This is a genomic window from Bradyrhizobium sp. cf659, from assembly GCF_900113725.1.
Classification (GTDB): domain Bacteria; phylum Pseudomonadota; class Alphaproteobacteria; order Rhizobiales; family Xanthobacteraceae; genus Bradyrhizobium.
Map to the genome: position 1 here is coordinate 56,019 of NZ_FOQJ01000006.1, position 57,671 is coordinate 113,689.

The window sequence follows — 57,671 nt, forward strand, 5'->3', positions numbered from 1 at the left end:
CCGGCGCTGATGGACGCGATCGCGACCCACGTGGCGAAAGCCAAAGCAGCCTGACGAAGGCCGCCTGAACGAGGCGGCCCGAGCAGGGCCGCCAGACCCACGCCACGTCCGCTCGCTGGTCCTGACCAGCACCAGCGAGCCGGACGGAGGTGACGTCCAACGATCGCGGCAAAGCCGCCGCTTCTGAACTCTGCGTCTATGAGGGCCACGCGCTCCCTCAGTCCTGGTCTCTGAATGACTGCGCAGTGCCGCCCGCTTCCCGCCTGAAGTCCGCGGCTCCTGCGTTTCTCCCTCCCTCGACTGAGGCATCCTGCTTCGTCCGTACAGTCTTTCTGGCGGACGAAGCTTTTTTGTTGCGACCCGCTTTGCAGTTGCACAATGCGCGCGGCGCAATGCCGCGCCCTGCTTTTGACAAACCCCAGATGCAATCTGCTCACGCTGACAACACCCGGCTGTGAACGCCGGGCCGGCCGATCGCTGCTACGATCGCGCCGTGACGATGCCGCGCGAAGTTCAATCAAACAAGAACAAAACGGGAGGTATCGAGCACATCCAGACATCGCTAGGCGTTCCTGCCTCCCTCCGGGATTTGCCCGCGCGGGATGACGGCGGGACGTTGCGACGACGCACGAGCCCCGCCGGCACATGCCGGCGATTTGTATTCATGCTTATGAAGAGCGAGGGAAGATCATGATCAAAGTGAAGATCAACGGCCAGGAACAGAGCTGGGACGGCGACCCGAATCTCCCGCTACTCTGGTTCCTGCGCGACGAGGCCGGGCTGACCGGCACCAAGTACGGTTGTGGCCAGGCCCTGTGCGGCGCCTGCACCGTCATCGTCGACAAGGAGGCGGTGCGCTCCTGCATCACGTCGGTCAACGACGTCGCCGGACGCGAGATCACGACGATCGAGGGATTGCATCCGAACGGCGATCACCCGGTTCAAAAAGCCTGGCGCCAGGTCAACGTGCCCCAATGCGGCTTCTGTCAGGCCGGCCAGATCATGCAGGCCGCGGCGCTCTTGATGGACAACCCGAAACCCTCGCACGACCAGATCCGCGAGGCGATGTCCGGCAACATCTGCCGTTGCGGCTGCTACCAGCGCATCGAGAACGCGGTCCATCTCGCATCGACGGGAGTGTGACATGAATTTCATCGACAATCCGCGGAAGCTCCACAGCTTCGAAAAGAACATCCGTGTCGAGAAGGTCTCGCGCCGCAGCATCCTGAAGGGGCTCGGCGTCACCGGCGGCTTCGTGCTCGCCGCGCCCGTGATGTCGCGCCAGGCGTTTGCCTATGAGACCGGCGCCGGAAAGATGCCGCATGGCGTCGTGGTCGATCCGCGCGTGTTCGTCGCGGTCGCGCCCGACGGCATCGTCAGCATCGTCGCCCACCGCTCCGAGATGGGCACCGGCGTGCGCACCAGCCTGCCGCTGATCGTGGCCGAAGAGATGGAGGCCGACTGGTCCAGGGTGAAGGTGCAGCAGGCCCATGGCGACGAGGTCAAGTTCGGCAACCAGGACACCGACGGTTCCCGCAGCACGCGGCATTACCTGATCCCGATGCGCCAGATCGGCGCCGCCGCCCGCACCATGCTGGAGCAGGCCGCCGCCAAGCGCTGGGGCGTGCCCGCGACCGAGGTCAAGGCCGTCAATCACGAGGTCGTCCACAGCGCCAGCGGACGCAAGCTCGGCTTCGGCGAACTCGCCGCCGACGCCGCCAAGGAATCGGTGCCGAGCGTCGAGGGCCTCAAGCTGAAGGACCCCAAGGATTTCCGCTATCTGACCAAGGGCCAGATCGGCATCGTCGATCTCCACGACATCACCACGGGCAAGGCGCGATACGGCGCCGATGTGCGCCTGCCGGGGATGAAATATGCCGTGATCGCGCGCCCGCCGGTGACCGGCGGCAAGCTTACCTCGTTCGATCCGGACGCGGCGTTGAAGGTGCCCGGCGTCGAGAAGGTGATGCAGGTACGCGGCTGGCCGTGGCCGTCGAAATTCCAGCCGCTCGGCGGCGTCGCGGTGATCGCCCGCAACACCGGCGCCGCGATCAAGGGCCGCGACGCGCTGAAACTGGTCTGGGAGGACGGCCCCAACGGCAAATACGACTCCGTCGCCTACCGCAAGGAGCTCGAGGAGGCCTCGCGCAAGCCCGGCCTCGTCGTGCGCAAGGAGGGCGATGCGGACGCCGCCTTGAAAGGCGCCGACAAGGTGATCGTCGGCGAGTACTACGTCCCGCATCTCGCCCATGTCGCCATGGAACCGCCGGTGGCGATCGCCGACGTCAAGGGCGACAAGGCGGAGATCTGGGCGCCGGTGCAGAGCCCCGGCGGCACCCGCGAGGACGTCGCCAAGACTCTCGACATCCCCGAGCAGAACGTCACCGTCAACGTCACGCTGCTCGGCGGCGGTTTCGGCCGCAAGTCCAAATGCGACTATGCGCTCGAAGCCGCGTTGCTGTCGAAGGAGCTCGGCGCGCCGGTGAAGGTGCAGTGGACGCGGGAGGACGACATCCACAACGGCTTCCTGCACACCGTCTCGGTCGAGCGGATCGAGGCCGGCCTCGACAAGAGCGGCAAGGTGATCGCCTGGCGCCACCGCAGCGTGGCGCCCAGCATCGCCTCGACCTTTGCGGCCGGCACGGTGCATCAGGCGCCCTTCGAGCTCGGCATGGGCCTCGTCGACATGCCGTTCGAGATCGCCAACATCTCCTGCGAGAACCCGGAGGCTGCGGCGTTCACCCGCATCGGCTGGTTCCGCTCGGTCTCGAACATCCCGCGCGCCTTCGCGGTGCAGTCGATGGTCGGCGAGATCGCGAACGCGACCGGCCGCGACCAGAAGGAGACGCTGCTCGCGCTGATCGGCAGCCCGCGGATCGTCAAGCCCGCGGTGAAGGACTTGTGGAACTATGGCGAGCCCCAGGACAGCTACCCGATCGACACCGCGCGCCTGCGCAAGGTGGTCGAGCTGGTGGCCGAGAAGGGCGAATGGGGCCGTCAGGTGCCGAAGGGCCACGGTCTCGGCATCGCGGTGCACCGCAGCTTCGTCAGCTACATCGCGACCATCGTCGAGGTGGCCGTCGACGACAAGGGCAAGCTGACCGTGCCGCGGGTCGACACCGCGATCGACTGCGGCACCTATGTCAACCCCGAGCGCATCGCCTCGCAGATCGAGGGCGCGGCGATCATGGGCCTCAGCCTCGCCAAATATGGCGAGATCACCTTCAAGGACGGCAAGGTGCAGCAGAAGAACTTTGACGACTTCCAGGTCGTCAGGATCGACGAGTCTCCCGTGGTGACCAACGTCTACATCGTGCCGCCCGCATCGGGCACGCCGCCGAGCGGCGTCGGCGAGCCCGGCGTTCCGCCGTTCGCACCGGCGCTGATGAATGCCATCTTCGCCGCGACCGGAAAACGCATCCGTGCGCTGCCGATCGGCAAGCAATTGGAGGCGTGAGCACATGGAACGCGTTTGCGCGGAGATCGTGCTCAAACAAGAAGGAGCGCGATAGAAGTCTATCGCGCTCAGGAACATCAGGCGGCCTCGCGCCGTTTGCATCGATCTGACGGGATCAGATCGATGATCAACATCACGAAGGCGCTCGCAGTCTCGTTGCTGTCGGGCGCCTTTCTTTTGACCGCTGGCGGCGCCTTCGCCCAGGGCAACACGACGCCGCCGACCACGGCCACCCGCCCCACCGCGCCGGACCAGAACTCACTGCCCAACGCCACCGCCCCGCCCACCTCGACCACCCAGACCACCGGGCAGAGCAGCACCGATCCAAAGGTTCAGGAGATGAACCAGAAGGAAAAGGACAAGGTGGATCGTCACGGGAAGTAGTCGGCTCGCGTCTGCACATCGATGTGCCCTCTCCCCTTGTGGGAGAGGGCAGCGAAGCTGGCTGCTACAACCTCGCTTGGGTGAGGGGTCTGTCTCCGGGAATCCATCTCACGATGAGTGTACGCGGATAGAACCCCTCATCCGGCGCTTCGCGCCACCTTCTCCCACAAGGGGAGAAGGGAAGAAAAAGCCACGCACACAAAATGCGGCGGACGTTTCCGTCCGCCGCATTCGCCACCCCCCTTGCTGCTCCGCTTCTTTCGATCCGCCCGCGGAGCTATTTCTTCAGCGCGAACACCCAGACCGCGCCGCCCTGCGGCACGTTGGCCTCGATGCCGATGTTGTTGGTCACCAGCGCATCCTGGATCCGCTGCGCGTCCACACCCCATCCCGACTGGATCGCGATGTATTGGGTGCCGTCGATCTCATAGGACACCGGCATGCCCATGATGCCGGAGTTGGTCTTCTGCTCCCACAACAGCTCGCCGGTCTTGGCGTTGAAGGCGCGGAAGTTGCGATCGTTGGTGCCGCCGGCAAAGATGAGATCGCCCGCGGTCGCCGTCACCGAGCCGAACAGCTGCGACTTCGGGAAGTTGTGCTGCCACACCTTCTTGCCGGTGACGGGATCCCAGGCCTGCAGCTCGCCAAAATGATCCGCGCCCGGCTTCGTCTTCAACCCAATGTCTTCCGGCTTGGTGCCGAGCCAGAGCTCGCCCGGCTTGAGTGCGACCTTCTCGCCGGTGAAGCCGCCGCAGAAATTCTCGTTGGCGGGCACGTAGACCAGACCGGTCTTCTGGCTGTAGGCCGCCGACGGCCAGTCCTTGCCGCCCCACAGCGACGGACAGAACTCCACGCGCTTGCCAATCACCGGCTTGTGCGCGGGATCGACGATCGGCTTGCCGGTTTCGGCATCGATGCCCTTCCAGACGTCGGTGGAGACGAACGGCCAGCCTGCCACGTAGTTGATCTTGGTCGGCGTGCGCTCGAGCACCCAGAAGATCGCGTCGCGCCCCGGATGGACCAGGCTCTTGATGTTGCGGCCATCGCGTTGCAGGTCGATCAGCATCGGCGCTTCGACCTCGTCCCAGTCCCAGGAATCGTTCTGGTGGTACTGGTGATAGGTCTTGATCTTGCCGGTGTTCGGATCGAGCGCAAGCACCGACGAGGTGTAGAGATTGTCGCCGGGATGGGTCTCGCCCGGCCACGGCGCCGCGTTGCCGACGCCCCAATAGATCGTCTTGGTGTCCTTGTCGTAATTGCCGGTCATCCAGGCCGAGCCGCCGCCGTTCTTCCAGTCGTCGCCCTGCCATGTGTCGTGACCGGGCTCGCCTTCGCCGGGAATGGTGTAGGTCCGCCACAGCTCCTTGCCGTCCTTGGCGTCATAGGCGGCGACATAGCCGCGCACGCCGAACTCGCCGCCGGAGCCGCCGACGATGACCTTGCCGTCGACGATCAGCGGCATCAGGGTCATGTACTGGCCCTTCTTGTAGTCCTGCACCTTGGTGTCCCACACCACCTTGCCGGTCTTGGCGTCGAGCGCGACGACGTGATCGTCGGTGGTGGCGAGATAGAGCTTGTCCTCCCAGAGGCCGACGCCGCGGCTGGTCGGATGCAGCTGGAACAGATCGTCGGGGAGCTGCCGCTTGTAGCGCCAGTATTCGTCGCCGGTTTTCGCGTTCAGCGCGATCACCTGTCCCATCGGGGTTGCCACGAACATCACGCCGTTGTTGATAATCGGCGGCGCCTCGTGGCCCTCGACGACGCCTGTGGCAAACGTCCAGACCGGCGTGAGACCCTTCACGTTCGAGGTGTTGATCTGGTCGAGCGGGCTGTAGCCCTGCCCGTCATAGGTGCGCCGATAGAGCATCCAGTTGCTCGGTTCCGGATTCTCCAGGCGTTGCGCGGTGACCGGAGAATAATTCTCGATCGGGCCAGACACGGCGGCGGTCGAGGCAAGACAGGTGAAGGCGACGAAGCCGGACAGTAACCATTGCTTCCTGGTCATGGACGTTCCCCTTTTTCATCCGTTTGAATTCTTGTGTTGAATTCTTGTCGTTCGTCCCGTCGTCCGCCCATCGGCGGAAGCGGCCTCTCGTGACGCGGGCATGACCCGCGACCGTCCATCATCCTGGCTGCGCGCCACCTACCTTTCCGACGAAGTTTCCGGCGACGCTGAGCGAACCGTCAGCGAACGCCAGCGGCAACGCCGCGAGCCGGCGCGGTGCCGGCCCGAACACGACCTGCGCGCCCGCGCGCGGATCGTATTCGGAGTTGTGGCACATGCACTTGAGCACTTCCTTGTCGCCGACGTCGCTCTTCACCCACGCGGTGACGGGACAGCCGGCATGAGCGCAGATCGCCGAATAGGCGATGATGCCGTCGACGGCGCGCGCGCGGGTCTGCTCGTCGAGCTCGGCGGGATCGAGCCGCATGACCAGGATCTCGTTGAGCCGCGAGGCGCTGCGCACGACCGAGGTCTTCGGATCCTTCGGCCAGGCATGCACCGGCGGCCCGCCGGCCGGCAGGTCGGCCGCGGTGATCAGCTTGCCCTCATGGTCACCTTCGGAGAAGACGAGCACATCGCCCTTCTGCGGCCGTTCGTCGGAGCCGGGCGGATCCTCGCCTGCGCGCGTCGATGTGGAACAGCCGAGGCAGGCGGTGGTGGCGAGCGCACCCAGCAGCAGCGTTCGCCGCGTCTGCTCCATGGCCGCGTCAACTTCAGGTTCCGCGGAGTTCTCGGAGGATGAGGAATTGATGTTGGACGATGCGCGCGACATGCACGCTAGCAGGCGCTGGAACTCTGCCGAAAACAAGGCGAAGAATTGGCGCCGCAGTGCATCAATATGGCTCTGCTCGCTTTGATTGAACGAGAGTGAACGCGTTCAAACGTATTTTCACCAGTTCTACAACGCACCGCGCGAGCGGCATGATGATTTTGCAGATCAGACCGATGATGTTGGAATTGGTGCAACGCGCCATCACGCGATGTGAGTTGCACGTTTCTCAGGCAGGCATTTGGTATTTCACGATCTGAGCACGTGACGCGGCGAAGCGATGCGGCCTGCGACCGTTGCCGACGCCATTTCAAAACTGTCGGCGATGCGCCGTGCCTTGTCGATGAAGAACGCAGCGGCCGCGGGCGGACAGACGTCGCGCGCGGTCTGTTCGAACAGATCGAGCCAGCGGTCGAAATGATCGCCGACAAGGCTGAGCGGCAGATGCGCCCGCATCGGCGAGCCATGATAGCGGCCGCTCATCAGCACGACTGACGACCAGAAATCCCCGAGCTTGGCGAGATGCTCGTCCCAATTCTGCACGACCGCGAATACCGGCCCCAGGAGCGCGTCCTCGCGCACGCGCCCGTAAAAGCGCGTAACGAGTTCCGCGATCATCGCTTCGGTGATCCCGGTGCGTTCGATCGCATCCTGGGTCAGCAGGTTCCGCCGCGCGGCCGCCGCCTCGCGCTCGGCCTTCAGTCGATCCGACATGTTTTTCTTCGTCCGTTTGATCTTCCCCCTCTCCCCTTGTGGGAGAGGGTGGCTCGCCGCAGAGCGGCGAGACGGGTGAGGGGTCTGTCCCCGCGTTCTCATCGCGCGTTAGAGCTTGCGGAGAGAACCCCTCATCCGGCGCTTCGCGCCACCTTCTCCCACAAGGGGAGAAGGAAGAACGCACCCACATCCATCGTGGGGCAAATCGCTGCGCCCGTCTTTGTCGCAGCGCAAATGCGGGATCATGTGCCGTAAGTGTAAAAACCCTGCCCGGTCTTGCGGCCGAGATGGCCGGCATCGACCATTTCCTTCAGCAAGGGGGCCGGACGGTATTTGGGGTCGTTGAAGCCTTTGTAAAAGACCTCCATCACCGACAACATGGTGTCGAGCCCGACGAGATCGGCCAGCGCCAACGGCCCGATCGGATGATTGCAGCCGAGCTTCATGCCGGCGTCGATCTCTTCCGCCGTCGCGATCCCCTCCTGGAGGGCGAAGATCGCCTCGTTGATCATCGGGCACAGGATGCGGTTGACCGCGAAGCCCGGGCTGTTCTTGGCCGTGATCGCCACCTTGCCGACGCGCTGGGCGAAATCGAGCGCCTTGGCGTGGGTGTCGTCGGAGGTCTGCAGGCCGCGGATGAGCTCGAGCAGCGCCATCACCGGCACAGGGTTGAAGAAGTGCATGCCGATGAAACGGTCGGGGCGATCGGTTGCGGCGGCGAGCTTCGTGATCGAGATCGACGAGGTATTGGTTGCAACCAGCGTGCGCGGCGACAGCGTCGCGCAGAGGTCCTTCAGGATCTTGACCTTGAGCTCCTCGTTCTCGGTGGCGGCCTCGATCACCAGGTCGCAATCGGCCAGCTTCGCCCGATCGGTGGTGCCGGTGATGCGCTTGAGCGTCGCCTCGCGGTCGGCCGCCGACATCTTCTCCTTCTTGACCAGGCGCTCGAGGCTGCCGCCGACGGTCGAAAGCCCGCGGTTCACCGCCGCATCGGAAATGTCGACCATCACAACCGAGAGCCCGGCCGCGGCGCAGATTTGCGCGATGCCGTTCCCCATGGTCCCTGCCCCGATGATGCCAACGGTCTGGATCATTGCGTCACATCCTTCTCATCCTTGCGGGCGTGCCGGTAGCGGCTCGGCCCCATTGTTCCTGCATCAGGCTCTAGCACTACCAGCTGCCGGGTGCGACCTGATCCTGCCCTTCCTTAAAGCATCCATGGCGGGAATAAAGCCGCAAAAGCGCATGATTTCGAGGCTCGCGGCCCGTTTGGCCCGAGCCATGCGGCGCATGCGCCGGCCCGAGGGCGCGGCGGGGGCCGGGTCGATCGGCGGGCCACCTGCGGCGGCGGGCCTCGCCTCATCCGAGACGGAGCACCTTGCCCGGATTCATGATGTTCTTGGGGTCGAGGGCCCGCTTGATCGTGCGCATGATGTCGAGCTCGGTCCTGGAGCGATAATGCTGGAGCTCGTCGAGCTTCTCGATGCCGATGCCGTGTTCGGCCGAGATCGAGCCGGCCATGGAGGTGATGAGGTCGTTGACGACCCGTGTGATCGCCGCAGAGTACTGGGTGAGCGTGTCGCGATCCATGCCCTTCGGACCCATGAAGGAGAAGTGCAAATTGCCGTCTCCGATGTGGCCGAGCGGATAGGGGCGGATCGTCGGCAGGATGTCGAGCACGGCCTTGAGACCCCTGTCGATGAACTCGGGAATCCCCGAGATTGCGACCGACACGTCGTAGCTCAGGCCCGGCCCCTCGGCGCGCGATGCCTCGGCCACGCTCTCGCGAATGCGCCACATGTTGCGCGACTGCGCTTCGGTTTGCGCGATCACCGCATCGAGCACCCGGCCCGCCTCGAGCTGATCGGCCAAGAACTGCTCCATCCTGTCCGACATGCCTGCGCCGCCGTCCTGCCGCGGCCGGGCCGACGACCATTCGAGAAGGAGATACCATTCGGTCTCGGCCTTGAGAGGATCCTGGGTGCCGGGAATGTGGCGCAGCACCATGTCGGTGCAGGCGCGGCTCATGAGCTCGCAGGAGCCGACATTGTCGTCGGACGCGGCATGCGCCTCCGACAGGAGCTCGATCGCCGCCCTGGGATCACGGATCGCGAGCCATGCGGTGCACACGTCCTTCGGCGCGGGCCACAGCTTCAGCACCGCCTTGGTGATGATGCCGAGCGTGCCTTCGGCGCCCATGAACAGATGCTTGAGGTCATATCCGGTATTGTCCTTCTTGAGTGCGCGCAGCCCGTCCCAGACCTCGCCGCTCGCCAGCACGACCTCGAGACCCAGCACCAGATTTCGCGCATTGCCGTAACGCAGCACCTGCACGCCGCCGGCGTTGGTGGACAGATTGCCACCGATCATGCACGAGCCCTGGGCCCCCAGGCTGAGCGGAAAGAATCGATCATAGCGCGCGGCCGTGTCCTGGAGCGTCTGGAGGATGCACCCCGCCTCCACCGTCATGGCGTAGCCGACGGGATCGACATTCAGCACATGATTCATGCGACCGAGCGACAGCACGATGCCGCGGTGCGCGGGCCACGGTGTGGCACCGCCCATCAGGCCGGTGTTGCCGCCCTGCGGCACGATGGCAATGCCGTTGTCGTAGCAGAGCTTGACGGCAGCGGAGACTTCCGCGGTGTTGGCCGGACGCACGACCGCTGCGGCCTGCCCCGCCAGCTCGCCGCGCCAATCGGTCACGAACGGGCGCTTGTCCTGCTCGTCCAGGATCAGGCCCTTGTCACCCACGATGGCCCGCAAGCGGTCGAGAATGGCTGGCGTCACGGGCGCGGTCGGAATGGAGGGAGCGGTGACAAGGGCTGCACCCGGCATGTGTTCCTCGCTTTGCGGCTCTTCTGCGCAGCCTTCCGGCGCGCCGGCCTTCGTTCTTGTTTTCAATTCTGGACGTTTGCGCGATGAGCCTAGCACGAAGGTGGCGCTTGCGGGAGCGTCCCCGGCTGCGACGCTTGTGCAGACCTGCCTCGACTGCCGAACGGGAAGTGCACTTCCGTCGACGCCCGGCGTGCCCTACTGTGCCGCGATCAACCTGGATTGGAGATCATGAGCCGCTTCTGGAGTCCGGTCGTCCACACGCTTTCGCCCTACGTCCCGGGCGAGCAGCCGAAGCAGGATGGCGTCGTCAAGCTCAATACCAACGAGAATCCCTATCCGCCCTCGCCGCGCGTGCTGGCGGCGATTGCGTCGGCTGCGGAGCGGCTGCGTCTCTATCCAGATCCGCGCGCCACGCGCCTGCGCGAGGCGATCGCGGCGTACTGCGATGTTGCGGCCGAGCAGGTGTTCGTCGGCAACGGCTCCGACGAGGTTCTGGCCCACACCTTCCCGGCCCTTCTGAAGCACGACAGGCCGCTTCTGTTTCCCGACGTCACCTACAGCTTCTACCCTGTCTATTGCCGCCTCTATGGCGTAGCTCACGAGGAGGTGCCGCTCGATGCCGCGATGAGGATCGAGATCGCCGACTACAGGCGGCCATCGAGCGCCATTCTTCTCTGCAATCCGAACGCGCCCACCGGCATCGCCGTTCCGCGCGAGGCGATCGCGGCGCTGCTCGCCGAAAATCCGGACCGGCTGGTGGTGGTGGACGAGGCCTATGTCGATTTCGGCGCCGAGAGCGCGGTGCCGCTCGTTGCGCGCCACGACAATCTGCTCGTCATCCAGACCTTCTCGAAGTCGCGCTCGCTCGCCGGCCTCCGGGTCGGCTTTGCCATCGGCCAACCGCCGCTGATCGAGGCACTGGAGCGGGTGAAGGACAGCTTCAACTCCTATCCCGTCGATTGTCTCGCGATCGCCGGCGCCGTCGCCGCCATCGAGGACGATGAGTGGTTCCTCAAGACCCGCGCCCGCATCATCTCGAGCCGCGAAGCCCTGGCCCGCGATCTCGGTCAACTCGGCTTCGAGGTGTTGCCGTCGCTCGCAAACTTCGTGTTCGCGCGTCATCGAAGCCGGAGCGGAGCCGATCTGGCGGCCGCACTTCGCCAGCGCGGCGTTCTGGTCCGGCATTTCAACAAGCCGCGCATCGACGATTTCCTGCGCATCACGGTCGGAACGGAGGAGCAGTGTGGCCGGCTGATTGAAGTGCTGCGCGGCTTGATCTGATCCAGGGCGCGTGACGGACGCCGTTGGTCCGGTTGACAGGGCACCATTATTTCAATAATCGTTGAAATATGGAAACGACAGACGCCGTCACGGCGCTCGCCGCACTGGCCCAGGACAATCGCCTCGACGTCTTCCGTCTGCTGGTGCAGGCGGGCCCCGACGGCATGGCCGCCGGCGCGATCGCGGAAGCGCTGGATCTCGCCCCCAACACGCTGACATTCCACTTCGACCGGCTGCGGATGGCGGGTCTCGCCACCGTCCGGCGCGAGGGGCGCTCGATGATCTATGCAGCGCGGTTCGAGACCATGAATGAGCTCGTCGGCTTCCTGACCGAAAACTGCTGCGATGGAACGTCATGCGCGCCGGCCGCCGCCTGCAAGCCCGCGCGAAAGCGCAGCAAAATCCCGGCCTGAAAGGACAAGCCATGAAGCGCCTGCACGTTCACGTGTCCCTGGCCCGCTGCTGAGGACCAGGGTTTACGCCATGGATGCGATCATCTACCACAATCCCGCTTGCGGCACCTCGCGTAACACGCTCGCGATGATCCGGAGCGCCGGCATCGAGCCGCATGTGATCGAGTATCTGAAGACGCCCCCATCGCGGGCGCTGTTGCAGCAACTCATCGCGCGCATGGGACTGCCCGTGCGCGCGCTGCTTCGGGAAAAGGGGACGCCCTATGCCGAGCTCGGGCTCGGCAACGCGGCGCTGACCGACGATCAGCTGCTCGACGCGATGATGGCGCATCCCATCCTGATCAACCGGCCGATCGTAGTCACGCCGAAAGGCGTCAAGCTCTGCCGCCCCTCGGAGCTGGTGTTGGACCTCCTGCCGGCGCAGCAGGGGGAATTCGTCAAGGAAGACGGCGAGCGCGTCCGGCTGGACCGCGGCGCCTGATGCCGGGGCTTGCGCAGCGCGCCTTCGCCGAGTGGCTCGGGACCGCGTTCCTGCTGGCCGCGGTGGTCGGCTCGGGGATCATGGCCGCGAGGCTCTCGGGCGGAAACGTCGCGCTCGCGCTCCTGTGCAACACGATCGCCACCGGCGCCATCCTGGTCGTGCTGATCCTCACCTTCGCCTCCATCTCGGGCGCCCATTTCAATCCGGCGGTGACGCTGGCCTTCGCCCTGCGCGGCGAAACAGCCTGGAGGGATGCGGCGATCTACATCGCCGCACAGATCTCCGGCGCGATCATCGGTGTGTGGATCGCACATCTGATGTTCGAGCTTCCACTCCTCCAGCTTTCGCTGACGCAGCGCACGGGAGCCGGACAATGGCTTGCCGAGGCCGTGGCGACCTTCGGTCTGCTGTTGACGATCTTCGGCGTCGCGTCTCGAACGCCCACCGCCGTTCCTTACGCCGTCGGCCTGTACATCACCTCGGCGTACTGGTTCACGGCCTCGACGTCCTTTGCCAATCCGGCAGTCACCATCGCCAGGTCGCTGTCCGATACCTTTGCAGGGATCGCCCCGCAGGGCGCACCGGCCTTCATCGCCGCGCAGATCGCCGGGGCACTTCTCGCCATTCCGCTGGCGGGCTGGCTGTGGGGCCGCGACCCGGCGAAGCGGGACACCCGGCCGCTCGCATCCTGACGCCCGATCCCGCGGCTGCGGCATTCGCGGCCGGATGAAGCGGGTTTTCAAAACGCTCCTGCCGAGTATTCTGTGAGCCGCCTCCCATGGCGGCGGTGCCTCGCTGCTTTTGCTCCACACGACGAAACTTGCAGGGACCAGCCCGTGACGCGCCTTTGCAGCCTCGACATCGACGCCCCGGAGGCCTACGCCCGACCGCTGAAGTTCAGGCGCGGATGAACGACTTCGCACGATCCGCGGGTGCCGCCTTCGCGCTGATCGGCGAGGCCGATTCCGAGCTTCTGGGCATCGTCGCCTTGTCGGTGCGTGTCAGCCTGACCGCGAGCATCGTCGCGCTCCTGATCGGCGCACCGTTCGGCGCCTTGCTTGCGATCGCCCGTTTCCGCGGACGTCAGGTCATCATCGTGCTGACCAATGCGCTGCTCGGCCTGCCGCCGGTCGTGGTCGGGCTCGCGCTCTATCTGCTGCTGTCACGGTCCGGCCCGCTCGGGGCGGCCGGCCTGCTGTTCACGCCGGCGGCCATGGTGATCGCGCAAACGCTGCTCGCGGCACCGATCGTGGTGGCGCTGGTGCATAGGCCGGCGAGCCTGCTCTGGGCGGAGTATGGCGATCTGGCGCGGATCGACGGGCTGTCGGTCTTGCGCAGCATGGGGCTCCTGTTCGCGCTGGGACGGACCTCGCTGCTGACGGCCTTTCTCGCGGCCTTCGGGCGCGCCATCGCCGAGGTCGGCGCCATCATCGTCGTCGGCGGCAACATCCGCGGCTTCACGCGTACGATGACGACCGCGATCGCACTGGAAACCAGCAAAGGCGACCTGCCGCTGGCGCTGGGGCTCGGGCTGATCCTGCTCGCGCTCAGTGTGGCGGTGTCGACCGTCGCTTTCTTGCTAGTTGGCCGCGTTGGGGAAAAATAGCTGCTCGCCGCCGACCTTGTAGCCGGCAATCGCCTGCTGTCCCTTCGGGGAGATCAGCCAGTCGATGAAGGCCTGCCCATCCTGCGCCTTCACGTTCGAATGCTTTGCCGGATTCACCAGCATGACGCCGTACTGGTTGAAGAGCCGCTTGTCGCCCTCGGTCAGGACGGCGAGCTCGCCGCGGTTCTTGAACGACAGCCAGGTGCCACGATCCGACAGAAGATAGGCGTTCGAGGACGAGGCCATGTTCAGCGCCGGACCCATGCCCTGGCCGATCTCGCGATACCAATTGTCCTTGCCGGCACTGAGATCGACGCCCGCCTCTTTCCACAATCTCAGCTCGGCTGCATGCGTGCCGGACTTGTCGCCGCGCGAGATGAACGGCGCCTTGGCTGCCGCGATCTTGCGTAGCACATCCGCGACATCCTTGCCGCCGGCAATCTGCGCCGGGTCGCTCTTCGGCCCGACGATGACGAAGTCGTTGTACATGACGTCGAAACGCTTCACGCCCTGCCCTTCGGACATGAACTGGTCTTCGGCGGGCCGGTCATGGACGAACACCACGTCGGCATCACCCCGCCGCCCGATATCCAGCGCCTGGCCGGTGCCGACGGCAACGACCTTCACGCTGATGCCCTCGGCCTTCGAGAACAGCGGCAGCAAATAGCCGAACAGGCCCGACTGTTCCGTCGACGTCGTCGAGGCCACAGTGATCGTGCGATCCTGCGCGAATGCGATGGTGGACCAGAGCAGAACCGCTCCGATGGCGACTATTCTTCTCATGCGTCGTCCCTACACCAGATGCCGGATGTTCCAAACTACCTTCGACGGAGCGGCGCAGGGAACCCCGACGTTCGGCGCAACGCGCCCATCGCGAGGTGCCTCGCGGATCCACGTTCCGTGCAGTTGCATTGTGGTCGTCGTCACAGTCCCGACCGGCGATAACACCGTGGCTTCATGCGATCGCAGCTTCTCGCACGAGCGATGACGCGCGGATGTTCTGCAATTGGTCCCACCCAGATTGACATCGGTGTGACGGCCGGGGCAGTTTTTCACATTGCTGGCGAATCAGCGATTGCCTCACGCCGAGTACCTCTTGGACAACTCCCAGTGCTTTCGAGACTGATATCGTTGCTGCGCCGCATCCCTGCGGTGAAATGGGCGTTTACGAGGCTTCGGCCCTTGCCGCAGGGCGGCAGCATCGACGTTTCGCCGACCGCGGCGTGCGATTCGCCCGCCATCGTCGTCGACGCTGCAGAAGCCGCACCGACTCCCGACATCAGCATCAAGACCGATCTCGGCGACCCAGGCATCACGGTCGCAGCGCCGGTCGCCGAGGACGACACCGCGATCTCTGTCATCGCGCAGAGCCCGCCGGCGGCGCAGACAGAGACCAGCGCCAGCAGCGATTCATCTCCGGAGATGCCGGCGGAAGCCGAGCCGGTCGTCGTGGAGGAGGCTTCGGTCTCGCCTGTCGACGTGGAGACCGCGTCCGTTGATGTTCCTGACCTTACCGTCGGCAGAGCCTCACCTGCGGAACTCCCGGCGAGCGTCGAGCCGGTCGGCACGGAAGAGGCGTCAGCCCAGCCTGTCGCCATCGATAGCGCGCCGGTCGACATTCCCGAGCTCGCCGTCAGCGGCAGTCCAGCTCGCGAACTCCCGACCGACGTTGAGCCCGTCGTCACGGAGGAGACACCGGTCTCGTCTGTCGATGGCGAGACCGCTCCGGTTGCTACGCTCGACCTCATTGTCAGCCACGAACCATCCTCAGACATTCTCGTCGATATCGAGCCGGCCATCGTGGACGACCCCCACGTCGCCCTCGCCGACATCGAAGTCTCTACGGCTGATCTCCCTGCCATCCGCGTCGACAGCGGTTCATCCGCCGATGTCGCCATGGAGATCGAGCCGGTCCCTGCAGGCGATCCCGCACCGGTCACAGCGGTCGCCACGGTGGACGCTTCTGCCGACACCTCCAGCGAGGTCGCGGACATCGCGCCGGAGCCGATCCTTGCGTCTCCCGCACCAGAGATCCGCAGCGCAGCGAAGGTTCGCGCAAGAGCGACGGAACCCGCCGATCGCGCGGCGCTGATCCGGCAGCGCTGGGCGGAGACCGGGATCAGGATGTGGAATCCGCGGCTTCACGGCACCGGCGATGCCACGTTGAACATCCAGGGCCGTGTCGAGCTGCTGCCGCCCGCGCCCGGCGAGACGATGCCGCGCTACGACAAGCTCGAGTTCAGGATGCTGGGCGGGCAGATCGTCTGCGAGGGCGTCATCGTCGAGGCGCCCGCACAGGCGGGCCATCGCAGCTTTACCCGGCTCGCCGAGCCTGGGAAGCCAGACCGGGTCCGCGAGCCGGTGCGGGAACGCCAGGCCGCACTCGCCTGACCTTTTCCTCAATGTGACGCCCGCCATATGCTAGGCTGATGTCCTGGATATGGGAGCTCGCATGCCCACAAAATCATTGCGATTGATTGTGATCGTCGCCCTCTGCGTCTCGCAGGGAGCCTTTGCCGCTTCCGGCAAGCGGCCGCACCATGCGCCCGCCACCGATCCGGCCGCACCCTACAAGGCCGACCGGCTCTCGTCCTCGCGCGGCGAGACGATCCTGAACACGCCGGGCCAGACCACCGTGCTGACGCGGCAGGTCCTCGACGACATGAACGCGAGAAGCCTCCGGGACGCCATGCGCTCGACCGCCGGCGTCACGATCGGGCGGTGAGACGCCGACGCCCAGCGCCGCTATTCCCGCGCGGTCCCCGAAATATTCCCGACACGAAGTCGTTGCTGTCGCACCGCGCACGACGTAGCTTGCGCACCGGTCGACGCAAAGGTCGCGTCCGATCGAAACGACAAGAACACTTTGGGAGGCAAACTATGAGAAAGCTCACGGCCGCGCTGTGCGCGTTGGTATTGTTCGTACCGGCTGCGCAGGCACAGACCATCAAGGATTTTCTGGCAGTGGCCATGAAGAAGTGGACGGCGCCGTTCGAGCCGTTCCAGCTCATCGACAACATCTATTATGTCGGAACCGACGGCATTGCCGTCTATGTCGTCAAGACATCGCAGGGCCTGATCCTGATGGACACGGCGATGCCCCAGTCCACCGGCATGATCAAGGACAACATCGCGAAGCTCGGCTTCAAGGTTGCCGACATCAAGATCATCCTCAACACGCACGCGCATCTCGACCACACCGGCGGCTTCGCCGAGATCAAGAAGGAGACCGGTGCGCAGCTCATCGCCGGCGAGCGCGACAAGCCGCTGCTCGAAGGCGGCTATTATCCGGGCGACGAGAAGAACGAGGACCTCACCTTCCCCGCGGTGAAGGTCGATCGCGCGGTGAAGGAAGGCGACAAGGTCACGCTCGGCGACACCACGCTGACGGCACATGCAACGCCCGGCCATTCGCCGGGCTGCACGAGCTGGGAGATGACCGTCAAGGACGGCAGGGAGAGCCGCGAGGTGCTGTTCTTCTGCAGCGGCACGGTGGCGCTGAACCGGCTGGTCGGCCAGCCGACCTATCCCGGTATCGTCGACGACTACCGCGCGACCTTCGCGAAGGCCAAGGCGATGAAGATCGACGTGCTGCTCGGGCCGCATCCGGAAGTCTATGGCATGCAGGCCAAGCGCGCCGAGATGAAGGAGGGCGCGCCGAACCCGTTCGTCAAGCCGGGCGAGATCGTGACCTACGCGACCGGCCTGTCGGAGGATTTCGACAAGCAGCTCGCCAAGCAGACCGCGGCGCTCGAGAAGAAATAGCGGCCGTCTTGCGCTCTCTCACCTCTCCCCCCGCGGGAGAGAGGTGAATCACGTGGGCCGGCTGACCGCGCGGCAATACGCTGCACCGCGCCGACGCGCATGGTTAACAGATCGTAGCTGCGGCGATTGCGGGCGAGCGGTGCCCGAGGCACCCGCCTCCGCCGCGGGATATCGTTAACGCCGCCTCACCAATGCACGTGGCCGGAAAATCTGCGGTAGCGTGCAACCTGCGCTGGCTTTCGTGCGGAACCCGATCTAACGCGCCCTTTACCCCCGCCGTGCAAGATCCTCCGCGTTTTGAAGGGATCCGGGGCGCGTATTGCAATGCCTGTTGTCGATTTGAAATCACATTTTGCGGTCGCCATGCAGCTGTTTCGCGTGCCGGCCGACAACCCGGATCTGACGCGCGCGCAGTTCGACGCCTTCTCCAAGCAGATCCCGCTGCTCTACTTCATCCTCATGAGCAACACGATCGCGGTCGCCTATACGTATGCGAACGTGGCGCCGGACTGGCTGACGATGATCGTGCCGAGCGTGCTGACCGTGCTCGCCACGCTCCGGACCTACTGGTGGCTGCGCCAGCGTCACCTCGTGCGCAGCGACGCCGACATCCTGCGCAATCTGCGCGCCACCAACTGGCTGACCGTGCCGATCGGCGCCGGCTTCACCGCCTGGTCCTTCGCGCTCTACCCTTACGGCGATCCCTTCGCCAAGAGTCAGGTCGCCTTCTACATGGCGGTGACAGTGATCGGCTGCATCTTCTCGCTGATGCACCTGCGCTCGGCGGCGCTGATCGTGACGCTGATCGTCGACATGCCCTATGTGCTCTTCTTCTTCGCCACCGGCGAGCCGACGTTGAAGGCGATCGCGGTCAACAACCTGCTCGTCTCCGGCGCGATGGTGACGGTGCTGTTCATCTATTACCGCGACTTCGCCGATCTCGTGTCGAGCCGCAAGTCGCTGCTGGCGCAGCAGGCGGCCACCCAGGCGCTTTCGGACGAGAACTTCCGCCTCGCAAATCTCGATTCCCTCACCGAGCTGCCGAACCGCCGCCGCTTCTTCGCCGAGCTGTCGAGCGCCTTTGCCGATGCCGAGCGCAGGAATGTTCGTGTCGCGGTCGGGATCATCGACCTCGACGGCTTCAAGCCGATCAACGACAACTACGGCCACAGCGTCGGCGACCGCGTCCTGATCGAGGCGGGCCGGCGCATCCGCGAGGTCTGCGAGGGCTTCGGCCCGCAGCGGGTGGAGTTCGCCCGGCTCGGCGGCGACGAGTTCGGCCTCGTCGTGTGCGGCGACCCCGAGGAGGCGGATCTGGCGCGGCTTGGCGAACGCATCGGCGACCAGGTCAAGCTTCCCTACCAGCTCGACACCGCCCATACCGGTCTGTCCTGCTCGACCGGTTTCGCGTTGTTCCCGCAATCGGCAACGACGGCGGAAGCGCTCTATGAATGCGCCGACTATTCGCTCTATCACGCCAAGCGTCATCTGCGCGGCCGCACCGTGATCTTCTCGAGCGAGCTCGAGGCCGAGATCCGCAGCCGCGGCGTCATCGAGAATCTGCTGCGCACCGCCGATTTCAGCACCGAGATGGACCTGGTGTTCCAGCCGATCGTGGACGCCATGAGCGAGCACACGGCCGGCTTCGAGGTTTTGGCGCGCTGGCACAGCTCCCGCCTCGGCCTGGTTTCGCCGGCCGACTTCATCCCGGCCGCCGAGCGCATCGGACTGATCCGGCCGCTGACGCAGGCGCTGCTGGTTCGGGCGCTCGCGACCGCGAAGACCTGGCCCGACCACATCCGCCTGTCGTTCAACCTCTCCGCCCACGACGTCTGCGCGGCCGAAGGCATCCTGCCGCTGATCACCATCGTCGAGAAAAGCGGGCTGCCGCCGCACCGGATCGATTTCGAGATCACCGAGACCGCCGTCACCTTCGATTTCGTGCGCGCGCAGCAGTCGATCGCGGCATTGAAGGCAATGGGCTGCGGCATTTCATTGGACGATTTCGGCACCGGCTATTCCTCGCTGAGCCACGTGCACCGTCTGCCGCTCGACAAGATCAAGGTCGACCGCAGCTTCGTCGCCGACATCAACGACAATCCGGTCAGCCACAAGATCATCAAGTCGCTCACGGGCCTCTGCGACGACATGGAGATCGCCTGTGTCGCCGAGGGCGTCGAGACCCGCGCCCAGCTCGACACCCTGCGCCGCCTGGGATGCGATTTCATCCAGGGCTACTATTTCGCAAAGCCCATGCCGGGCAATGCGATTGACGATTATCTCGCGAACGAACGGCAGCGCCTCGACGGCGCCGGGGCCAAGGTCGTGGCCTGAGGCCAGGACCGGGCGCGCTATTTCGTCAAACTGGGCAGATCGAGCCCCTTGTCGCGGGCGCAATCGATCGCGATGTCGTAGCCGGCGTCAGCGTGGCGCATCACGCCGCTGGCGGGATCGTTCCAGAGCACGCGCTCGATGCGCTTTGCAGCTTCCGGCGTGCCATCGGCGACGATCACCATGCCGGCATGCTGGGAATAGCCGATGCCGACGCCGCCGCCATGATGCAGCGATACCCAGGTCGCGCCGCTGGCGCAATTGAGCAGCGCATTGAGCAACGGCCAGTCGGACACCGCGTCCGATCCGTCCTTCATGGCCTCGGTCTCGCGGTTCGGGCTTGCCACCGAGCCGCTGTCGAGATGGTCGCGGCCGATCACGACCGGCGCCTTGAGCTCACCGCGCGCCACCATCTCGTTGAAGGCAAGGCCGAGCCGGTGACGATCGCCGAGGCCGACCCAGCAGATCCGCGCCGGCAGGCCCTGGAATTTGATGCGCTCCTTCGCCATGTCGAGCCAGTTGTGCAGATGCTTGTCATCAGGCATCAGCTCCTTGACCTTGGCGTCGGTCTTGAAGATGTCCTCGGGATCGCCCGACAGCGCAGCCCAGCGGAACGGCCCGACGCCGCGGCAGAACAGAGGGCGGATATAGGCGGGGACGAAGCCGGGAAAATCGAAGGCGTTCTTCAGGCCCATGTCCTGCGCCATCTGGCGGATGTTGTTGCCGTAGTCGAGCGTCGGGATTCCTTGCGCGTGGAAGTCCAGCATGGCCTGGACATGCTCGACCATCGAGGTCTTCGACGCGCGCTCGACGGCCTTGGGATCGGAGGCGCGTCTTGCCTCCCATTCGGCGAGCGTCCAGCCTTTGGGAAGATAGCCGTTGATCGGATCATGGGCGCTGGTCTGGTCGGTGACGATGTCGGGCTTGACGCCGCGACGCACCAGCTCCGGAAAAATCTCCGCGGCATTGCCGAGCAGGCCAACCGAGACCGCCTTCTGCGTCTTGGCAGCATCGGCCATGATCGCGAGCGCTTCGTCGAGCGTTGCGGCCTGGCGATCGAGATAGCCGGTGCGCAGCCGCATCTCGATGCGGCTCGGCTGGCATTCAACCGCGAGCATCGAGGCTCCGGCCATGGTCGCGGCCAGCGGCTGCGCGCCGCCCATGCCGCCAAGGCCGGCGGTGAGGATCCATTTGCCGGCAAGGCTGCCGCCATAATGGCGACGGCCGACCTCGACGAAGGTCTCGTAAGTGCCCTGCACGATGCCCTGGCTGCCGATATAGATCCAGGAGCCGGCCGTCATCTGGCCGTACATCATCAGGCCCTTGCGGTCGAGCTCGTTGAAATGGTCGAGCGTCGCCCAATGTGGCACGATGTTGGAGTTCGCGATCAGCACGCGCGGAGCATCGGCGTGGGTGCGGAAGATGCCGACCGGCTTGCCGGACTGGATCAGCAGCGTCTCGTCGTCTTCGAGCTTGCGCAACGCCGCCGTAATCCGGTCAAAGCTCTCCCAGTCGCGCGCGGCGCGGCCGATGCCGCCATAGACGACGAGTTCGCTCGGGCGCTCCGCGACATCAGGATCGAGATTGTTCATCAGCATGCGCAACGGGGCTTCCGTCAGCCAGCTCTTGGCGCTGATGTCGCTGCCACGGGGCGCGCGGATGGTGCGGTCGTTGTCCAGTCGGCGGTTCATGCGGAACACCTCTTCAGGCAAGCCTCGGAAATGGATCAGATGAGAGCACGCCGATCGCAGCCCCCGGCAGCGCGTCGGCCTCGACGAGTGCGGCGGCCTTGGCGAGATCACCGGCCATGTAGCGGTCGGCGCCGAGCGCGGGCACCTGTTCGCGAAGCGCGGCAATGACGGCGACGAGCGGCGCGCTGGTCGCATGCGGCGCGCGCAGCGTAATGCCTTGCGCGGCGACCAGGAGCTCGATGCCGAGAATGGCGGCGAGATTGTCCGCCATATCGGCGAGGCGCCGCGCGGCATGCGCGGCCATCGACACGTGGTCTTCCTGGTTGGCGCTGGTCGGCGTCGAATCGATCGAGCAGGCGAGCGCACGCTGCTTGTTCTCGGCATAGAGCGCGGCCGCCGTGACCTCGGCGATCATGAAGCCGGAATTGATGCCGGGATCGGGCGTGAGGAACGGCGGCAGACCGAAGTTCAGCGCGGGATCGACCAGCGTCGCGATGCGCCGCTCGCTGATTGCGCCGATTTCCGCCAGTGCCAGCGCGATTGTATCGGCCGCAAACGCCACGGGTTCGGCGTGGAAATTGCCGCCGGAGACGATCTCGCCGGTCTCGACCAGGACGAGCGGGTTGTCGGTGACGGCATTGGCCTCGACGATCAGGGTTCGCGCAGCCTGCGTGATCAGATCAAGCGCGGCACCTGCGACCTGCGGCTGGCAACGCAGGCAATAGGGATCCTGCACACGTTCGTCGCCTTCGAGATGCGACAGGCGGATGTCGCTGCCGTCGAGCAGCGCAGTCAGCGTCGCGGCTGCGGCGATCTGCCCGGCATGGCCGCGCAGCGCCTGGATTTCAGCGCGGAACGGCGCCGTGGAGGCCATTGCCGCATCGACCGACAGCGCGCCAGTGACGAGCGCAGCACGGGCCAGATGAAACGCACGCAGCACGCCGGAAATGGCATAAGCGGTCGAAAACTGCGTTCCGTTGATCAGTGCGAGCCCCTCCTTGGGCCCGAGGGTCAGCGGCGCAAGCCCGGCGGCAGCGAGTGCCTCGCCACCCGACACGGTCTTGCCGTCGACAATCGCCTGCCCCTCGCCGATCATGACGGCGGTCATGTGCGCGAGCGGCGCGAGGTCACCGGAGGCCCCGACCGAGCCCTGCTGCGGCACCAGCGGACAGACGCGCCGCGCCAGCATTCCCTGCAACTGCTCGATCACCTCGCGGCGTACGCCGGAGGCGCCGCGCCCGAGCGAGACGATCTTCAGCGCCATCATCAGCCGCACGATCGGCTCCGGCGTCGCCGGACCGACACCGCAACAATGCGAGACGATGAGGTTGCGCTGGAGCAGCGCGGTCTGGTCGGGCGGGATGCGCTTCGAGGCGAGCTTCCCGAAGCCGGTATTGATGCCGTAGACGGGGGCGTCTGCTTGCGCCGCCTTGGCGACGATCGCCGCGGCCGCCTCGACACGCGGCCAGAACGACGGATCGAGCACGACGGGCTGTCCCGCTAGCACGCGCGCAAGATCGTCCAGGCCGACCGTTCCCGGTTTGACGACGATCGCGGCGCCCTGCTCCGTCACTGTCCCCTCCATACCCGGCGGTGCAGCGGATTGAAGCCGATGCGGTAAACGAGTTCGGCGGGCCGCTCGATGTCCCAGATCGCGAGATCGCACCATTTGCCGGCCTCTAACGTACCGGTCTCCTGAAGCAGGCCGAGCGCCCGCGCGCCTTCGCGGGTGACGCCGGCGAGACATTCGGCCACCGTCATCCGGAACAACGTCGCCCCCATGTTCATCGCCAGCAGCAGCGAGGTCAGCGGCGAACTGCCGGGATTGCAGTCGGTCGCGAGCGCCATGCGAACGCCGTGCTTGCGGAACGCCTCGACCGGCGGCTTTTGTGTCTCGCGAATGAAATAGAAGGCGCCAGGCAGCAGCACGGCCACCGTTCCGGCCTTCGCCATCGCGGCCGCTCCGGCTTCGTCGGTATGCTCCAAATGATCGGCCGACAGCGCGGAGAATTTTGCCGCGAGCGCAGCACCGCCAAGGTTCGACAGTTGGTCCGCATGAAGCTTGACCGGCAGCCCAAGCCCCCTCGCCGTCTCGAACACCCGCGCGGTCTGCTCGGCGGAGAACGCGATGCCCTCCATGAAGGCATCGACGGCATCGGCAAGGCCAGCCTTCGCGACCGCGGGCAGCATCTCCTTGCAGACGAGATCGATGTAGCGATCCTTGTCACCATCGGCCTCGGGCGGCAGTGCATGGGCGCCGAGGAAGGACGTGCGGATCGCAACCGGCCGCTGGCCGCCGAGGCTGCGCGCGGCTGCGAGCTGACGCATCTCGGTCTCGGCGTCCAGGCCGTAGCCCGACTTGATCTCGACCGTGGTGGCGCCCTCGCCGATCAGCGCATCGAGCCGCGGCAGCGCGCTTGCGACGAGCTCGGCCTCGCTTGCCTTGCCCGTCGCGGCCACCGTCGAGACGATGCCGCCGCCGGCCCGTGCAATCTCCTCGTAGCTTGCACCCTTCAGGCGCAGCTCGAACTCGTGCGCGCGGTTGCCGCCATAGACGAGATGGGTGTGGCAGTCGACGAGGCCGGGCGTGATCCAGCGCCCCGCGCAATCGATCCGCTCGATGGCATCCGCATCCGCCGGAAAGTCCGCCGCTGCGTCCGCATAGACGATGTGGCCGCCGCGCGCGGCAATCACGCCATGCTCGATCTCGCCGAGATCGGGGCGATCGGGCCGCATCGTGGCGAGGCGGGCATTGTGCCAGATCCGGTCGAAGCGCTCTGCCATGCAACTGTCCCTTCGCGGATGTCCCTGCGCCCTGGGATGCTTGACTTATATGTCTAGACATATAATCGTAAGGCGGTTCTGTCCAGCCGGCGTGTAATCATGACCCGACTGCATTTCGCCTCCGCGCTCCTGCCCTCGGGCTGGGCCAATGACGTGCAGGTGGTGATCACCGCCGGCGCGATCGCGGCGGTGACACCGGGCATCGCGCCGGCCGCCGGCGACGAGCGTCACCAAATCGCGCTTCCGGGGCTTGCAAGCCTGCACAGCCACGCCTTCCAGCGCGGCATGGCGGGACTTGCGGAACAGCGCGGCGACTCGACCGACACGTTCTGGACCTGGCGCGAGACGATGTATCGCTTTGCGCTGGCAATGACGCCGGACGACGTAGCGACTGTTGCGACACTGCTTTATGTCGAGATGCTGGAGCAGGGTTTTACCCGCGTCGGCGAATTCCATTATCTGCATCATGATCGCGACGGCTCGCCCTACGCCGATCTCGCCGAGATGGCTGCACGCATTGCGCAGGCCGCCGAAGCGTCGGGTATTGCGCTGACGCTGCTGCCGAGTTTTTATGCGCATGGCTCTTTTGGAGGCGCGGCACCACATGCCGGCCAACGCCGCTTCATCTGCTCGGTCGATCGGTTCGCCGCGCTGATGGCTGCGTCGCGTCAAGCGATCGCAGCATTGCCAGGGGCCAATATCGGCATCGCGCCGCACAGTTTGCGCGCGGTGGCGCCGGACGAGCTCGCGGCGATCATTCCGCTCGCCGACGGCGGCCCTGTGCACATTCACGCCGCAGAGCAGGTGAAGGAAGTCGAGGATTGCCTGGCCTGGTCGAGCCGGCGCCCGGTGCAATGGCTGCTGGAGCACACACCGGTCGATCAACGCTGGTGCCTCATCCACGCAACCCACACGACGAACGAGGAGGTCACCGCGCTCGCCAAGACAGGCGCGGTTGCCGGCCTCTGCCCCATCACCGAAGCGAGCCTCGGCGACGGCATTTTTCCAGCCCGCGAATTCCTCGATGCCGGCGGCCGTTTCGGCGTCGGCACCGATTCCAATGTGCTGGTCGGTGTCGCCGACGAGCTGCGCCAGCTCGAATACGGCCAGCGGCTGAAGCATCGCCAGCGCAACGTGCTCTCCGGCGGCGCAGGCGCCTCGACCGGACGCACGCTGTTCGATCAAGCCCTCGCCGGCGGCTCGCAGGCACTTGCGCAGCGGACCGTCGGTCTCACACCGGGCGCGCGCGCCGACATCGTCACGCTCGACTCCGCGCATCCGTCGCTCGCAGGGCGTCAGGGCGATGCGGCCATCGACGGCTGGATCTTTGCGGCAGGCAGCGGCGCGATCGATTGCGTCTGGGCCGGCGGCGACAAGGTCGTCGAGGGCGGACGGCACCGGCTGCGTCAGGCGGCGCGCGAGCGCTTCAACGCATCGGTGCGGAGGCTCCTCGCATGAGCCTCGCTACTGATGGCGCCGACCAGCCGACGCTCTACAAGCGCATCCGCGCCGACATCGAGAAGCGCATCCTGACCGGCGAGTGGCCGCCGGGTCACCGCATTCCGTTCGAGCACGAGCTGGTGGCACGCTACGGCTGCTCGCGCATGACCGTAAACAAGGCGCTGTCAGAACTCGCGCAGGCCGATCTGATCGAGCGGCGGCGGCGCGCCGGATCGTTCGTGCGCCGGCCGCAGCATCAGTCGGCGGTGCTCAAAATCGCCGATATCCGCGCCGAGATCACCGCACTCGGCCGCGCTTACGGCTACGAGCTGATCCATCGCAAGCTGCGCATGGCGACCGCCGCCGACCGCGACCGTCTCGGGGTGAAGAAGGCCGGCAAGGTGGTCGCGATCGCCTGCCGCCACAGCGCCGACAACGTGCCGTTTGCCGTCGAGGACAGGCTGATCGATCTCTCGTCCGTGCCGAATGCTGCGACCGCGGACTTCTCGCGCGAGCCGCCCGGCTCGTGGCTGCTTCACCATGTCCCATGGACAGAGGCCGAGCATACGATCAGCGCCATCGTCGCGGACGATCGCGCGGCGCAGGCGCTCGACATTGCCGTCGGCGCGCCCTGCCTCGTGATCGACCGCTACACGTGGCGCAGCACGCGCACGATCACCGCGGTGCGGCTGCTCTATCCCGGTGACTCTCACCGCCTTGTCGCCCGATTCAAGGGGGGTTGAGAGACCAATGTCGGCACAATTCGTGCAACGCTTCGGGCAACGGTCTGCATGGACCGACACGAACAGATCAACAGGACGTTAATCCATCGATCGGCAAGAGGACGACAATCATGCGTAATTCGAAAGTGTTTGCGACAATCATTGCCCTTGCGGCCGCCACTCCGGTGCTCGCCGACGACGTCAAGGTCGGCGTCGGCATCTCCGGATGGACTGGCTTCGCGCCGCTGACGCTGGCGAAGGAGGCCGGCATCTTCAAGAAGAACGGCCTCGACGTCACGATCAAGAAGATCCCGCAGAAGGACCGCCACCTTGCGATTGCCTCCGGCGACATCCAGTGCGCGGCGACCACGGTCGAGACCTGGATCTCCTGGAACGCCAACGGCGTCGCCACCAAGCAGATCTTCCAGCTCGACAAGAGCTACGGCGCCGACGGCATGGCCGTGCGCAACGACATCGCCGCGATCAAGGATCTGAAGGGCAAGACGGTTGCGGCCTCCGCGCCGGGCACCTCGCCGTATTTCGCGCTGGCCTGGATGCTCAAGAAGAACGGCCTCACCACGAAGGACGTGACCGTGGTGAATCTCGAGCCCGCCGCGGCGGCGCAGGCCTTCGTCTCCGGCCAGAACGACGCCGCGATGACCTATGAGCCGTATCTGTCGACCGTGCGCGCCGCGCCGGACAAGGGCAAGATCATCGCGACCACGCTCGACTATCCGATCGTGATGGACACCTTTGGCTGCACGCCGAAATTCCTGAGCGAGAATCCGAAGGCCGCGCAGGCGCTCGCCAACAGCTATTTCGAGGCGCTCGACATGATCGCGAAGGACCAGGCCAAGGCCTATGAGATCATGGGCGCCGACGTGAAGCAGACCGGCGAGCAGTTCGGCAACTCGGCAAAATATCTGCGCTGGCAGGACAAGGCCGCGAACCAGAAGTTCTTCACCGGTGATTTCCTGACCTTCAACAAGGATGCCGCCGAGCTCCTGCTCGAGATCGGCATCATCAAGGCCGCGCCGAAGGTCGAGGACCTCTACGACGCCAGCTTCATCAAGTAACTTTTGCAAGCTGCCGGTTCCGCCAGGAGGCGGAGCCGGCGCCTGATCGACTATTCGGATAGACAGTTTGATGCGTCCCCTGGATCCCGTGACATCGAGGCAGCGCGTAGCCTACGGCCTCGCGTTCTTCGTGCTGTTCGTTGCCCTCTGGTCCTGGGCGACCTTCGGCGGCCATGTGTCGAAGACCTTCCTCGCCAACCCGCTGACCATGGTGCAGGAAGGTTTCGACCTGCTGACAAAGCAAGGCTTCGTGTTCGACATCGGCATGACGATCTGGCGCGTCGTCGGCGGCTTCGCGCTCGCCGCGATCATTGCGGTGCCGTTCGGCGTGCTGATGGGCGCCTACAAGCCGGTCGAGGCCTTTCTCGAACCATTCGTCTCGTTTGCACGCTACCTGCCCGCCTCCGCCTTCATTCCGCTGTTGATCCTGTGGGCCGGCATCGGCGAACTGCAAAAGCTGCTCGTCATCTTCATCGGCTCGGTGTTCCAGGTGATCCTGATGGTCGCCGTAACCGTCGGCGCGACACGTCGCGATCTGGTCGAGGCGGCCTATACGCTCGGGGCCAGCGACCGCGGCATCATCCGCCGTGTGCTGCTGCCCTCCTCCGCGCCGGAGATCGCCGAGATCCTGCGGCTGGTACTGGGCTGGGCCTGGACCTACGTCATCGTCGCCGAGCTGATCGGCTCGTCCTCCGGCATCGGCCACATGATCACCGACAGCCAGGCGCTGCTCAACACCGGCCAGATCATCTTCGGCATCATCGTGATCGGGCTGATCGGACTCGTCTCCGACTTCCTGTTCAAGGCGTTCAACGCCTGGCTGTTTCCCTGGAAGCTCGCATGACGACGCTGAAGATCGAACAGGTCTCGCGAACCTTCCCAGCGCGCCACGGCAATGCGCCGACGAGAGCGCTCGAGCCGACCGACCTCACCATCGGCAACAACGACTTCGTCACCATCCTCGGCCCCTCCGGCTGCGGCAAGTCCACGCTGCTTCGCATCGTCGCCGGCCTCGACCGCCCGACCGGCGGGCGCGTCACGCTCGACGGGCGCGAGGTGACCGGCCCGGGCGCGGATCGCGGCATGGTGTTCCAGTCCTACACCCTGTTTCCCTGGCTGACCGTGCGCGAGAACATCGCCTTCGGCCTGTGCGAGCGCGGTGTGTCGCAGGACGAGCGGCACAAGATCGCCGACGCCTTCATCCGCCAGGTCGGATTGTCCGGCTTCGAGAACCACTGGCCGAAGCAGCTCTCCGGCGGCATGCAGCAGCGCACGGCAATCGCCCGCGCGCTGGCCAATGATCCAAAGATCCTGCTGCTCGACGAGCCCTTCGGCGCGCTCGACAACCAGACCCGCGCCTTGATGCAGGAAATGCTGCTCGGGATCTGGGAGCGCGATCAGAAGACCGTGCTGTTCGTGACGCACGACATCGAGGAGGCGATCTTCCTCGGCAGCCGCGTCATCGTCATGAGCGCGCGCCCCGGCCGCATCAAGGCCGAGATTGCCATAGACCTGCCGCATCCGCGCTCCTACAAGATCAAGACCACGCCGGAATTCGTCCAGCTCAAGGAACGGCTGGTCGAGGAAATCCGTACCGAGGCGTTGAAGGTTGCCGAACATGCCTGACAATCGTCCTTCCTTCGACGGCGCGCGCGTCCTCGCCGACCTCAACGCGCTCCGTGCCATCGGCGCCTACAAGACCGGTGTGCACAAGCCGACCTTCTCCGAGCCGCACAAGCTTTCACTGGACTGGCTGGTGCAGAAGCTGCCCGATGCGGGTCTCTCCGCCGCGATGGACGGCATCGGCAACGTGTTCGGGACCAGCACCAAGCCCGGCCCGAAGCTTCTGGCGGGCTCGCACCTGGAAAGCCAGAACTACGCCGGCTGGCTCGATGGTCCGCTCGGCGTCGTCTACGCGCTCGAGGCCGCGCGGGTGCTCAATGCCGATCCCTCCGTGAAAGGCGCGGTCGAAGTCGCCGCCTGGTGCGACGAGGAAGGACATTTCGGCCACTTCCTGGGCTCGCGCTCCTATGTCGGGCAGGTGACCGAGGCCGACATCGATGCCGCGCGCGACCGCACCAGCGGCCGCACCATGCGCGATGCGCTCGCCGACATGGGGCTCGCCGGACGCCCGCGCATCACCGCCGAGCCGGGGCGGCACGTCGGATATCTGGAGGCGCATATCGAGCAGGGCGACACGCTCGAAAGCGGGCAGCTCGCGGTCGGCGTCGTGACCTCGATCGTCGGCATCTGGCAATACCAGATCAATTTCGTCGGCGAGCAGAACCACGCCGGCACCACCCGCATGGCTGCACGCAAGGATGCCGGCCTCGCGCTGGCCAAATTCTGCGTCGCGATCGACGAGCGCTTCCCAGCCGCGTGCGGTCCGCGCACGGTCTGGACCACGGGCCGCATCACGCTCGATCCGGGCGCGCCGAGCATCATTCCGGGTGGCGCCGAAATGCTGTTCCAGATCCGCGACGACAACCCGGCGGTCATCGCGCGACTGGAGGACCTGCTGCGCACGATGGCCGATGACGTCAACGGGAAGGGCCCCTGCAGCGTCACCGTGGAGAAGATTCGCACCGGCGCTCCCGCCATGATGAACTCCGGCTTTCAGGACGCGATCGAAGCTGCGAGCAAGGCCGTCGCCGGCGGACGATCCATCCGCATGCCCAGCGGCGCCGGCCACGACGCGCAGATGCTCGCGACCGTCATGCCCGCGGGGATGCTGTTCGTGCCGTCGATCGGCGGCATCAGCCATCACTGGACTGAGAACACCGCGGACGCCGACATCGTCACGGGCGCGCAGGTGTTCGTCGACGCCTGCCGGCGCATCCTCGCTGGTTAGGCGTCTGATGCCGGCATCATGACCGCGAGCGAACCCTATACCGAGGCTACGACGGGTTATTGGCAGGACCTGACGCCGGAGGTCCCCGCACGTTTTTCGGCGACGCCCCCCTACCGCTTCGGGTATCCCGCCACCCTGCCCTGCGGCCGCATTCTCGTCTTGCCGCTGCGCCGGTTGCCCGATGGCGATCGCGCCGTCGCTTCGCTCATTGCCAATCAAGCTTCAAACCTCGTTGTCGCGACGCTGGCGGACCATATGGCGACGCAGGCGCGCACATTCGATGCCGAAATCGTAGTCGGACTCCCGACCCTTGGTCTTGCCTTCGCATCGCAGGTCGCCGAACGGCTCGGACAGCCGCGCTATGTCCCGCTCGGTTATTCGCGCAAATTCTGGTACGACGACGCGCTGTCCGAGTCCGTGAGTTCAATCACCAGCCCCGACGCCGGCAAGAAGCTGCGGCTCGATCCGAACCTGCTGCCCCTGATCGAAGGCCACCGCGTGGTGCTGATCGACGATGCGATCTCGACCGGCGCGACTGCGCTCGCGGCGGTGCGCCTGTTGCAGAAGGTCGGCGTCGAAATTGCCGGCATGGTCGTCGCGATGAAGCAGACCAATCGCTGGCAGGCCTCGGCCACGGCACTTCCGGTTCGCGCGGTCTTTGGGTGCCCGCTCTTCCAACGTGGCGAGGGCGGCTGGATACCGCTGGCGGAGACGCAACCCAACATTCCCTGATGGGTCAGGCGGTTGCGAGCATCGGCCACGTGGGCCAGTGCGAGGCACGTGTCTTGAGCAGGATCGGGCAAAATCTGACCGCTTTGGGAAAGATCGCGGGTCCGCATCGCGGCTAGAATCCGGCTCGCACACGCGAGAGATCCGCCATGGCCGAGAGCCCGAACCATGCAGCAACGCCCGCCTCCATCGTCGACGCCCTGAAGGCCGTCGCCGGCAATCCGCCAAAGGTCCGCGCCAGCTTCGCCAAGGGTTGGTGCGTTCGCGGTACCTATACCCCATCGGATCGCGCGCAGGAGATTACGCGATCGCAGAGCTTCACAAGGCCATCGCGCGTGCTGGCGCGCTTCTCGGTGGGCGGGGGCAATCCCGACGTAGCCGACACCAACAATCTGGTGCTGCGCGGCTTCAGCTTCAAGCTTGGCGATGGCGATCACCGCTCGGATATTCTCATGGAAAGCGCGCCTGTGCACTTTGCACGTACGCTCGACCAGATGCTGGCCTTCCTCGAGGCGCGCATCCCGGGACCTGATGGCAAGCCGGACATGGCGAAGGTCGAGGCCTTCTCGGCGGCCAATCCCGAAACGCTCAACCAGGCGAACTACGTCGCCGCGCGTCCGCTGCCCGGAAGCTTTGCCGGCACGACCTATTGGGGCGTGCATTCCTTTCCGGCGACCAATGCGGAAAATGAGACGCGCTTCATCAAGTTCAAGGTCGTCCCGGCCCGCGGCGAGATCACGCTGACCGAGGACGAAGCAAGGACGAAGCCGGCCGACTTCCTGCACAACGATCTCGGCACGCGGATCGCCGCGGGCAATGTCCGCTTCAACGTGATGGCGCTGCTCGACCGCCCCGGCGACCCCACCATGGACGTAACCATACGCTGGCCGGACGAGGATCATCGTGAGGAGGTGCGCCTGGGCACGATCGTGATCACGGGCCTCGAGCCGGACGAGGCCTGCGACGCCTCCATCTTCAATCCGGCCAATCTCGCCGATGGCATCGGCCATCCGCCGGACGAGATCTTTGCGGCGCGGCGGGCCGCCTACACGATCTCACTGGCGAAACGCCGCTGAGGACGGAAGGCGCCAGGCTTCACGTCTCGCGATGCGAAGCGCCGAGCGACTCGCGGCGCCACGCTGCCGGGCTGACGCCGACGATCGAGGAGAACACGCGCGTGAAGTGACTCTGGTTGGCAAAGCCGGCCGAGATCGCGATCTCCGACAGCGGCAGGTCGCGGACGCTCATCAACTGCTTGGCGGCCTTCACGCGCTGCTGAAGCAGCCATTGATGCGGCGGCAGGCCGACCGAGATTCGAAACGCGCGTGAGAAATGGCTGACCGAGAGATCGAGCTCGGCCGCGATCCTCTGCAACGAGAGCTTGCCCCCGAGGTCCGACTCGAGCCTCTCGCAGGCGCGTTTCGCCTGCCATGGCGCGAGTCCGCCGCGCGCGAGTTCGGACGTGCGCTGAAGCCCGCCATAGGTCTGGGCGACATGGGCGGTCAGCCCGAGCATCATGTGATCGATGAAGAGCTGATTGGCCTCGTCCGGCCTGCGCAGGCCCTCCTGTAGCGACGCGCCGATGTGGCGGATGATTTGGTCGTCATGGCCAACGCCGATCTGACAATCGAGCTCGTCGACCCGCGGCGCGTTGCACTGTTCGGCGATGCTGTCGAGCGCTGAACGTGGAATGTAGAAGAACAGGGAGTGGAACGGCTTGTCGATCACGTAGCGCGGATCGCGCTTGAGGTCGTACAGATAGGTCGTCCCCGCACGGACGTCCGCCGTCATGATGCATTTGCCACGCTCCCAGAGCTCGCAATCCGGATAGTCCTGGAGCTTCAGGCTGACGAGAAAGGCGTCTTCGGCGGCGAGCGACCCGGACAGCCCGGACACCGGGTGATCATTCCGGGTTTCGGTGATCGCAAGCTCGGCGCTGCGCAGCGAACGGGTGACCAGCGAGGGCGGCGCATCCTTCAAGCGCAGGAACTGCCCGAGCCTCTGTCCGTAGGCGCCTGCCTGTGTCATCGGGTCATTCCTTCTGCGGACGTCCAAGTGCAGGCCACAGCGCCCCGCGATTTCCGGAATGCATTATCCGATATCCGCCAACGGCTGTCCACGCGCGCACGAGGCAAACAGCAGCCGCTGCGACACACTCACACCGGCGAGACAGGACGATTTCGCAGCAACTTCAACGTGGTTTCATGTTCCGCTCATCCGGACAGCCGATCACGCATTTTCACAAATGCACGACAAAATGCCGCGACGTCCCGTGCAGGTCTCGCATCGCTAGAACGAAGTGCCGCCGCCGAACCTGAACTCCTGGACGTTGTCGTATTTGCCCTTCGTCAGCGGCACTGCATAGTCGAAGCGCAGCGGCCCGAACGGCGAGGCCCAGATCAGGCCGACGCCGACCGACGAGCGCACCACGTTGCCGTCGTCATATTGCAGCCCGCAGGTCGGGCAGGCCTTGGTGTTGACTTCGCCCGTGGCCGACCATGACGTCGGTCCCTGGTATCCCCAGAGTGAACCGGCGTCGGCGTAGACCGCGCCCTTCAGGCCGACCTCCTTGGGCAGGAACCAGAACGGCATCTGCAACTCCAGGGACGCGCCCCAATATTTCGTGCCGCCGAGCGCATCGCCGCTGGAGCCGTAGTTGAGGTAGGTGATGTCGCGAGGACCGATGCCGTTGGAGGCGAAGCCGCGCACGAGGTTCGGGCCCATCTGGAAATGATCCAGCATGCGCAGATCCTGGTCGCCGATCTTGCTGAGGATACCGCCCTGGAGATGGATCACGCTGACGATCTCGGAGACGAGCGGCGTGTAGTACTTGGTGTCCACTGCGGTCTTCAGATAGGTCACGTCGCCGCCGACGCCGGCGAAATCCTGCCGGAAGTCGATCAGCAATCCGTCGGTCGGGTTCTTGGTGTTGTCGAGCGTGTTGTAGGTCAGCGTGTAGCCAAGCGCCGAGGTCCAGGTCCGACCGTTCGCCAATTCCTTCCGGACCGCCAGGCTCGACTCGCCGTCGCCGTAGCAGCCGTAGCCATAGACGCCCGAATCCGTGGAATTGGTCGGGTCCACGCCGTCGAGCACGTTCTTGATGTAGGCCGGTGTCGGGTTGTACGCCAGCGACGTGTTGGCCGCGTTGTTGTTACAGTTGTTGTAGGCGCTGGCGAGCGTGATGCTCTGCTGATAGAGCGAGTAGCGCAGCTGGAGCGAGAGATCCTCGCGCAGCGCAAAGCCCAGGCGCGGTGAGAATCCCAGCGTCGTCACGCCATAGCTGGTGGAGCTGTTCGACAATTGCTGGCGCCAGGTGACGTCCATTCCCAGCGCAAGGCGGTAATCGAGCAGATAGGGCTCGACGAACGACAGCGATATGCCGCGTGCATACTGGCCATAGGTCACCGACGCCTTGGCGAACAGGCCGCGGCCGAGAAAATTGCGCTCGGCGATTGAGACCTCGGCCAATGCGCCGTCGGTGGTGGAGTAGCCGCCCGAGATCGAGAAGTCGCCGGTCGATTTCTCTTCCATGTCGACGACCAGGATGACGCGGTCGCTGGAGGAGCCCGGCTCGGTCACGATCTTGACGCTCTTGAAGTAGTCGAGGTTCTTCAACCGCCGCTCGGCGCGGTCGACCAGCGCGCGGTTGTAGGCATCGCCCTCGGAGAGGTCGAATTCGCGCCGAATCACGTAGTCGCGCGTGCGGGTGTTGCCGCGCAGGTTGATGCGCTCGATATAGGTGCGCGGGCCTTCGTCGATGTTGAACACGACCGAGACGGTGTGTGCCTCGAAATTGCGGTCGCCGCTCGGCCGCACCACGGCGAACGAATAGCCGCGGCGCGATGCCTCGATCTGCATCTCTTCAGTCGACTTCTCAACCGATTCGACGTTGTAGAGCGAGCCGGCGCCGACGCGCGAATAGACGCGCAGCGAGCCCGCATCGAAATTGGGGATGCTGGAACGGAAGTCCACCGATCCGACGCGATATTGCTGGCCTTCGTCGATCTTGAAGGTGACGAGAAAGCCCTTCTTTTCCGGATCGTATTCGGTGAGCGCGGCCACGACCTGGACGTCGGCGAAGCCGTTCTTGAGATAGAACCGGCGGATCAGGTCGCGATCGGCTTCGACGCGATCGGGATCGTAGATGTCGTTGTTGCCGAGGAAGCTGAGCAGATTGCTCTCATGCGTCTTGATCACGTCGCGCAGGCGCGCAGCCGAGTAGGCGCTGTTGCCGATGAACTCGACCGACTTGACCGCGGTCTTGGTGCCCTCCTCGACCGTGAAGATGAGGTCGACGCGGTTGTTCGGCTGCTCGATGACCTCGGGCGTGACGCGGACGTCGTAGCGGCCGGAGCGGCGGTAGATTTCGGCGATGCGCAGCGTGTCTGACTGCACCAGCGCGCGCGAGAACGTCCCGCGCGGCTTGGACTGGATTTCGGCTGAGAGCTGCTCGTCCTTGATCTTCTTGTTGCCTTCGAAGGCGATGCGGCCGATCACGGCATTTTCCACCACCGATACCACGATGCGGCCGCCGGCCTGGCTGATCTTCACATCCTGAAACAGACCGGTTCCGATCAACGCCTTGAGTCCGTCGTCGATGGCGGGCTGATCGAGGCGCCCGCCGGGGCCGGGCCTGAAGTAGGAGCGGACCGTCTCGGCCTCGACGCGGCGATTGCCTTCGACCACGATCGTCTCCACCGCCTGCGCAGCCGCCGGCTGCGGCAGCAGCGCAAAAGAAAACGAACTCGCAATCGACACGCCACTCATCACCGCCGCGATCAGCCAGGCTCGCAAAACCGACATTCCACACCTCAAGAGCACATGACCTGCTCTGAAACGGGAAAGCTGTGGCCGCGGTGTGGCCCTGAAGTTGCTGGATATTTCCGCGCATTGAATTTGATGAGGCCGATCAGTCGCACCGGCACGCGCCAGCGTGACAACCGTGACGATCGGGAGGCTCAAGCCAAATGGGCTTGATCCGATATGGCGGCTCTCATGGGCGCGCCCGCCAGGGCGGGCGCGCAGCAACATCGCGCAAAAAGTGAATTGTTTACACGCCGCACGGCCGATGCGAGAGGCGTCGACATCAGGAAAAGCCGCATGGAATATTTGCCGATGAATGCGATCGTCATGACCAGACTGACGCTGGTTGCCGTCCTCGCCTCGACCATCCCCGCTCACGCCGCCACCGCCGGCAAGCGCGATCGACAACCGACGACGCAAGACACCGTCTACGAGTACGGTCCGCGCGGCCCCAACCGGTCCTACCAGTCCGGTTCGCATACGCGCATCTATGTCAGCAAGCGGTCCTGGCTCGATGGAGGCACCGAGGTGCTTCCCGGCGAGCGCAAGTTCAGCGACTACGCTTTTCCACCCGGCACTTCGTTCGCCCGCGGGAACAACAACCGGCCGCTCGATCGCCAGCCTCTGAGCCCCGACTCGGATCTCGGCGGATTTGCACAGCGAATCCCGATTTCCTGGTAACTCGCCTTCGGCAACCTCGGCGGTTTCCGCGACGAGCAAGACGACCGGCAATGTCGAGTCGCATGCGGCGATTCTCCGCCGACGCAAGGTCGCGATCGCGCACAAAGCGGAGACGACGCCCGCGTGTGCGCATCTGCCGCATGCGACATGCGAGCGACTCACGTTTTGCAAACGCATCTTGAACCGTTCCAATCTCGCTCGCCGCACGTTCAAGCAATTCTATTTTGCGCGTGTGGAATTCCGACCGCTTCACCAATAGAAGTCCGCATCGTTCGACGCGCGTCAGCATGCAGCTGCGCGCGTTCGAGCGATGTCAGTTCGGCGAAATTGGGGATCATCATCGGTGGGCGTTGCTTTGTGGGAGAGGAAACATCGTTGGTTTGGCACTGCAGCCGCGATCAACGTGACGATGTTTGGTTCGGTCGTCTTCATATCTGTTGAACTCTCGCCTTCCCAGGCGCAGGCCCAGAGCAGCAATTTGCCACCGGTCACCGTCGAAGCGCCGGACGCACCGAAGACGCGCAGCACCGCCGCGTCCGGTCAGCGCCCACGATCTTCGCGTGCGGCCTCGGCGAGTCGGCGCGCCAATGTGGCGGCCGATCAGAACCGGACTCCGCAGCCGGCCGGAGGCACGAATGGTGCGACAACCGGCTATGTCGCGACCAGCAGCGCTGCCGGCACCAAGACCAACACGCCGCTGATCGAGACGCCGCAGTCTCTCTCGGTGGTGACCAGGAAGGAGCTCGAGGATCGCAACGTCCAGACGCTCAAGGACGCCGTCAACTACACGCCCGGCGTCACGACCTCGGCGTTCGGATACGATCCTCGCTTCGACAGCTTCTACATTCGCGGCTTTGACGTGACCTATACGGGCATCTATCGGGATGGCCTGCGGCAGGGCGGCGGCAACTTCGCCATTCCCGAGATCGAGCCCTATGGGCTCGAGAGCGTCTCGATTCTCCGGGGGCCGGCCTCCGGCCTTTATGGCCTCGGCTCTCCGGGCGGCATCGTCGACGTCACGACGAAGCGGCCGCCGATGACGGCGTTCGGTGAAGTCCAATTGCAGGCCGGCAATTACGATCGCTACCAGGGCAGCTTCGACGTCGGCGGACCGGTTCCCGGCAGCGACCAATTGTACTATCGGCTGACGGGCCTGCTGCGCGACGCCAAGACCTGGTTTCCCGGCAATGACGACAACCGCGCCTACATTGCCCCTGCCCTGACCTGGAAGCCGAACCTCGATACGTCGTTCACGATCCTCGGCGAATATCAGACCAGCCGCACCGCTGCGAGCATCGGAAACGCTCGTACAGCTGATGGAAAGCTGACCAACATCTACTCGAACGACCCGGCGTTCAGCGCCATGGACCAGAAACAGTTCCGCGTCGGCTATGCGTTCGAGCACAATGTCGATGACACCTGGACCGTGCGGCAGAATTTCCGGTTCTATCAGGTCAACACGGACGCGAAATACACCCAGATTGATTCGATCGACTACAGCACCAACACCGCCTCGCGTTCCGCGTGGCGAATCCAGGACAATTTCAGAACGGCTACGCTCGACAACCAGGCCGAAGCCAAGTTCATGCTCGGCTCGGTCAAGAATACCGTCCTGTTCGGCACCGACTACAGTCATTCCTACTACGACGACAGGATCGGATACGGACCGGCGCCCGATCTCAATCTTCTGACCATGAACTACGGCACGCAGGCGATCGCCTCGCCGGCATTCTCGATCTTCACCAAACAGTCGATCGACGAGAGGGGGGTCTATGTGCAGGAGCAGGCCAGGCTCGGAGGATTCATTCTGACGCTCAATGGCCGCCAGAGCTGGGTCTCGCAGAGCACGACGACGACTCTCGACGGGACTCCGGTCACCCAGAAGCCTTCGGCCTTCACCGGTCGCGCAGGCCTGAGCTATCTGTTCGACAACGGCGTTGCGCCCTATGTCAGCTACGCCACGTCGTTCAGCCCACAGACCGGCGTGGACGTCACAGGATCCACTTTCAAGCCGACCACCGGCGAGCAGACGGAAGCGGGCATCAAGTATCAGATGCCTCATGTTCCGCTGCTGCTGACCGGCGCGGTCTTCGACATCAAGCAGGACAACGTTCTGCGCACCGATCCCAGCGCCATTGCATTCCAGGCGGCAACAGGGCAGATCGAGTCCAAGGGCCTGGAGCTCGAGGCCAAGCTGGCGCTCAGGCCGGGCTTCGATCTCACCGCCGCCTACACCCACCTCAACGTCGTGATCACGCGCGGCAATTCCGATACGACCGGCAATGAGTTCTCCGGCATCCCCAGGAACTCGTTCGCGGCTTTCGGCAAATATACGTTCCAGTCCGGCACGCCGGTGGAGGGGCTGGGATTGGGCCTGGGCGCGCGCTATATCGGCGCCAGTTTCGGCGACGACCAGAATACGTTCGAGAATGCGGCCGTGACGCTGCTCGACGCCGTGATCGACTACGATCTCGGCAAGCTCGACCGGAGTTTTCGAGGCGCCTACATGCGCGTGAACGCGACGAATCTGTTCGACAAGCAGTATGACACTTGCCAGTCCGGCTATTGTTATGCCGGCCAGCGGCGTCAGGTGATCGACACGTTGAGCTATCGGTGGTAACGGGATTCGAGCGGCATCGTCATTGCGAGCGCAGCGACGCAATCCAGAATTCCTCCGCGGAAAGACTCTGGATTGCTTCGCTGCGCTCGCAATGACGGAGTATGAGGCGTCGACTTCGTCCTCCAAGTACCACTGTCATTCCCCGCCTTGTGCGCACTTGCGCACTGGGGCGGGGAAACCAGTACGCCGCGACCTCTCGGCCGAACCGCAACTGTCTCGGAGTACTGGATCGCCCGGCCAAGCCGGGCGATGACAGCGAGCAGTTGGATGCAGACACGCCTTCGCAGCCTCGCGGCTCAATTCGCCCGAGCTTTGCTTCGTCGCTCCACCCTCTACAGCCAAGAGGGCACAGGGAAGGCCGGGTGCTGACCTGGCACCCGCGGTCTGCCGCGCGAAAGGCACACGCAGAAAACCGCACAGCAGCATACAGGTGTAGCCAATCACTCGGCCTTCCCTGCGCAGTGGTTGGACGGCTTATGCCGTGCTCTCCCGGGAGCCGAGTTCGTTCTGGCCTCCCTCGCCTTCGCGGAATTCACCGGCACCGCGCCGGTTGACGCGACTGCCGCCTCCGCAAGAGCTTGACCGTAGCAACGACGGCCAGGACCACACGGTTTTGCCGTACGCACGGCCCGCCATTTCGCCGCGGTTTTTCCAGCCCTGTCGACCGAGCCGGAAACCTGCTGGCGAGACGAACCTGACAGCGCCGCTCGTCTGGCACGAAGCCTTGGGGCTCACGGAGAGCAATCCGCCCTGCCCTTGGCCTCTCGCGCCCGACGCTGCCGCGTCCACCGCAAGCCCGGCTCGCGAAAATGACGACCACATGATCGCCCCTCAAGGATGAGCCGGGATGGGCGACACATACGACAAATCCGAATTTCGGTAAAGTGGAATCTTTTTATGAAAGGGGATTGACGGGGCGGCGAGACAGGGCCGGTGTTTTGCCCGACGGGCGAGCCCAGGGACCTGCGCCTCCGCTTGCAGCGTTCGGGGACCTGCTGCAACAAATCGTGCACGTCAGGACATAAAGTCGCGACAATCGTCGGGCCTGTCGATCGCGCCCTCCTTGCCCCCTGCTTTCCGGAGTTCTCATGATTTCTGCTGACCGGCCGGCGACACGGCTTGCGACGCGACTTGCCTTCCTCGTCGCGGGCTTCGGCATCGCGTGCTGGGCGCCGCTGGTGCCGTTTGCGAAGGCGCGGCTCGGCGTCGACGACGGCGTTCTCGGCCTGCTGCTGCTCAGCCTCGGCATCGGCTCGGTCGTCGCAATGCTTCTGACCGGAATCATGAGCGCGCGCTATGGCAGCAGGCCGATCATCATCGCCGGCGGGCTCGGTCTCGCCCTGGTCCTGCCTCTGCTGGCCATCGCGAGCTCGCCGGCTGCGCTGGCGCTGGCACTTTTCGGCTTCGGCGCCGCGCTCGGCTCCATCGACGTCGCCATGAACATCCACGCGGTGGAGGTGGAGCGCGCAGCGAGACGTCCGCTGATGTCCGGATTCCATGCCCTGTTCAGCATCGGCGGCTTCGCCGGATCAGCCTTGATGACCGCCCTGCTCTCCTTTGAGCTCGGCGCCCTCGCCTGCACGCTGATCTGCTCCGTCCTGATGCTGATTGCGATGCTGGTCACCTGGCCGCGCCTGCTCCGCTCCGTGCAGGTGCAGGACGGGCCGCTGTTCGTGCTGCCGCACGGCTCCGTGCTTCTGCTCGCGCTGCTCGGCGCCATCACGTTCCTGGTCGAAGGCGCGATGCTCGATTGGGGCGCGCTGCTCGTCATTGGCGCGGGCCTCGTCTCCGAGGCGCAAGGCGGGATCGGCTATATCGTGTTCTCGATCGCGATGACGATGGGGCGGCTCGGCGGCGACGCCGTGGTTGCGCGCATCGGGGATCGCACGACCCTGTTTTGGGGGAGCATCATTGCGGTTGCGGGCTTCGCGGTGCTGCTCACGGCTCCGGTTGCGGCGGTCGCCATGGCCGGCTTCCTGCTCATCGGCCTCGGCGCCTCGAACCTCGTGCCGGTGCTGTTCCGCCGGGCAGCCCGGCAGACGGTGATGCCCACGGGCCTCGCCGTCGCGGCGATCACGACCGCAGGCTACGCCGGCATCCTCGTTGGTCCCGCCGGCGTCGGCTTCGTCGCACGTATCGGCGGATTGCCGACGGCGTTCTGGCTCCTGGCTGTGCTGATGGGCCTCGTCACGCTGTCGGCGCGCATCGTCACGACGGAGCAGCGCGAGGTATCACCAGTCGACGCGTGAGCGGCCCTACAGATTGCCCAGTCCGATCGATTTGATGACAGGCGCGAGGCTTGCCGAGGTCGCATCGACGATGCGCTGAAACTTGTCGGGGCTGGAATCGCTGTCGGGCTCCATGCCCTGGGCGCGGTAGCTTGCCTGAAGCGCCGCGTCAGTCATGGCCAGGCGCGTCGCCTGTGCGATCCGATCGATGATCGCATCGTCGGTGAGCCTGGGTGCGAACAGACCGAACCATCCCTCATATCTGAGATCCGGCATGCCGGATTCGACGGCGGTCGGAATATCAGGCGCGCCGCTCAGCCGCTTTTCGGTCGTGACCGCAAGCAGCCGGATCTTGCCGGCCTGGCTCAGCTGCAGCAGCTGGACCGACATGACGGCAATGACGAGCGAGATCTGGCCGCTGACGAGGTCGTTGCTGGCCTGCGCGATGCCCCGATAGGGAACGTGGACGATGTCCAGTGCTCCCGCCTGCTGCTTGAACGTTTCCCCGACGAGATGATTGCCGGTGGCGATCCCGGGCGTCCCGTAGGACAGCTTGCCCGGATTGGCCTTCGCATAGGCGATCAGCTCGCGCAGATTTGCGGCCGGCACCGACGGATGGATGGCGAAAACCAGCGCACTGTTGATCAGGCGGTAGATTGCGCGGAAGTCGCCGACGGAATAACCGGGATTTGACGAGGTCAGGGGAATGATGACCTGGGTGCTGCCGTTGCCGAGCAGCAGTGAATAGCCGTCGGGCTCCTCGCGCGCGACCGCCGCGGTCCCGATCGCGCCACCGGCGCCGCCGATGTACTCCACGAACGTCGGCCCGAGCAGCGCTGACATCTTGTCGACCCAGGGACGTCCGATCTGGTCGCCCGATCCGCCGGCTCCATACGGAATCACCAGTCGAATGGGGCGAGACGGATAATCCGCGGTCCGCGCGCTGCGTGGTAGCGCCGCCAGCGTCGCTGCGCCGGATAGCGCATGGACAACTCGTCGCCGCGAGAAGGAAGGCATGTCCGAATTCCGGAAGTCGGTAGTCACTGTCGAGGCGGGACCGGCTCCCGAACCGACCAATCGCAGCAATCCGCCGCCGCCGTCAATGCTCCGTCCGGACAAGCCCCGCCGCCATCGCCATGGCATGGCGACCTAACCCCTTCCGTTCAAAGTCTTATTCGGCAAGGCGAAGCCCACCCACGCGATCTGCGCGGGTCTGCCAGCCATGCTGCTTTCGGCCAGTTTACTGTACGCTTCGTTCTGGTAGACCAGAAAGGAATACCTTTTGACTCCCGTCGAGGGGGCAATGGCGCGTGCCAGAGCATAACGAAGACTCGGCTATTTCATTTGGGCCATTTCGGCTGTTTCCAAAGTCCCGACTCTTGGAGAAGGAGGGCTCGCCGCTTCATGTCGGCGGCCGCGCGCTCGATATTCTCATCTTCCTTGCCGAACGCCCCGGTGAAGTCGTCGACAAGAGAGAGCTGGTCAAGCGCATCTGGGCCGACGTCAATGTCGACGAAGGCAGCCTGCGCTTCCATGTCGCAGCGCTGCGCAAGGTGCTCGGCGACACCGGCAAGTCCGCCCGTTATGTCGTCAATGTGCCCGGCCGCGGCTATTGCTTCGTCGCCTCGCTCGCGCAAGCGGCCCCTCCGGTCGCGCCTGCCGCCCCCGACATCGTCCCTCCTCGCTCCCTGCCCGTTCAGCTCGCGAAGATGATCGGACGAGAGGAGGTCATCGAGAAGATCTCGAACGGACTGTCACTCTATCGCTTCATGACCGTGGTCGGCCCGGGCGGAATCGGCAAGACCGCGGTCGCCGTCACCGTCGGGCATCGGCGTTCCCAGGATTTCGGCGGCCGCGTCTTCTTTGTCGACTTCGGCCCGCTGCGGGATGCCAGCCACATTGCAACCACCATCGCCTCCGCGCTCGGGCTGACCATCAACGCGGAAGATCCGACGCCGGCCCTGCTGACATTTCTCAACACCGGCCCGGCCCTGCTGATCTTCGACAGCTGCGAACACGTGCTGGATGATCTGGCCCCGCTGGTCGAGCGCATCGTTCGCGAAGCGCCGCAGCTTCGTGTTCTCGCCACCAGCCGCGAGTCGTTCCGGAGCGAAGGCGAGCGGATCTTCCGGCTGTTCCCGCTGGATTGCCCGCCGGAACGGGAAGACCTTGGTGTCGCCGAGGTCCTCACCTACCCCGCGGCCCAGCTCTTCGTCGAGCGTATTGCCCAGAGCTCGGGTCCGTTCCAGCTCAGCGCAGAAGAGGCGCCGCTCGTCGCGAGCATCTGCCGGCGCCTCGACGGCATTGCGCTGGCGATCGAGCTCGCGGCGGGCCGCGTCAATGCCTATGGCATCGCAGGCACGGCTTCCCTGCTCGACAGCCGCTTTTCGCTGCAATGGCGCGGACGGCGCACGGCCGTGCCGCGGCACCAGACGCTCGCCGCGGCCCTCGACTGGAGCTACGACCTGCTGCCCGCGGCCGAGAGCGCCACCTTGCGGCGACTGTCGGTGTTCGCCGGGCCCTTCGCGCCGGAGGCGGCTGCCACGGTCGCGGCCGGCGATGGCCTCAGCGCATCGGAAACGCTGGAGGCGATCGACAGCCTGGTCACCAAATCGCTGATCTCGCCGTCCGGCTCGCGCACGCTGCGCTATCGCCTGCTCGACACCACGCGCACCTACGCCCATGGAAAGCTCAACGGGCTCGGTGAAACCAGGCAGTTCGCGCGCCGCCACGCCGAGCATTTTCGCGATTTCTTCGAGCGCGCCGAGGCCGACACGTCGACGCCGCTGCCCGAATGGCTGCACGTCTACGGCGCGGAGCTGGACAATGTGCGGGCGGCGCTGAACTGGGCCTTCGGGCCCGACGGCGATCCGGCGCTGGGAATCGCGCTGACGGCGGCCGCGGTCACGTTGTGGGTGCGCCTTTCGTTGTTCGCCGAATGCCGCGAGCGCACGAGAACGGCGCTCGCCGCGCTCGGAGACGGCGGCGACGACCGCATCCGCATGCAGCTGCTGTCGGCGCTCGGCTGGTCGCTGATGTATGGCGAGGGCCGTGCGCGCGAGGCGCGCCCGATCCTCGAGACGACTCTCGAGCTGGCCGACAGGCTCGACGACAAGGATTTCCGCCTGCGCGCGCTCTGGGGCCTGTGCATCGACCAGTTCAACAACGGACAGTTCGGCAAGGCCCGTGCACTCGCCGATCGTTTTGCGAACGCGGCGGCGCACTCTCCCGACAAGTCCGATCTCATGCTGGGCGACCGGCTGATGGCCGTCGCGCTGCACTATCTCGGGGACCAGAACGACGCGCGGCTGCATATCGACCGGGTGAACGCATCGCTGCATGTGCTGGCGGAGAAGCCGAAGATCTTCCCGCTCGATCTCAGGATATCGACGCAATATTTCCGGGCCCGCATTCTCTGGCTGCAAGGCCTCGCCGACCAGGCGCAGGCGCTGGCCGCACGAAACATCGAGGAAGGCCTCGCCAACGGCCACGCGCTGACCTTCTGCAGCGTGCTGGGTCAGGCGGCCTGCCCGATCGCCTTCTGGGCCGGCGATTTCGACGCCGCGGAACGCCACGGCACGGAGCTGCTCGAACACGCCGAGCGGCATGCGATCCGGCTGTGGGGCCTGTGGGCCCGCGCCTTCAACGCGGCGGTCGTTGCCAAGCGCGGCGACGTCGCAACCGGTCTGCCGCTGCTGCGCGAGGAGCTCAACCGCGCCGGCGATGCGCGCTTCCTGCCGCGCTTTCTTCCTCTGCTTGGTGAACTTGCCGCCTGTTTTGGCGAGGCCGACCAGGCCGATCGCGGCCTGGAGATGATCGAGGACATCCTGGCGCGTTGCAACGACCGCCAGGAGCGCTGGTATCTGCCGGAGCTGATCCGCATCAAGGCCGAATTGATGCTCAAGCAGACGAAGGGCCTGCCCGCCGCCGAAGCGGCTTTTCGCGAAGCCATGGACATCGCAACGCAGCAGGGCGCACGATCGTGGGAGCTGAGATGCGCCATCAGCCTTGCGCGGTTCAGACTGGGACAAGGCCGCGATGCAGAGGCGCTGGAGGTTCTGGAAACCGTTTGCCGGCCGCTGACCGAGGGATCCCGCACCGCCGACATGCGCGAGGCCCAAGGTCTGATCGCACAGCTCCGGAGCTGAGGCGGCGCTGCTCGGCCTGTCCCCGGCCATACGCGACGATGCGGTCTAGCCTCCCACGGCTGCCGCGCGCCGCGGCAGCTTCCAGCCGGGCCGGATGAAGTGACAGGTGTAGCCGTCCGGATAGCGTTCGAGATAATCTTGGTGCTCCGGCTCGGCCTCCCAGAAATCGCCGGCAGGCGTGACTTCGGTCACCACTTTGCCGGGCCACAGATGCGAGGCCTCGACGTCGGCGATCGTGTCTTCCGCGATCCGCTTCTGCTCGTCGCTCGTCGTGAAGATCGCGGAGCGATAGCTCGTGCCCCGGTCATTGCCCTGACGGTTGAGCGTGGTGGGATCGTGGATCTGGAAGAAGAACTCCAGCATCGTCCGGTAGCTCGTTTTCGCCGGGTCGAAGATGATCTCGATCGCCTCGGCGTGGCCCTCGTGATTGCGATAGGTCGCGTTCTTGACCTCTCCGCCGGTGTAGCCGACGCGAGTCGAAATCACCCCGGGCTGCTTGCGGATCAGATCCTGCATGCCCCAGAAGCAGCCTCCCGCCAGAATTGCGCGCTCTGTCGTCATATGTCCGCTCCCAATTGATCGCTCCGCTCGCCCGCACCAGCCATTCGATACGCTCTATATCACATGGCGCGAGCCGGGCATTGTCGCAAATCTCCATCCGGCTCCTCTCGGGGCTACCGAAGCCTGCACAGCTTCAGTTTTCCCGATCAGGGCCGGATGGGCCACTTGTTTGGCAACGCGGTCAGATCAGCTTGGCGTCGAGCGTGATCGCGGCGTTGAGCACCTTCGACACCGGGCAGTTCTTCTCGGCCTCGCCGGCGATCTTGGCGAAACCTGCGTCGTCAAGGTTCGGCACCTTGGCGCGCAACGTGAGCGCCGACTTGCTGATCTTGAAGCCCTTGCCCTCGGGCTCGAGCGTAACCGCGGCTTCGGTCGAGAGCTCGTCCGGCGTGAAACCAGCGAGCTGAAGGCCGAAGGCCAGCGCCATGGTGAAGCAGCCGGCATGGGCCGCCGCGATCAATTCCTCGGGATTGGTGCCCTTCTCGTTCTCGAAGCGCGTCTTGAACGAATAGGGCGTCCCGGCGAGCACGCCGGATTCGCTCGACAGCTGACCTGTGCCATCGCGACCAGTACCCTTCCAGACTGCTGTTGCCTTGCGGATCATCTCGATTCTCCTTGTTTGATTTCAGCACCGGCGCTCGGTACCGGAGGAAAACGACATTGGCACGACCGCCTGTCGCCATTCCAACCGGCCGAACGCCGCGCCGGTTCCGTCAATTGCCGAGCTGTCCGACATAGAAGCCCAGCCTCCGGGTCGGTCTCGATCTCGGTGATGATGTCGTTGAGCAGCCGGGTCTCCTTGGAGCCGAGTCGAGCCGGATCTGCCCAGTGGTGAAGGTACGTTCGGGGCGGTTCATTGCCAGCACTCCTGATATGTGTGTTCGAGGACGGGGACGCGCGGCAGGCGCGTCCCTGCTCGGCTCAGATCGACTGGCGCAGCGGGCGGAAGGCGGTTCGCATTTCCGCGGAGAACAGCGCGGGCTGCTCCCAGGCCGCGAAGTGGCCGCCCTTGTCGAGCCGGTTGTAGTGCATCAGCTTCGGGTAAGCCCTTTCAGCCCAGCTGCGCGGAGCGGCATAGATCTCGTCCGGAAACACGCTGACGGCGACCGGGATCTTGATGTGCTTGGGCTCGAAGAACACCAGCTTGTTCTCCCAGTAGAGCCGCGCCGAGGAGACCGCTGTGTTGGTGAGCCAGTACAGCGTGATGTTGTCGATCACATCGTCGCGCGACAGCCCCTCCGCCTTGCCGTCGAACACGCGCGCGATCATCGCGGCGCTGCGCGCATCGTGATCGAGCATCCAGGAGGCAAGGCCCGCCGGCGAATCCACGAGGCCATAGAGCGTCTGCGGCCGGTTCGACATCTCGATCGCGTAGCCGAGACCGTGCTTGTAGAAGTCGTCGAGCTGGTCGTAGGCAATGCGCTCGTCGGCCGAGAGATTGGCCGGCGGCGACCCGCCGGGCTGAAGTGCCTTGGCGATGTCATCGGGGACGGTTGCGGGCATGTTGGTGTGGATGCCGAGCAATTCCGGCGGCGCGATCAGCGCCATCTGCTCCGTGACGGCATTGCCCCAATCGCCGCCTTGCGCGACGTAGCGGTTGTAGCCGAGCCGCTTCATCAGCACGATCCAGGCCCGCGCAATGCGCTGGGGATCCCAGCCGAGCGTCGTCGGCTTGCCGGAGAAGCCGTGGCCAGGCAGCGAAGGGATCACGAGATCGAACGCGTCGGCGGCCTTCGCACCATGCGCGGTCGGATCGGTGAGCGGGCCGACGATCTTCATCTGCTCGATGACCGAGCCGGGCCAGCCATGCGTGACGATCATCGGCAGCGCATTCTCGTTCCGGGAGCGGACGTGAATGAAGTGAATGTCGACGCCGTCGATCTCGGTGACGAATTGCGGCAGCGCGTTCAGGCGCGCTTCCATCCTGCGCCAGTCATAATCATTCTGCCAATAGCGCACGAGCTGCTGGACCGTGGTCAGCTGCACGCCCTGCGACTGGTCGGCGACGATCTCGCGATCGGGCCAGCGCGTTGCAGCTAAGCGCCGGCGCAGGTCGAGCAGATCCTCCTCGGGCACGTTGACGTGGAAGGAGCGGATCGCGCCGCTCGCCGCCGCCTTTGCGGGACGTAGCGGCAACAGGCTCGCAACGCTGGCGGCAACGGCGGTCATTGCGGCCTGGCCGAGCAATTGACGGCGATCGGGGTTGAGGATGTCGGCGCGTGCTTGCGTGGTCATGTTGGATCTCCCTTGCTTTGGTCGGTATCGTTGACCGAATTCGAAATCGAGACGTCGGCTCGTCATGCAGGGAGATTGGCGCAGGCGCTTCCGATTTGCTCGTTATGGATTGTTAGACTGCGTTAGCCGTTGCGAGTCTGCGCGATTGACGCGATCGATCGATGATCTTGCGATGCGCGCGATACAACGCCACACGGCGCGCGACGATCAAGTCATCGCGCGCCGTGAACGGAGAATGCCGCAACTTCAGGACGGCAGCGGCTGACCGGTCTGCTCTCGCACGATGTAGTCGGCGTACCAGTCCGCCCAGTTGTCGTCGTGTCCGCCGGTTCGCGTCTCGTGCTCGCCATGCGCCACCGCCGCGCGGCGCAGTGCCGCCGCCAGATCGGTCTGCGAGGCGAAATTCGCGCCGTCTGCCGCGATGCGTCCGGGCAGTCGTGTCGTGACCTCCTGGAACAGCCAGCCATTGCCGTCGGGATCGCTGAACGAGGCGAAGGATCTGTAGCTGCTGCGCTTCGGGTCAGCGCCACTGACCCGGATACGGCCGAACAGATATGGCTCGTCCGGCCCGGCGTGAACATCGCCGCCGCCGTGGAATGGTTCACTGATCGCGATGCCGCGGTCGAGCAGATCTTGTCGTGCGGTCTCCAGATCGGAGACGATCAGATACAGGCCGCGCGCCGAGCCGGGCGCTGCCGCCGTCACGTTCCTTCCGAAAATCACCGAGCAGGCCGAGCCCGGCGGGGTGAACTGGATCACGCGCCAGTCGTCGCCAGAGGCAAAGTCGGCGTCCAGTCGCCAGCCGAGGCGCATGTAGAACGCCTTGGCGCGGTCGACGTCGGACACCGGGATGACGACGACCTCGAGCTTCAGATCAACGCCGCGCGATGGCGAGCGCCTGGTCCCGGCTTCGCGATCGATTTCGAGTGTGGTCATGTCGAACTCCCTGATGTGAGGCACGGATTCGCAACCGAACCCATTCTTTGCAGGATCAACTTTGCTTTGCAGGCTCAACTTTGCGCAGACCGGCGAATGTCGCTCGTTATCGAATGCTTGGGCTCGTTAGCGGTTCCGGACACAGTCGAACTTCAAGCAGCCGGGATCACGATGGTCACCCGCGTGCCGCCCTCTCCCGCCTCGCCATGCAGCCGCGCGCGGATACTGCGTGCGAGCCCTTCGAGAATGCGGCTACCGGTGCCCTCAAGCGGGGCTGTGGCGCCGACCCCGTTATCGGCCACCGTGCAGAACCATGCGCCGTCGCGGTTGGCGAGGTCAATCCGGATCAGCGCACCATTCTTGTTCGGGAAGGCGTGCTTTGCCGCGTTCGTGACCAGCTCCGTCAGCATCAGCGCGAGCCGATGACATTGCGATGCCGGCAACGCCCCGCTCTCGATCGCGGCCTCGCAGCGGACGCCCGCCGGCTCCAGCACCGCCTCGGAGAGCGCTCCGCAGAGATTTTCGAAGAAAGCCCCGACGGCGACGGCGGATTGATCGTCGTTGTCGGACAGAAGCTGATAGAGCCTGCCGAAGGCAACGATGCGCCGCTCGAACCGATCCACCGCAAGCGACACGTCCCTGGTGCCGGCCCGCGTGAAGTCGCGACGGACTGATGCACCCAGCAGCGTCAGCGTGTTCTTCATGCGATGATGGGACTCCCGCAGCACGAGTTCCCAATCACGCGACTGATCGTCAAGGCTGGCGACGAATTGAGATCGAACGGCGCTGCCGTTCGACATAGAGCCGATAGCGGACATGATAGCCTCCCCGTTGGAATGGGACCTGACTGAAGGCCATACTGGATGCTTCGCGCGCGATTTGCCCGTTAGACGTTGCAAGATTCTGTTATGATCGGCGGCATCACATCCTGGCAGCGGAGGATCTCGTCGCGACGGTCAAGCCTGCTGACGAATTGTCGCGGTCGCGTCGTAAACCGCTCGTGTTTAAGCAAAATTCGCGGCGGATACACCACCTGCGGTCGGCGATCGCCACGCGATTTCGCCACTTTCGGCCCGTTTACTGATAACCTCGCTCTGGTCAATCAAAGCGCAGACGCCAGCCCTTTCACTGGAATCATTGGCCCGTGCCGGACACTAACGACCAGGATTCGGCCATTGCCTTCGGTCCATTCCGGCTGCTTGCAAAGTCGCGGCTGCTGGAGAAGGACGGCGCCCCGCTTCACCTCGGCGGCCGCGCGCTCGACATCCTCATATTTCTCGCCGAGCGCGCCGGCGAGGTCGTTGACAAGAGGGAGTTGATCAAGCGGGTCTGGGCCGGCGTGACGGTCGACGAAGGCAGCCTGCGCTTCCACATCACGACCCTGCGCAAGGTCCTGGGCGAAACCGGCGAAGGTGCCCGCTACGTCATCAACGTCCCGGGACGTGGCTATTGCTTTGCGGCCCCGCTGCTTCGCCCTACACCTTCGGAGAGCCGGACCAGCCCGCCTGTCGCGTCGCCCCACGCGCTGCCCTCACCGCTTGCGAGGATGATCGGGCGGGACGAGGCCGTCGAGAAGATTTTGGCCGAGCTTGCCCTGCATCGCTTCGTCACAATCGTCGGCCCCGGCGGGATCGGCAAGACCTCGGTCGCACTCGCCGTCGCGCATCGCGAGCTCACGGCCTTCGACGGCCAAGTGAGCTTCGTCGATTTCGGAGCGCTGACGGATGCCCGGCTCGTTCCCGGAACGATTGCGGCCACCCTGGGCCTGACCGTCAATTCCGACGACCCGATGCCGGGCCTGCTGGCGTTCCTGCGCAGCCGGCGGACGCTGCTGGTGTTCGACAGTTGCGAGCACATCCTCGACGAGCTCGCGCCGGTGGCCGAACGCCTCGTCCAGCAGGCGCCGGAGCTGCATATTCTCGCCACCAGCCGCGAATCCTTTCGCAGCGAAGGTGAGCGCGTCCATCGGCTGTTTCCACTGGATTGCCCGCCTGAGCGCGACGGGCTCGGCATCGCCGACATCCTTGCCTATCCCGCAAGCCAACTCTTCGTGGAACGCATTGCCGAGAGCCTGAGCGAATTCGAGCTCAGCGAGGAGGATGCGCCGCTCGTCGCCGAGATCTGCCGGCGGCTGGACGGCATCGCGCTCGCGATCGAGCTCGCGGCCGGACGTGTGAACGCCTATGGCATTGCCGGGACCGCCTCGCTGCTGGACAGCCGCTTCTCGCTGCTGTGGCGGGGACGGCGCAGCGCAATCCCGCGGCACCAGACCCTGAGCGCGGCACTCGCCTGGAGCTACGATTTGCTGCCGGCAGCCGAAAGCGCAACGCTGCGCGGATTGTCGGTATTCGTCGGGCCCTTCACCGTGGAAGCCGCGCTTGCCGTCGCGTCCTGCCAGGGCATCGGCGAATCCGAGGCCGTCGAAGCCATCTCGAACCTGCTCGCCAAGTCCCTGATCGCGACCTCGCCCGCGGAGCGGCGGCTGCGCTATCGTCTGCTCGACACCACCCGCGCCTTCGTCGGCAGCAAGCTGGTCGAGAACGGGGAAGCGGCCCGCGTCGCGCGCGCCCATGCCGAATATTTCCGCGATTTCCTGCGCGACATTGCACTTAAGTCCACGGGCCTGCAGAGCGCGGGCGGCTTCCTTCCCTATGCCGACCACCTGCCCAATGTGAGGGCCGCGCTGACCTGGAGCTTCTCGGAGGGCGGCGACCGGACGATCGGCGTGGATCTGGCAGCCTCGGCGGCCCAGTTCTTCCTCGAGCTGACATTGCTGACGGAATGCTACCGCTGGACACAGCAGGCGCTGGTGTCTCTCGCTACGGGCGCGATGGACAGCCGCCAGGAGATGACGTTGCAGGCCGCGCTCGGCGTCTCCGTGATGTTCACGCAGGGCAATACGGAGGCTGTCCGCTCTGCGTTCACGCGCAGCCTCCAGCTTGCCAGAGAGCTCGAGGACCTGCACTGGCAGCTCTGGCTGCTGCGCGGCTTGCACATCTACCTGACCAGGGTCGGAGATTTTCACGGCGCGCTCGGAACCGGCGAGCAAGGCGAAGGCGTCGCACGGAAGCTGAATGATCCAGCCGCCACCTTGAACGTGGAATGGATGCTCGGCGTTGCGCATCACCTGATCGGCAACCAGGACAAGGCCGTGCAGTTCTGCGAGAGCGCGATGGTGCACAATCCCGGCTCGCAGCGGCTGAACATCGGCCATCTCGGTTATGACGACCGCATCGTTGCGCTGGTGGCGCTGGCGCGTGGGCTCTGGCTCACCGGCCGGCCCGATCGTGCCATCGAGGCGGCGAGATACACAGTGCGTGAGGCCGAGCTGCTCGAGCAGCCGCTCACGCTCGGCATTTCCCTGATCTGGACGATCTACGTCTTTCTCTGGGTCGGCGACTGGGCCAATGCCGAAATCATGATCGAGCGGCTGATCAACCATGCCGAGCGGCACTTTCTCGGCCCCTATCATGCGGTCGGCATCGGCCAGAAGGGCGAGCTGCTGCTGCGCCGCGGCGACATTGCTGGCGGGATCGAGCACCTTCGCCGCAGCCAGGCCACGCTGTACGCGACGCGGCACCGGATCATGACGACGGTGTTTGCAACCGCGCTGGCGGAGGGTCTTGCCTCCCAAGACCAGCCCGACGAGGCCTTGCGCATGATCGACGAGGCGATCGCACAGATCCCCGATCACGGCGAATCCTTCGACATGCCGGAGATGCTCAGGGTCAAGGGCGACATCCTCGCCCGATCGGGCAATGCAGCGGAGGCCGAGAATTACTTCCGGAAATCGCTCGGTCTATCGCGCCGGCAATGCGCGCTCGGCTGGGAGCTGCGGGGGGCGATCAGCCTCGGCCGCGTCTGGCGTCATGCCGGAAAGGCTGGCGAGGCACGCGATCTGCTCGCGCCGCTCGTCGTGCGATACCAGGAGGGCCTTCAAACCCGTGATCTCGTCGCTGCCAAGGAGCTCCTGGGCGCGCTAAATTGAGAGTATCTTCAACGAGATACTGCCATACTGCCCGCTCGCAAGTCCTAACAACTTCTAACATGCCAAGCCGCATGCGCCCCGCCATGGTGGTGACGTTTCACGGTGGATATGGCGGGACATGGCTCTTCTCGACGATGTAATCGATGCCGGCGGCGGTTTGGACCGCTGGAACGGCTTGAACCGCTTCACACTCCACCTCTCCGTCGGCGGAACGCTGTTCTCCAGTGCAGGACATGCCAAGGAATTCAAGGATGTGACCGCGGAAGGTTCGACCCGGACGCAATCCGTCCGCTTCACCGGCATCACCGGGGGAGAACACTCAGGCTCCTTTCAACCCGACGCGATCACGATCGAGAGCCTGGATGGCGAGGTGCTGCGAACCTGGCGCAATCCCAGCCTTGCGTTTCCCGAGGCCAGTGCCCCCGCGCTTGCGGACGAACTGCATCTGGTTTTCTTCTGCGGCGTCGCGATCTGGAACTATCTGACGATCCCGTTCCTGCTCGCTCATCCCGATGTCGTGTTGGAGGAGCTGTCGCCCTCGTCCGAAGGCACTGAAACCTGGCGGCGGCTGCGGGCGCAATTCCCCGCGCACCTGATCACGCTCGCGCCCGAGCAGATCTTCTATTTCGACCAGAGCGCTTTGCAACGGCGGACGGATCACGATCTCTTCGGGATGAAGGTCGCACATTATTCCTGGGCCCATGACAGTTTCGGCGGCATCGTGGTGCCGACGCTTCGGCGTGTGCAGGCGCTACAGGCTGATGGAACCGTGATCACCAAGCCCGTGCTGATGGACGTCGAGATCTTCGACGCCGTGTTCGAGTAGCGGCGGCGACGCGCGGCCCTCGCAACGTCTAACACCACATAACGAGCCAACGGCGCAACTTGGGTGCAGATTACGTTTGCGAGCGGCGAACGAACGCAGCAGCTCGGCGAAGACTTGCACCGATGTGCTCCACCAGGAGGGAGCGCGTCATTGAGCAAACGCAATCAAGGGAATCCGTGTCATGAAAGTATTGATGGTCATCACCTCCCACGACCAGCTCGGCAACACCGGACGCAAGACCGGCTTCTGGCTCGAAGAGCTTGCAGCCCCCTACTACGTCTTCAAGGATTCCGGCGCGGAGATCACGCTCGCTTCGCCCAAGGGCGGCCGCCCGCCGCTCGACCCCAAGAGCAACGAGCCCGAGTTCCGCACCGAGCTCACGGTCCGTTTCGAGAACGATGCGGCAGCGGAGGCCCAGCTCGACAAGACCGTCCGCCTCGACAGCGTCCGGCAGGAGGATTTCGACACGCTGTTCTATCCGGGCGGCCATGGCCCGATGTGGGACCTCGCCGAAGACAGGAACTCGATCAAGCTGATCGAGTCCTTCCTCGCCGCCGGCAAGACCATCGCCGTCGTCTGTCATTCGACCGGAGCGCTGCGCCACGTCAAGACGCCCGATGGCAAGCCGCTGGTCCAGGGCAAGGAAGTGACCGGCTTTACCAACGGCGAAGAAGAGGATGTGGGCCTGACCAAGGTCGTTCCCTTCCTCGTCGAGGACGAGATGCTGAAGCTCGGTGCCGTCTTCTCGAAGACGGCGAACTGGGGCGCGCACGTCGTCAGCGCCGGCCAGCTGATCACGGGACAGAATCCGCATTCGTCGGGCCCGGCCGCGGAGACGCTGCTCGCCGCCCTCAAGGGCAGGCCGATGGCGAAGGCTTCGTAAGTTCCGGATGCGGTCCCGGGAGGCGCCCGCGACGGCGCCTCTCGACGCCGCCGCGATATTCCTCGGAGAGGACACGATCATGGACTTACTTGCGCAGCGGCCTGACATCGGAACGACGACATGAGCATTTCAACCACCCTCGCCCTCTCTGCTGCCCTTGCCTGCGCGAGCGTCCAGGCCTCGGCGCAAGAGTTGCGGTCGAGCCGGCGCTCGATCAGCTATCACACCGTGGAGATCCAGGGCCTCAAGATCTTCTACCGCGAGGCCGGGCCGATCGACGCGCCGACCGTGCTGCTGTTGCACGGCTTCCCCTCCTCCTCGCGGATGTGGGAGCCTCTGCTGCCGCTGCTTGCCGACAAATATCACCTGATCGCACCGGACTATCCCGGCTTCGGCAACAGCAGCGCGCCGCCGCCGTCCGACTTCACCTATACGTTCGACAATATCGCCGGCGTGATCGGCGAGCTCACGGCGAAGCTCGGCCTGAGCAACTACGTGCTGTTCATGCAGGATTACGGCGGCCCCGTCGGCTTCCGCATGGCGCTGGCGCATCCCGAACGTGTCAGCGCCATCATCATCCAGAACACGGTTTCGCACGAGCAGGGCTTGAGCCCGCTCTGGGAAGCGCGTCGCAGATACTGGGCGGATCCGGCACACGAGCTCGAGGCGCTCAAGGCCAACTTCACCTCTTTGGAGGCGACACGCCAGCGACACCTCGGCTCCAGCCCGCGTCCCGAACGCTACGACCCTGATACCTGGATCGACGAATACGCATTTCTGACGCGCCCGGGCCAGGCCGAGATCCAGACCATCCTGTTCCTGGATTACCGGACCAACGTTGCGTCCTATCCCAAATGGCAGGATTGGCTGCGCAAGACGCGGCCGCCGACGCTGGTGGTCTGGGGCAAATACGATCCGTCTTTCACCGTCGCCGGCGCCACCGCCTATCGCGATGACGTGCCTCAGGCGGAGGTTCACGTCCTCCAAGCCGGTCACTTCGCGCTGGACGAGGCGACCGACGAGATCGCGTCGCTCGTACGGGACTTTCTTGCGCGGCTGGACGGACACAAGGGCTGAAGACGAAAGCAGGCGTCGCCGACGCGGTTCTCGACGTCATGGTCGAAGCTTGAGGCCGGCTCGGCCAACGGCGCGGCGACCACATCCAGCACCGATGCAAGGTCCAGTGAAGGCAGAGCGCGAACCTCACACCGGTGTGCCGATCGCCGCGTCGTGTCCCGCCTACCCTCGCACCGCGCCAATCGGCGCAAAGAATTGAAAAGCCTGACAAAGTTGGACTCCCTGCGACGGGCTGTCACACCATGGGCCGGCACACAAAATCTAACACATCCTAATCATCACTAACGGGCTTCTTGTCCGGCTCATGCCTATCCTGCCAGCATCGAAAACCTTCTTGAAAGCCTTGTTGAAAGCTTTGGGCTTGAGAGTTTGCCGGTCGCCGCAAGCGGCCGTGATGCCAAGAGAGGATGAGCGATGCTTACCGACTTGCAGGCGGCGCCTGCCTGGATTGATCTTCAGGCCGCCCCACGCGATTACCAGGTCCGCCAGGCGGCACAGGCGATCCCCAGGGAACGCGGATGGCGCCGGATCGACCGCAGCCCGGAGGCGGCGATCGAGGACATCACGATTTCGCGATGGGAGGATTTCAGAGACAGCTCGTCGCACGACGCGACGACGCCGGAGGATCGCTACTTCGTCGGCATTGCCCTGAAGACCACGCGCGCGAAGTTGACCCGTGACCGCCAGGTCATCTTCGACGGCACCATGCCCGCAGGGACACTCTATGTCAGCGCGCCGTCGAAGCCTCTCGCCGCACAATTCGAGGCGCCTTGCGCCTTCCTGCACTTCCACATCTCCGCTGACCATTTCCCGGCGCAATTACCTGCCGCTGAAGGACTTGGCGACCTCGTCCTGCTGCGCGACCCGCTCGCCGCCGAGCTCGCCAAGGCGTTGACCGAGCATGGCGATGCCGCTGACCAGCAGTTCGCACGCTGCATCGGCCGGACCCTTGCGATGCACCTCGCCCGGCTGGAGCCGCCGCGCGCCAGGGTCAATGCCTTGCCGAAATGGCGGCTGCGGCGCGTCGAGCAATACATCGCGGACAATTTCGACCGCTGCATCAGCCTGTCCGAACTCGCCAATGTCGCCGGCCTGTCCAGAATGCACTTTGCAGCACAATTCCGCGCCGCGACCGGCTACCGTCCGCGCGAATATCTGCTCAATCACCGGATCGAGCACGCGAAGACGCTGCTCGCGACGACCGGGCGGCCATTGGCCGAGATCGCGCTTGCCGTCGGTTTCAGCACACAGGCGCATTTTTCGACCGTCTTCAAGCGCATCAGCGGCCAGTCTCCGGCACGCTGGCGCCTTGCCAGCAAGGCCGAGCCTCTCGCCGTCGAAGCGCTGC

The 57,671-nt window shown here is 65.1% G+C and carries 47 protein-coding genes (2 of these 47 cut by a window edge); 30 read left to right on the forward strand and 17 right to left on the reverse strand.

The features are described from left to right. The 4 genes from gfa to BM118_RS24460 form a co-directional block, all read left to right on the forward strand. Positions 1–54, forward strand: the final stretch of a protein-coding gene (gene gfa / locus BM118_RS24440; RefSeq protein ID WP_027546457.1) for an S-(hydroxymethyl)glutathione synthase. Its footprint begins 510 nt before the window's first position; 54 of the gene's 564 nt are visible here — the last part of the coding sequence; its start codon lies off the left edge, out of view; it ends in the stop codon at positions 52–54. A gap of 636 nt (positions 55–690) precedes the next feature. Continuing rightward, a complete protein-coding gene (locus BM118_RS24450; RefSeq protein WP_092188076.1) occupies positions 691–1,143 on the forward strand; it encodes a (2Fe-2S)-binding protein in 453 nt (150 codons plus the stop codon). A gap of 1 nt (position 1,144) precedes the next feature. Continuing rightward, positions 1,145–3,457: a xanthine dehydrogenase family protein molybdopterin-binding subunit gene (locus BM118_RS24455; RefSeq protein ID WP_092188078.1), complete on the forward strand. Its 2,313-nt coding sequence runs from the start codon at positions 1,145–1,147 to the stop codon at positions 3,455–3,457. Positions 3,458–3,580: 123 nt separating this feature from the next. Then, positions 3,581–3,841 (forward strand): hypothetical protein, encoded by a 261-nt coding sequence (locus tag BM118_RS24460; protein ID WP_092188080.1) that lies wholly within the window; start codon positions 3,581–3,583, stop codon positions 3,839–3,841. 277 nt (positions 3,842–4,118) lie between these two features. Here BM118_RS24460 and BM118_RS24465 read toward each other — a convergent pair whose 3' ends face one another. The 5 genes from BM118_RS24465 to BM118_RS24485 form a co-directional block, all read right to left on the reverse strand. After that, positions 4,119–5,846 carry a methanol/ethanol family PQQ-dependent dehydrogenase gene (locus BM118_RS24465; protein WP_092188082.1) on the reverse strand — a complete coding sequence of 576 codons (1,728 nt, stop codon included), beginning with the start codon at positions 5,844–5,846 and terminating at the stop codon, positions 4,119–4,121. 118 nt (positions 5,847–5,964) lie between these two features. Further along, a complete protein-coding gene (locus BM118_RS24470; RefSeq protein ID WP_092188084.1) occupies positions 5,965–6,618 on the reverse strand; it encodes a QcrA and Rieske domain-containing protein in 654 nt (217 codons plus the stop codon). A gap of 246 nt (positions 6,619–6,864) precedes the next feature. Further along, positions 6,865–7,329, reverse strand: coding sequence for a group III truncated hemoglobin (locus BM118_RS24475; protein ID WP_092188086.1), 465 nt, complete (start codon positions 7,327–7,329; stop codon positions 6,865–6,867). A gap of 242 nt (positions 7,330–7,571) precedes the next feature. After that, positions 7,572–8,423, reverse strand: a complete 852-nt coding sequence (locus tag BM118_RS24480; protein ID WP_092188088.1) for a 3-hydroxybutyryl-CoA dehydrogenase — start codon at positions 8,421–8,423, stop codon at positions 7,572–7,574. Positions 8,424–8,688: 265 nt separating this feature from the next. Beyond that, the gene (locus BM118_RS24485) at positions 8,689–10,167 is read right to left on the reverse strand and encodes an FAD-binding oxidoreductase (protein ID WP_092188090.1); all 1,479 of its coding nucleotides are present in this window, start codon (positions 10,165–10,167) and stop codon (positions 8,689–8,691) included. Between the two features lie 228 nt (positions 10,168–10,395). Between BM118_RS24485 and hisC the strand changes: the two genes are divergently transcribed. The 5 genes from hisC to BM118_RS24510 all read left to right on the forward strand — a co-directional run bounded on the left by hisC (position 10,396) and on the right by BM118_RS24510 (position 13,948). Further along, the gene (gene hisC / locus BM118_RS24490; protein WP_092188562.1) at positions 10,396–11,448 is read left to right on the forward strand and encodes a histidinol-phosphate transaminase; all 1,053 of its coding nucleotides are present in this window, start codon (positions 10,396–10,398) and stop codon (positions 11,446–11,448) included. Positions 11,449–11,516: 68 nt separating this feature from the next. Continuing rightward, on the forward strand, positions 11,517–11,861 hold the full coding sequence (locus tag BM118_RS24495) for an ArsR/SmtB family transcription factor (protein WP_092188092.1): 345 nt from the start codon (positions 11,517–11,519) through the stop codon (positions 11,859–11,861). A 70-nt stretch (positions 11,862–11,931) separates the two neighbouring features. Next, entirely contained in the window at positions 11,932–12,342 is a 411-nt protein-coding gene (arsC, locus tag BM118_RS24500; protein WP_027546446.1) for an arsenate reductase (glutaredoxin), read from the forward strand. Beyond that, the gene (locus BM118_RS24505) at positions 12,342–13,034 is read left to right on the forward strand and encodes an MIP/aquaporin family protein (protein WP_092188094.1); all 693 of its coding nucleotides are present in this window, start codon (positions 12,342–12,344) and stop codon (positions 13,032–13,034) included. Before arsC ends, BM118_RS24505 begins: the two co-directional genes overlap by 1 nt. 215 nt (positions 13,035–13,249) lie before the next feature. Then, positions 13,250–13,948, forward strand: a complete 699-nt coding sequence (locus BM118_RS24510; protein ID WP_092188096.1) for an ABC transporter permease — start codon at positions 13,250–13,252, stop codon at positions 13,946–13,948. On the opposite strand, the gene BM118_RS24515 is transcribed toward BM118_RS24510, so the two are convergent. Then, positions 13,922–14,731: an ABC transporter substrate-binding protein gene (locus tag BM118_RS24515; protein ID WP_092188098.1), complete on the reverse strand. Its 810-nt coding sequence runs from the start codon at positions 14,729–14,731 to the stop codon at positions 13,922–13,924. The genes BM118_RS24510 and BM118_RS24515 overlap by 27 nt on opposite strands. Positions 14,732–15,058: 327 nt before the next feature. Here BM118_RS24515 and BM118_RS24520 point away from each other — a divergent pair, with 327 nt between their 5' ends. The 4 genes from BM118_RS24520 to BM118_RS24535 all read left to right on the forward strand — a co-directional run bounded on the left by BM118_RS24520 (position 15,059) and on the right by BM118_RS24535 (position 20,047). After that, positions 15,059–16,339, forward strand: a complete 1,281-nt coding sequence (locus BM118_RS24520) for a hypothetical protein (RefSeq protein WP_244550227.1) — start codon at positions 15,059–15,061, stop codon at positions 16,337–16,339. 61 nt (positions 16,340–16,400) lie between these two features. Next, positions 16,401–16,673 (forward strand): TonB-dependent receptor plug domain-containing protein, encoded by a 273-nt coding sequence (locus BM118_RS24525; RefSeq protein WP_177234652.1) that lies wholly within the window; start codon positions 16,401–16,403, stop codon positions 16,671–16,673. Between the two features lie 155 nt (positions 16,674–16,828). Next, on the forward strand, positions 16,829–17,713 hold the full coding sequence (gene blaBJP / locus BM118_RS24530) for a BJP family subclass B3 metallo-beta-lactamase (protein WP_092188102.1): 885 nt from the start codon (positions 16,829–16,831) through the stop codon (positions 17,711–17,713). 324 nt (positions 17,714–18,037) lie between these two features. Beyond that, a complete protein-coding gene (locus tag BM118_RS24535; protein ID WP_092188104.1) occupies positions 18,038–20,047 on the forward strand; it encodes a putative bifunctional diguanylate cyclase/phosphodiesterase in 2,010 nt (669 codons plus the stop codon). A 17-nt stretch (positions 20,048–20,064) separates the two neighbouring features. Here BM118_RS24535 and hutU read toward each other — a convergent pair whose 3' ends face one another. From hutU to hutI, 3 genes are read right to left on the reverse strand one after another with little or no spacing between them, the layout of a single operon-like run. Further along, a complete protein-coding gene (hutU, locus tag BM118_RS24540; protein ID WP_092188106.1) occupies positions 20,065–21,735 on the reverse strand; it encodes a urocanate hydratase in 1,671 nt (556 codons plus the stop codon). Between the two features lie 13 nt (positions 21,736–21,748). Next, positions 21,749–23,308, reverse strand: a complete 1,560-nt coding sequence (gene hutH, locus BM118_RS24545) for a histidine ammonia-lyase (protein ID WP_092188108.1) — start codon at positions 23,306–23,308, stop codon at positions 21,749–21,751. Beyond that, positions 23,305–24,519 (reverse strand): imidazolonepropionase, encoded by a 1,215-nt coding sequence (gene hutI, locus BM118_RS24550; RefSeq protein ID WP_092188110.1) that lies wholly within the window; start codon positions 24,517–24,519, stop codon positions 23,305–23,307. The genes hutH and hutI overlap by 4 nt, the downstream gene beginning before the upstream one ends. Positions 24,520–24,618: 99 nt before the next feature. Here hutI and BM118_RS24555 point away from each other — a divergent pair, with 99 nt between their 5' ends. The 8 genes from BM118_RS24555 to BM118_RS24590 all read left to right on the forward strand — a co-directional run bounded on the left by BM118_RS24555 (position 24,619) and on the right by BM118_RS24590 (position 32,413). Further along, positions 24,619–25,977 carry a formimidoylglutamate deiminase gene (locus BM118_RS24555; RefSeq protein WP_092188112.1) on the forward strand — a complete coding sequence of 453 codons (1,359 nt, stop codon included), beginning with the start codon at positions 24,619–24,621 and terminating at the stop codon, positions 25,975–25,977. Then, positions 25,974–26,702: a histidine utilization repressor gene (hutC, locus tag BM118_RS24560; protein ID WP_027546434.1), complete on the forward strand. Its 729-nt coding sequence runs from the start codon at positions 25,974–25,976 to the stop codon at positions 26,700–26,702. Before BM118_RS24555 ends, hutC begins: the two co-directional genes overlap by 4 nt. A 110-nt stretch (positions 26,703–26,812) precedes the next feature. Next, entirely contained in the window at positions 26,813–27,757 is a 945-nt protein-coding gene (locus tag BM118_RS24565; protein WP_092188114.1) for an ABC transporter substrate-binding protein, read from the forward strand. A gap of 70 nt (positions 27,758–27,827) precedes the next feature. Then, positions 27,828–28,601, forward strand: coding sequence for an ABC transporter permease (locus BM118_RS24570; protein ID WP_027546432.1), 774 nt, complete (start codon positions 27,828–27,830; stop codon positions 28,599–28,601). After that, positions 28,598–29,383 carry an ABC transporter ATP-binding protein gene (locus tag BM118_RS24575; protein ID WP_177234653.1) on the forward strand — a complete coding sequence of 262 codons (786 nt, stop codon included), beginning with the start codon at positions 28,598–28,600 and terminating at the stop codon, positions 29,381–29,383. The genes BM118_RS24570 and BM118_RS24575 overlap by 4 nt, the downstream gene beginning before the upstream one ends. After that, positions 29,376–30,608, forward strand: a complete 1,233-nt coding sequence (locus tag BM118_RS24580) for a Zn-dependent hydrolase (RefSeq protein WP_092188116.1) — start codon at positions 29,376–29,378, stop codon at positions 30,606–30,608. Before BM118_RS24575 ends, BM118_RS24580 begins: the two co-directional genes overlap by 8 nt. A gap of 18 nt (positions 30,609–30,626) precedes the next feature. Continuing rightward, positions 30,627–31,340: a phosphoribosyltransferase gene (locus tag BM118_RS24585; protein WP_092188117.1), complete on the forward strand. Its 714-nt coding sequence runs from the start codon at positions 30,627–30,629 to the stop codon at positions 31,338–31,340. 146 nt (positions 31,341–31,486) lie between these two features. Continuing rightward, on the forward strand, positions 31,487–32,413 hold the full coding sequence (locus BM118_RS24590; protein ID WP_092188119.1) for a catalase family peroxidase: 927 nt from the start codon (positions 31,487–31,489) through the stop codon (positions 32,411–32,413). Between the two features lie 19 nt (positions 32,414–32,432). Here the strand turns inward: BM118_RS24590 and BM118_RS24595 are convergent, their stop codons facing one another. Together BM118_RS24595 and bamA are read right to left on the reverse strand one after the other, a co-directional pair. Further along, positions 32,433–33,365, reverse strand: a complete 933-nt coding sequence (locus BM118_RS24595; protein ID WP_092188121.1) for a helix-turn-helix domain-containing protein — start codon at positions 33,363–33,365, stop codon at positions 32,433–32,435. Positions 33,366–33,626: 261 nt separating this feature from the next. After that, entirely contained in the window at positions 33,627–36,140 is a 2,514-nt protein-coding gene (gene bamA, locus BM118_RS24600) for an outer membrane protein assembly factor BamA (RefSeq protein WP_092188123.1), read from the reverse strand. A gap of 297 nt (positions 36,141–36,437) precedes the next feature. Here bamA and BM118_RS24605 point away from each other — a divergent pair, with 297 nt between their 5' ends. The 3 genes from BM118_RS24605 (at position 36,438) to BM118_RS24625 (ending at position 41,690) form a co-directional block, all read left to right on the forward strand. Further along, complete coding sequence (locus tag BM118_RS24605) at positions 36,438–36,821, forward strand: hypothetical protein (RefSeq protein ID WP_177234684.1); 384 nt, start codon at positions 36,438–36,440, stop codon at positions 36,819–36,821. 589 nt (positions 36,822–37,410) lie between these two features. Further along, on the forward strand, positions 37,411–39,441 hold the full coding sequence (locus tag BM118_RS24610) for a TonB-dependent siderophore receptor (RefSeq protein WP_244550228.1): 2,031 nt from the start codon (positions 37,411–37,413) through the stop codon (positions 39,439–39,441). A gap of 1,088 nt (positions 39,442–40,529) precedes the next feature. After that, complete coding sequence (locus BM118_RS24625; protein WP_092188127.1) at positions 40,530–41,690, forward strand: MFS transporter; 1,161 nt, start codon at positions 40,530–40,532, stop codon at positions 41,688–41,690. Between the two features lie 6 nt (positions 41,691–41,696). On the opposite strand, the gene BM118_RS24630 is transcribed toward BM118_RS24625, so the two are convergent. Continuing rightward, on the reverse strand, positions 41,697–42,686 hold the full coding sequence (locus BM118_RS24630; protein WP_092188129.1) for a Bug family tripartite tricarboxylate transporter substrate binding protein: 990 nt from the start codon (positions 42,684–42,686) through the stop codon (positions 41,697–41,699). A gap of 293 nt (positions 42,687–42,979) precedes the next feature. On the opposite strand from BM118_RS24630, the gene BM118_RS24635 reads away from it, so the two are divergent. Further along, complete coding sequence (locus BM118_RS24635) at positions 42,980–45,817, forward strand: ATP-binding protein (RefSeq protein ID WP_092188131.1); 2,838 nt, start codon at positions 42,980–42,982, stop codon at positions 45,815–45,817. A 45-nt stretch (positions 45,818–45,862) separates the two neighbouring features. On the opposite strand, the gene msrA is transcribed toward BM118_RS24635, so the two are convergent. The 5 genes from msrA to BM118_RS24660 form a co-directional block, all read right to left on the reverse strand. Beyond that, positions 45,863–46,378, reverse strand: coding sequence for a peptide-methionine (S)-S-oxide reductase MsrA (msrA, locus tag BM118_RS24640; protein WP_092188133.1), 516 nt, complete (start codon positions 46,376–46,378; stop codon positions 45,863–45,865). A 181-nt stretch (positions 46,379–46,559) separates the two neighbouring features. Continuing rightward, the gene (locus BM118_RS24645) at positions 46,560–46,982 is read right to left on the reverse strand and encodes an OsmC family protein (protein WP_092188135.1); all 423 of its coding nucleotides are present in this window, start codon (positions 46,980–46,982) and stop codon (positions 46,560–46,562) included. A 317-nt stretch (positions 46,983–47,299) separates the two neighbouring features. Then, positions 47,300–48,613 carry an epoxide hydrolase family protein gene (locus BM118_RS24650; protein ID WP_092188137.1) on the reverse strand — a complete coding sequence of 438 codons (1,314 nt, stop codon included), beginning with the start codon at positions 48,611–48,613 and terminating at the stop codon, positions 47,300–47,302. Positions 48,614–48,859: 246 nt separating this feature from the next. After that, complete coding sequence (locus tag BM118_RS24655) at positions 48,860–49,549, reverse strand: VOC family protein (protein ID WP_092188139.1); 690 nt, start codon at positions 49,547–49,549, stop codon at positions 48,860–48,862. Positions 49,550–49,701: 152 nt separating this feature from the next. Next, positions 49,702–50,367 (reverse strand): sensor histidine kinase, encoded by a 666-nt coding sequence (locus BM118_RS24660; protein ID WP_092188141.1) that lies wholly within the window; start codon positions 50,365–50,367, stop codon positions 49,702–49,704. A gap of 326 nt (positions 50,368–50,693) precedes the next feature. Between BM118_RS24660 and BM118_RS24665 the strand changes: the two genes are divergently transcribed. From BM118_RS24665 to BM118_RS24685, 5 genes are all read left to right on the forward strand, one after another. Next, on the forward strand, positions 50,694–53,537 hold the full coding sequence (locus BM118_RS24665; RefSeq protein ID WP_092188143.1) for an ATP-binding protein: 2,844 nt from the start codon (positions 50,694–50,696) through the stop codon (positions 53,535–53,537). A gap of 118 nt (positions 53,538–53,655) precedes the next feature. After that, positions 53,656–54,363 (forward strand): hypothetical protein, encoded by a 708-nt coding sequence (locus BM118_RS24670; protein WP_092188145.1) that lies wholly within the window; start codon positions 53,656–53,658, stop codon positions 54,361–54,363. Positions 54,364–54,544: 181 nt separating this feature from the next. Beyond that, complete coding sequence (locus BM118_RS24675; protein ID WP_092188147.1) at positions 54,545–55,246, forward strand: type 1 glutamine amidotransferase domain-containing protein; 702 nt, start codon at positions 54,545–54,547, stop codon at positions 55,244–55,246. Between the two features lie 120 nt (positions 55,247–55,366). Next, entirely contained in the window at positions 55,367–56,323 is a 957-nt protein-coding gene (locus BM118_RS24680) for an alpha/beta fold hydrolase (protein ID WP_092188149.1), read from the forward strand. Positions 56,324–56,737: 414 nt separating this feature from the next. Continuing rightward, positions 56,738–57,671, forward strand: the 5' portion of a protein-coding gene (locus tag BM118_RS24685) for a helix-turn-helix domain-containing protein (protein WP_092188151.1). Its footprint extends 53 nt past the window's final position; 934 of the gene's 987 nt are visible here — the first part of the coding sequence; its start codon is at positions 56,738–56,740; the stop codon falls past the right edge of the window.

Coding starts and splice junctions, on each gene's coding strand:
- BM118_RS24450 (WP_092188076.1), top strand. CDS start 691: ATGATCAAAGTGAAGATCAACGGCCAGGAACAGAGCTGGGACGGCGAC.
- BM118_RS24455 (WP_092188078.1), top strand. CDS start 1,145: ATGAATTTCATCGACAATCCGCGGAAGCTCCACAGCTTCGAAAAGAAC.
- BM118_RS24460 (WP_092188080.1), top strand. CDS start 3,581: ATGATCAACATCACGAAGGCGCTCGCAGTCTCGTTGCTGTCGGGCGCC.
- BM118_RS24465 (WP_092188082.1), bottom strand. CDS start 5,846: ATGACCAGGAAGCAATGGTTACTGTCCGGCTTCGTCGCCTTCACCTGT.
- BM118_RS24470 (WP_092188084.1), bottom strand. CDS start 6,618: ATGTCGCGCGCATCGTCCAACATCAATTCCTCATCCTCCGAGAACTCC.
- BM118_RS24475 (WP_092188086.1), bottom strand. CDS start 7,329: ATGTCGGATCGACTGAAGGCCGAGCGCGAGGCGGCGGCCGCGCGGCGG.
- BM118_RS24480 (WP_092188088.1), bottom strand. CDS start 8,423: ATGATCCAGACCGTTGGCATCATCGGGGCAGGGACCATGGGGAACGGC.
- BM118_RS24485 (WP_092188090.1), bottom strand. CDS start 10,167: ATGCCGGGTGCAGCCCTTGTCACCGCTCCCTCCATTCCGACCGCGCCC.
- hisC (WP_092188562.1), top strand. CDS start 10,396: ATGAGCCGCTTCTGGAGTCCGGTCGTCCACACGCTTTCGCCCTACGTC.
- BM118_RS24495 (WP_092188092.1), top strand. CDS start 11,517: ATGGAAACGACAGACGCCGTCACGGCGCTCGCCGCACTGGCCCAGGAC.
- arsC (WP_027546446.1), top strand. CDS start 11,932: ATGGATGCGATCATCTACCACAATCCCGCTTGCGGCACCTCGCGTAAC.
- BM118_RS24505 (WP_092188094.1), top strand. CDS start 12,342: ATGCCGGGGCTTGCGCAGCGCGCCTTCGCCGAGTGGCTCGGGACCGCG.
- BM118_RS24510 (WP_092188096.1), top strand. CDS start 13,250: ATGAACGACTTCGCACGATCCGCGGGTGCCGCCTTCGCGCTGATCGGC.
- BM118_RS24515 (WP_092188098.1), bottom strand. CDS start 14,731: ATGAGAAGAATAGTCGCCATCGGAGCGGTTCTGCTCTGGTCCACCATC.
- BM118_RS24525 (WP_177234652.1), top strand. CDS start 16,401: ATGCCCACAAAATCATTGCGATTGATTGTGATCGTCGCCCTCTGCGTC.
- blaBJP (WP_092188102.1), top strand. CDS start 16,829: ATGAGAAAGCTCACGGCCGCGCTGTGCGCGTTGGTATTGTTCGTACCG.
- BM118_RS24535 (WP_092188104.1), top strand. CDS start 18,038: ATGCCTGTTGTCGATTTGAAATCACATTTTGCGGTCGCCATGCAGCTG.
- hutU (WP_092188106.1), bottom strand. CDS start 21,735: ATGAACCGCCGACTGGACAACGACCGCACCATCCGCGCGCCCCGTGGC.
- hutI (WP_092188110.1), bottom strand. CDS start 24,519: ATGGCAGAGCGCTTCGACCGGATCTGGCACAATGCCCGCCTCGCCACG.
- BM118_RS24555 (WP_092188112.1), top strand. CDS start 24,619: ATGACCCGACTGCATTTCGCCTCCGCGCTCCTGCCCTCGGGCTGGGCC.
- hutC (WP_027546434.1), top strand. CDS start 25,974: ATGAGCCTCGCTACTGATGGCGCCGACCAGCCGACGCTCTACAAGCGC.
- BM118_RS24565 (WP_092188114.1), top strand. CDS start 26,813: ATGCGTAATTCGAAAGTGTTTGCGACAATCATTGCCCTTGCGGCCGCC.
- BM118_RS24570 (WP_027546432.1), top strand. CDS start 27,828: ATGCGTCCCCTGGATCCCGTGACATCGAGGCAGCGCGTAGCCTACGGC.
- BM118_RS24575 (WP_177234653.1), top strand. CDS start 28,598: ATGACGACGCTGAAGATCGAACAGGTCTCGCGAACCTTCCCAGCGCGC.
- BM118_RS24580 (WP_092188116.1), top strand. CDS start 29,376: ATGCCTGACAATCGTCCTTCCTTCGACGGCGCGCGCGTCCTCGCCGAC.
- BM118_RS24585 (WP_092188117.1), top strand. CDS start 30,627: ATGACCGCGAGCGAACCCTATACCGAGGCTACGACGGGTTATTGGCAG.
- BM118_RS24590 (WP_092188119.1), top strand. CDS start 31,487: ATGGCCGAGAGCCCGAACCATGCAGCAACGCCCGCCTCCATCGTCGAC.
- BM118_RS24595 (WP_092188121.1), bottom strand. CDS start 33,365: ATGACACAGGCAGGCGCCTACGGACAGAGGCTCGGGCAGTTCCTGCGC.
- bamA (WP_092188123.1), bottom strand. CDS start 36,140: ATGTCGGTTTTGCGAGCCTGGCTGATCGCGGCGGTGATGAGTGGCGTG.
- BM118_RS24605 (WP_177234684.1), top strand. CDS start 36,438: ATGGAATATTTGCCGATGAATGCGATCGTCATGACCAGACTGACGCTG.
- BM118_RS24625 (WP_092188127.1), top strand. CDS start 40,530: ATGATTTCTGCTGACCGGCCGGCGACACGGCTTGCGACGCGACTTGCC.
- BM118_RS24630 (WP_092188129.1), bottom strand. CDS start 42,686: ATGCCTTCCTTCTCGCGGCGACGAGTTGTCCATGCGCTATCCGGCGCA.
- msrA (WP_092188133.1), bottom strand. CDS start 46,378: ATGACGACAGAGCGCGCAATTCTGGCGGGAGGCTGCTTCTGGGGCATG.
- BM118_RS24645 (WP_092188135.1), bottom strand. CDS start 46,982: ATGATCCGCAAGGCAACAGCAGTCTGGAAGGGTACTGGTCGCGATGGC.
- BM118_RS24650 (WP_092188137.1), bottom strand. CDS start 48,613: ATGACCACGCAAGCACGCGCCGACATCCTCAACCCCGATCGCCGTCAA.
- BM118_RS24655 (WP_092188139.1), bottom strand. CDS start 49,549: ATGACCACACTCGAAATCGATCGCGAAGCCGGGACCAGGCGCTCGCCA.
- BM118_RS24660 (WP_092188141.1), bottom strand. CDS start 50,367: ATGTCCGCTATCGGCTCTATGTCGAACGGCAGCGCCGTTCGATCTCAA.
- BM118_RS24670 (WP_092188145.1), top strand. CDS start 53,656: ATGGCTCTTCTCGACGATGTAATCGATGCCGGCGGCGGTTTGGACCGC.
- BM118_RS24675 (WP_092188147.1), top strand. CDS start 54,545: ATGAAAGTATTGATGGTCATCACCTCCCACGACCAGCTCGGCAACACC.
- BM118_RS24680 (WP_092188149.1), top strand. CDS start 55,367: ATGAGCATTTCAACCACCCTCGCCCTCTCTGCTGCCCTTGCCTGCGCG.